This window comes from Bradyrhizobium sp. USDA 4516 (assembly GCF_054055915.1).
This window is the reverse complement of record NZ_JBSRXT010000001.1, coordinates 8,677,205-8,729,298: the sequence shown is the minus strand read 5'-3', so window position 1 is coordinate 8,729,298 and position 52,094 is coordinate 8,677,205. Positions and strand designations below refer to the sequence as shown.

Sequence of the window (52,094 nt, the reverse complement as noted above, 5' to 3'; positions counted from 1 at the left end):
CCGGGCGTCCGCCTGGTGACCACCCCCAACTTTCCGCCCCAATACAAGGCCGAGGCCTCCAAGGGGGCTGAATTCCTCGACCTGCTGCGCCAGGAGAAGGACCTGAACTGGACCTTCTTGTCGCCCTCGGCGCTGTTCGTGGCCGGCGAGCGGACCGGCAAGTTCCGCCTCGGAACCGACCAGCTCCTGACCGCCGCCGACGGCAAAAGCTCGATCTCCTTCGAGGATTTCGCAGTTGCACTCGCCGACGAAATCGAGCGCCCGGCCCATATTCGCCGGCGTTTCACGGTCGGCTATTGAGGGGCAGGGCCGTCCCCGGGCAGGGCGGATAAGTTTGCCTGTGCAAGGCCTTGGGGGCGGCCCGCCTTTCGCGGTGGCAGATATTGTCTGTCACATGACGTGGCTATATAAGGCGCCGCGCGGAGGAGTTGTGTTCCCTCCGCCTGACAGGGACATGGCTGCCTTTGGAAAAGCTGAAGAACTACCGGCCGACTGAAAAAGAGCCTTTCATGAATGAGCGGCAGCGCGATTATTTCCGCGCCAAGCTGCTGGCCTGGAAGGATGAAATCCTCCGCGAATCGAAGGTCACGTTGCAGACGTTGCAGGAAGAGAACGTCAATCATCCCGACCTCGCGGACCGAGCGTCCTCGGAAACCGACCGCGCGATCGAACTTCGTGCCCGCGACCGTCAGCGCAAGCTGATCTCCAAGATCGACGCGGCGCTCCAGCGCATCGAAGACAACACCTACGGCTATTGCGAAGAGACCGGTGAACCGATCTCGCTGAAGCGGCTCGAAGCCCGCCCGATCGCAACGCTGTCGGTGGAGGCGCAGGAACGCCACGAGAAGCGCGAGAAGGTCTATCGCGACGAATAGTGGCGACGGATCGCCACGGATTGCTGCCGGCGCGTACCGGGTGTACGTTCGCGCCGCCATGATGACACGAACTCTCAGCATCGCTTCGGTGTTTTTGCTGGGCTGATCCCGCTTCCTCCTGGAAGCGCTGAGCGGCCCCACGAGCTTTCGCTCCTGGGATTCCAGTGAAACCGAATGAGCCGGTCAGGTTCCGCGCATCGCGGAGCATCGATGGCTGGCGACAGTTTGAGAGACAATCATGACCCATCGAAACGACGCGCGTGCGCTTGACGGCGCGCAGATCGAGCAATTCATCCAACAAGGCTTTGTCCGGATCGACAGCGCCTTTCCCCGGGAACTCGCCGACCGGGGACGCGCCATTATGTGGCGCGACCTGCCATGCAGCGAGCACGACCCTTTGACTTGGACCCAACCGGTGATCCGGCTGCCCGGCTATGGCGGTCCGCCGTTTCGCGAAGCGATCAACACGCCGCTGCTGCACCGGGCGTTCGACCAGATCGCCGGTCCCGGCCACTGGCGCCCGCGCGCCGACATCGGAACCTTTCCGGTGCGCTTCCCGCATCCGGACGATCCCGGCGATGCCGGCTGGCACGTCGACGTCAGCTTCCCCGGCGAGGATTGCGACCCGAACGAGCGCAGCGACTTCTCCGCCTGGCGGGCCAATGTCGTCTCGCGCGGCCGGGCGCTGCTGATGCTGTTCCTGTTCTCCGACGTCGGCGAGGACGACGCGCCAACCCGGATCAGGGTCGGCTCGCATTGGCCGATGGCGCGCCACCTCGCGCCGGCGGGCGAGGCCGGGCGCGCACGCATGGTGCTCGACGATGTCGGCGCCGACTGCGAGGTCGCGCTCGCGACCGGCGAGGCCGGCACGGTCTATCTGTGTCATCCGTTGCTGGTGCATGCCGCGCAGAAGCATCGGGGCACGACGCCGCGCTTCATGGCCCAGCCGTCGCTCGCTGCCGGCGAACCATACCGGCTGGAACGTGCGGATGGCGCGTATTCGCCGGTCGAGATCGCGATCCGAAAGGCGCTTGGCATGGAGTGATCGGACGCCGATCTGAAGGCGAGGCGATATTCAGGCCAACCCGGCTCCGAGTATCGCCTCGCTTGCCTCCGCCTGACGGCGCGGGCCGAACGTCTTCGACCATGCCAGCAATTCGCGGAAAGCCGGCGTCAGGCTCCAGGCCGAATCCGTCAGCTCGTATTCGACCTGCAGCGGCTTCTCGGCGAGCACCCTGCGCGCCACCAGGCCGTCGCGCTCGAGCTCGCGCAGCTGCGCAGTCAGCATGTGCTGGGTGATCGGCGCGAGCGCGCGGCGCAGCGCGCCGAACCGCACACCGCCATTCATCAGCGTGAACAGGATCTCGAGCTTCCATTTCCCCCCGAGCGCATGGATCGCGTGCTTGAATTCGATCAGCACATTGGGGTCGGTGGGGCAGCTCTCGCATTCACCGCCGTCACACATATCGCTGGTATTGTTTTCCATACCGGTCTCGAATTTCATCCTATTGTCCAAGATCAGATAGTGACCAGATGCGGCCTGTGCAGGGCGGGCAGTGCAATGTTGGGCCCATCCGCCGAACCATGAAGAGGGCAGGGACATGAGCACGGTTTTGGTCACAGGCGGATCGGGATTCATCGGCGTGCATACGATTCTGCAGCTGCTCGCCGACGGGCACGCGGTGCGAACGACGGTGCGCAATCCGGGTCGCAGCAACGACGTGATCGCGATGCTGCGCGAGGGTGGCGCGCTGGCGCCCGACCAGGTCGGCTTCGTCACCGCCGACCTGCTGCGCGACGATGGCTGGCGCGAAGCGGCCACCGGGTGCGACTACGTGCTGCATGTCGCATCACCGCTCGGCGCCTATGTGCCCGAGGACGAGAATGAGCTGATCGTCCCGGCGCGGGAAGGCACGCTGCGGGTGTTGCGCGCCGCGCGCGACGCCGGCGTCAAGCGCGTGGTCGTGACGTCGTCGTTCGCGGCAATCGGTTACGGCCATCCGCCGCAGGCGGCGCCGTTCAACGAGACCGTATGGTCCAATCTCGATGGCGAGGGCGTGCAGGCCTATCCGAAATCCAAGACGCTGGCCGAGCGCGCCGCCTGGGATTTCGTGGCGCGCCAAGGCAATGGCCTCGAGCTTGCCCTGGTCAACCCCACCGCGGTGTTCGGCCCGGCGCTCGGTGCCGATTTCTCCGAGTCGATCGGCATCATCAAGGCGCTGCTCGACGGCGCGATGCCCGCGGTGCCGCGGATCCATTTCGGCCTCGTCGACGTCCGCGATGTCGCCGACCTGCATCTGCGCGCCATGATGTCGCCCGAGGCCAGCGGTGAGCGCTTCCTGGCGGTCGCCGGCGAGACCATGTCGATCCTCGGGGTCGCCCGGGTGCTGCGCGCAAAACTCGGCAGCAAGGCGCGGCGCGTGCCGCGGTTCCAGGCGCCGGACTGGATGATGCGGCTCGCCGCACGGCGCAACCCGATGGCCCGTGCCGCGCTGCCGCTGCTCGGCAAGGTGCGCCGCGCGACCAGCGCCAAGGCGCAGCACCTGCTCGGCTGGCGCCCGCGCGGCAATGAGGAGATGATCGTCGCGACCGCCGAGAGCCTGATCCGGCTCGGCCTCGTCAAGGCCTGACGGCAGCTCCCGTGCAGCGTGCTTGCCAGACGCGTCGGCGAGTGCTGAATTGCAGCGAGCAGACGGAGGCGCCACCGCGCCGCCGAGAACACCAGGGAGGCTGCGCAGATGGATCGGGTCCTCGCGGCCGCAAAGGCGATCGCCAGCGCGCGCCGCAGCCGGGCGCCGCTCAAGGCGCTTCCGAAGGACGTGGTGCCGCGCGACGAGGCCGAAGGCTATCAGGTGCAGTACGCGTTGCACGCTCTGATGCAGCCACACGTCGGCAGCCTCGTCGGCTACAAGATCGGCTGCACCAGCGCGGTGATGCAGGAATATATCAACATCCCGCACCCCTGCGTCGGTGGCGTGTTCGAGAAGGTCGTGCATGACAGCGGCGTGCGGCTGCCGGCGGCCGAGTTCGTCCATGTCGGCGTCGAGTGCGAGATCGCGGTGCGGCTCGCCCGCAGTCTCGCTCCCAGCGAGGCGCCGTTCACCGCCGAATGGGTCGCGGAAGCGATCGATGCCTACTATCCCGCGATCGAGATCGTCGACGACCGCTACGTCAAATGGGAGACATTGGGCGCGCCGACGCTGATTGCCGACGACTTCTTCGCCGCCGGTTGCGTGCTCGGGGAGGAGGTGCCGCGCATCACCGTGCCCGATTTGCGCGCGGTCGCGGGACGCGCGATCGTCAACGGCAAGGAAGAAGGCCGCGGCACCGGCGCCGACGTGCTCGGGCATCCCCACAACGCGCTCGCCTGGCTCGCCAATCATCTCGCCACTGAAGGCCGTGGCTTGCATGCCGGCCAGATCGTACTGACCGGCAGCCTGGTCAAGACGGTGTGGCTGAACGCGGGCGACACGGTCGTGATGGAGCTCGACGGCCTCGGCAAGGTGGAAGCGGCCTTTACGTGAGGTGACGTTGTGCGAGCCTGCCTCCACATAAGGACGTCGTCCCTGCGAAAGCACTAGCGTATATACATATCCTCCGCAGTCTTTCCGGAGTCTTCTCAAAGAGTTGGCCGAAAACCGCAGAGAACTTACTCATCTGCACTAGGGTTGCGCCCGCCGATTTCGGCTCTCGCCTAGTAGCTAACCCCTTGATGATGAGTCGGTTTTCCAGCCTCGAAGAGATGTGTAAATGCCCTAGTGCGAAAGCAGGGACGACACCGAGTGTGTTGCGCGACCGTGACCTGACTTTACTGAATTCACCTGACTTTCAAGTCGCCGGGCGCTTGGCGTCCGTGACCAGTTCGACCTTGCCGTCGGTCAGCCGGTAGACCGCGCCGACCACCCTGAGCTTGCCCTGACCGACCGCGGCGCTGAGGATCGGCGTTGCCGATTTCAGCTTCGCGACGTTGTCGATGACGTTCTGCCTGATGGCGTTGGCGAGCCGGTCGCCTCCCTTGCCTTCGGTCGCCTTCACCGCCGGTGCGATCGCATTGACCAGCGAGGGCAGATGACCGGGCAGGGTGGTGTTGTCCTTCAGCGACTTGATGGCGGCGTCGACCGCCCCGCAGCTGTCGTGGCCGAGCACCATGAACAGCGGCACGTTGAGCACGGCCGATGCATATTCCAGGCTCGCGATGGTCTCGTCGCTGGCAAAATTGCCCGCGATGCGGCAGACGAACAGATCGCCGCGGCCGGTGTCGAAGGCGTATTCCGGTGCGATGCGGGAGTCCGCGCAACTCAGGATGCCGGCGAACGGATTCTGTCCGCCGGCCAGCGCCTCGCGCTCGTGCTTGAAATCATGCCGCCGCGAGACGCCTTCGACATAGCGCAGATTGCCCTTCACCAGCCGCTCCAGCGCCGCGTCCGGCGCCAGCACATTCTGCGGCTTCGGCGGCGATTTGGTTTCCCTGGCGGAAACCGGCGGGGCAAGGGCGAGGCTGGCGGTGGTGCAGGCCGCGGCAGCGAGGAAGCGGCGCCGGGAGGTCTGGGTGGGAGCTGCGATTTCGCAAAGCTGGCACATCAAAAATCTCCGTAAAATTATCCGAGAATAGCAATCGCGTCCGTGCAAAGGTTGTAGATCATGCGCAGTGCCACCGCAACGACACGGTTTCATGCTCGGTCCCTGCTCCCATGTGCAATTGCGCACAAGGCAGGGATGACGGTGAGGACGAGTCGCAATTCAAGATGTCAAACAGCGCGGTGTGATGACCCGCTAAAGCGAAAGCGGGTGATCCAGTATTGCAGAGACGGCTGTGCTTGAGCCGAGCGGCCGCGGCGTACTGGATCGCCCGGTCCCGTCTTCGCCAAGGCTTCGACGAGGCCATGCATCCTTGGCGCGCCGAAGCTTCAGCGGAGGCGGCGAGCCGGGTGATGACAGAGCGGATTCCACACACACACACACACGATCGTCGTCCTGGCGAAAGCCAGGATCCATAACCACCGCACTTGATGATGAGCGGGATCGTGGCCCCAGCATCGCGCAACAACTCTCATTTGGGGTAATGGGTTCTGGCTTTCGCCAGGACGACATGGAATGTGTTGCGCGATCTGTGAGTCAAACTTCCGCATTCTCGCGACATGATTTGCCCGAGCTTTGCTCTTCGTTCCGCCCTGAGTTGCCCGACGGGCCGATCGGTGCCACCGGATAACCTGCGGGTTATGAAAGGCGCGGGCGGTCTTGGTGTGCCATCGCGCCGGAAAACCCCGGGTGGCGCGGCCGCCGTCGAGCCGCCGAAGTTTGCGATTGACTCATCCATAGCTGGTTGGTTATACGTCAATCCATAACCAATGGGTTATTGATCGCAAATGCCTGACGCTCACGACATCCTGTTTCGAACCCTTGCAGACCCGACCCGCCGGGCCATCTTCGAGCGCCTGTGCCGCGAGGGCGAGCAGACCGTCGGCGCGCTGACGGCCCGCGCCAGGATCTCGCAGCCGGCGGTGTCGAAGCATCTCGGCGTGCTGAAGCTGGCCGGGCTGGTGCGCGACCGCCATGAAGGCAGGCAGACCCATTACAGCGCGCAACTCGGCGCGCTGGCGCCGCTGATCGACTGGACCAGCCAGATGGCGGGCTTCTGGCAGAACCGGTTCGACCACCTCGAAGATCTCCTCAAAAGGATGGACCAATGAACAAGACCACCGCTGAAACGCGTTCCGCGATCGTCGAGCGTGAATTTCCTCATCCGCCGGAAAAGCTCTGGCGCGCGCTGACCCAACCGCATCTGATGGAGGAGTGGCTGATGAAGAACGACTTCAAGCCCGAGGTCGGGCACAGCTTCAACCTGCGCGGCGAGTGGGGCGGCGTGCTGGACTGCAAGGTGCTCGCTGTGGAGCCGCACAGGACGCTGTCCTACACCTGGAATTTCGTGCATGCGGATGCCGCCTACAACCTCGAGAGCGTTGTGGTCTTCACGCTGACGCCGACGGCGACCGGCACCCATCTGCGCGTCGAGCAGTCCGGCTTCCAGCCGCATCAGAAGCAGGCCTATGGCGGCGCTCATGCCGGATGGAAGCAGTTCCTCGAGAATCTCGATCAGCTGATGGCGCGGCAAGGTTGACGGTCTCTCTCTCTCTCGTCATTGCGAGCCAACGGGTCGGCGCATAGCGCCGCCCGATGACAGGCTCCGCGAAGCAATCCATCGTGCCGCATACACGGATAGATGGATTGCTTCGTCGCTTCAGCGCAAAATTGCTCTGCAATTTTGTCGCGAGTTCCCCGCAATGACGCTGGATCATTCACTCACCAACAGGAGGTCACATTGAACTGGAACAACTGGATCCGGCAATCGCACCGCTGGCTCTCGATCGCCTTCACGGTCGCCGTCATCATCAACATCGTCGCCATGGTCCTGCAGCAGCAGGCGGTCTGGATCGGCTTGCTAGCGCTGTTCCCGCTGATCTTCATGCTGCTCAGCGGCCTTTATCTGTTCGCGTTGCCATATCTGTCGCCGCGGCGTCAGCATGGGGGATCGACGTCCGCGTCCCAAGTGTGATTGCATGACGTGACGACTTGACGTGACGACTTGGGGCGGATGAGGCGCGAGAGACAGCAATGACGGCATCGGAACGTATCGACCGGATGATCGAGGACCTCACCGACTGGCGCGGCAAGACGCTCGCCAGCCTGCGCAAGAGCATCCTCGCCGCCGATCCTGAGATCATCGAGGAGTGGAAGTGGATGGGCAGCCCGGTGTGGTCGCGAGACGGCATCATTGCGGTCGGCAACGCCCACAAGGGCAAGGTCAAGCTGACCTTCATGTATGGCGCGCAGCTGCCCGACCCCGACAAGCTGTTCAACACCGGCTTCGAGGGCAATGCGCGGCGCGCGATCGATCTGTTCGAGGGCGACAAGATCAACGCCACTGCGCTGAAGACGCTCATTCGTGCTGCGATCGAACTCAATCAGGCCAAATCCAGGAAATCTGCGAAGAAGCCGGCAAAGAAGGCCGCGGGTACCCGCGCGACCGCAAAGAAGAAGGCGTGAGCTGCGCCGCCATGGTGCTCGCGATCCATCCGCGATGATCAAGACCAGGCTCGCCACATTGTCCGATGCGGACGCCGTCTCCGCGCTGTTGACGGCCAACAACGGGGAGCACGGTGGCATGCTGCTCGGGCAATGGCCGCGCGACGTGATCGAGACGCGCATTGCAAGCGGGCAATCGATCGTCGTCGCGACCGACGATGAGGGCAGACTGCTCGGCGCGCCCCTGACGTCGGAGAAGGGATATGGCGAGGCGCCGCCGGTGCAGGCCATGCTGAAGGCCTGGCCGGGGCGGGCAGATGCGTATGTTTATGGTCCGGTGTGCGTCTCGCGGGACGCGCGCGGCCTTGGCGTGCTGGATGCGTTGTACGCGAAGCTTCAGGCGACGTTCCCCGGCCGCGAGGCAATCCTGTTCATCAGGGAAGACAACCCGCGTTCGCTCAAGGCGCATCTGCGGCTCGGCATGCGCGAGGTCGCGCGATACGACTTCGGCGGCAAGGTCTTCATTGTCCTGAGCGACAGGCCCGACGCGTGAATGCGGCCGTCGCGCTCCCGCGGAGGCAAGCTAGGCCGAGATGTCGACCGCCTGGCCGGCCTTGCCGGCGTTCTTCTGGAACGCCTGCTCGATCAGCTCCTTGATCTTCTGCTCGACCGCGGCGCGCTGATCCGGCGTCATGTTCTTGAGATCTTCTTCCGACATGCCCATGCTTTTGAGGATGTTCGCGCGCATCCGGTCCATCGGGCTCATCTGCGCATATTTGAGAAACTTCTGCTCGACGGTGTCGCCGAGCGAGCTGCCGCCGGTGGCGTCGGCGGTCAGCGGTTTCTTCAATGTGCCAGTCGTCATGCTGGCGGTGACCGATCCAAGGGCCGAGATCGACGTCATCTGCGCGCGCAGTCCCCATTGCAATGCTGCAATCGTGGAGCAAATGGCGTGCCATCCGTTGCAGCCGTGATTTCAACGGGATCGCGACGCCGCCACGCGCGCACGACGCGCAGCCGGCAGCTTCTGCCGGGCGAAGTTTGCCGGTTGCGGCCTTCAGGCTATGGTATGCACGATCACTGGACCCGCAACCGCGGTGGCCTGGCCGACCAGCAATGGGCCGAGATTGTCATCGATCCAGGCCAGCGCGCGGCGGTTGGCCTCTTCGGCGCCGGCATGGTTGTTGAAGACGCTGATCGCGGTGACGGTATCGTCGCCGGCATAGACCACGTAATAGGCCATGAAGCCTTCAACGTCGCTGATGATCGGGATTGCGCCTTCCTTGATCCGGCGCGCGAGTTCCTCGGCGCTACCGGTCTTCGCCTTGGCGTGACGGATGGCGGCATACATGCGTTCCTCCTTCCGGCTGCATCGATCGGGCTGCGCTTCGCGCATGCGCGATCGTACGCCGGACCGGGTGGCGACGCCATCGGGATTGCGGACAGATTAGCTGAAACGCCTGCTCACGACCGTCGTGCGCCGGCCGGGGAGCTTCGGCAGCCTCGCCACATCCGCGCGCGTAGTCGTGGTCCTTGGGCCGGGGGCGGGCTCCGGCTCCTGTTGCTGCAGAAACAGCGTGGCTTCGAACAGCACGCCGGGGGCCTGCTTGGCCGTGCCCGAGCACACCGCCCGGTTGCCGTTGAACGAGCCGGTCAGCTGCGCCTCGACCTCGTCACATCCGAACACGGTGGTGAACGGGCCGTCGGCATAGCGATGCGTCGTCAGCGTCGCCGTGAAGCGGTCCTGATCGAGCTGGTAGGTGCCGCCATAAATGAACATGGCGTCGCCGCCCGAGATCCTGCCATTTGCAAGCTGGACTATTCCGGTGCCTTCGCCCCGCGGCGTCCGGAACCACGCCGCATATCGTCCGTCTCTTTGCATGACCGTCATACAAACAGAAAACCCTGCGTTGTCGTCTCCCTACGTTGCAAGCGCCGGGACTTCTACTGCGCGCTGCTGCGAGGGTTAACGAACCGACAAGGCGATGGCGCGACTTTCGTGAAGCGGTATCGGACTGGTGCGCGGCGATCGTGCCGGCGCACGCCACCGGTCACAAAAAGCCACGACCCTCGCCAGGGGAGCTAGCGAGGGCCGTGTTGGTACACCGCGCCGCGCCTAGGTTCGCGACGAGATGTGGGAGCTCGTAAAGGTCCTACTCAGGCATGATCCGTTTCCGAAAACCGGTTTCCACTCTTGGATCATGCCGTTAGAAGGGCAGCAGCACGTCGAGAACCTGCTGTCCGTAGCGCGGCTGTTGCACGTCGGTGATCTGGCCGCGGCCGCCATAGGCGATGCGGGCCTGGGCGATCTTCGAGGAATCGATGGTGTTGTCGCTCTGGATGTCCTCCGGGCGCACGATGCCGGCCACGATCAACTCGCGGATTTCGAAGTTGACGCGGATCTCCTGCTTGCCTTCGACCACGAGATTGCCGTTCGGCAGCACCTGGGTGACGACCGCGGCGACGTTGGTCTGCAACGCTTCCTGGCGGTTCACCGAGCCCTTGCCGTCGCTGGAGGCGGTGGAGTCGGCGGTCAGGATGCGGCCGGGCAGGATCTTGTTCGGCTGCGTGATGGTCTGCGAGCCCAGGAAGTTGGTGACGCCCGAATCCTCGGAGTTGGTGCGGCTGCGCTGGGTCTCGTTGGCGATCGCGGCCTTGTCGGTGAAGTTCACCGTGATGGTCAGGATGTCGCCGACGCGCGCGGCGCGCTGATCCTTGAAGAAGGCGCGGGAGCCGCTGCGCCACAGCGAGTTCGGGCTGTAGGAGGCGACCTCGGGCTTCGGCATCGGCATCTGCACCGGCTTGTAGCCGGGCTGGGTGGTCGGATTGTCGATCGACGACAGCTTCGGCTGCTCGCCGATCTGGGAGAGACGGTCGATCGACGAGCAACCGCTGGCGATCGTTCCGAGCGCGAGCAGCGCACCGGTCAGGACGAGGCGGTTGATGCGGTACTGGGACATGAACTTTACTCGGCGTTTGGTGCGACTGAACTCAGCTTGACGGAAGCGGAATTGGATTCGGTGGCGTCGGCGGTCGGCGCCGCGCGCGGGGTCGCGACCGAGATCGAGACCTCGCCGCGGCCGGTGACGACGCCGGAGACGGCACGCTTGGACTGCAGATTCATCACGCTGACGGTGTCGCCCTCGGCGCCGCCATCCATCGCCTTGCCGCGGATCGTCAGGTAGAGGCCAGCGGTGCGGTAGATCAGCGTGACGTTCTGGTCGCGGGTGACGAGATCGGGCTTCGCGAGGTCGGCGACGCGCAGCGCCTGGCCGGGGCGGAGCTGGCGGCGGACCTGCATGCCGACGGCGCTGTCGCGCACCGCCGCGTCGTTGCCGATTTCGGCCTTCGGACGGCGCTCGACGATCACGTCGGAGGCCTTCAACACGTCGCCGCGCTCGACATTGCGCGTCAGCACGGCGGCCTCGATGGTTTCGATCGCGGTTCCGGTGAAGCGCAGCTTCGACGGCGCGGCGCCGGCGTCGTTGCCGATCTCGAAGGTCAGGTCGAAACGCGTCGAGCGCGGGTCGTAGCGCACGGCGATCGGCTGCATCGCGCCGGTATTGGTGGCCTCGAGGCGGATGTCGCCGGGATCGCGGTCGAAGGTCAGCGCGATGTTGCCGGCCCTGCCGAGCCCGTGGCGGCCCTCCAGCGCGCGCGACACCTGCTGCTCGATCTCCTTGCTGTCGATGGTGCGCGCCAGCCGGGTGACGGTGATCTCCTTCAGCTCGCGGGTATCGACGCCGATCACCTGGTGCGAGCGCAACACGTTGAGCACTTGCGCGACCGGCAGCGTGCCTGTCGTGCCGAGGTCCGGCGCGCGGTAGACCGCGACGCTGCCGGCGCTGCCGGCGTTGTCGATGAGGTCGCCGACCCGCACGATGTCGTCGGCGACCGTGATGCTGGCGCGCAGCGTCGGCACCGCGATCGTCTCGCGACGGCTTTGCGCGGCGGACGGCGCCACGGTGACGGCGAGGAGCGCGGCTGCGATCAGGAGTGAGCGGGCGATCATCGACATCATCCTCAGCGGAACAGGTTGGAGGTCGACTGCATCATCTGGTCGGCGGCGGAGACCACCTTCGAGTTCATCTCATAGGCGCGCTGCGCGGCGATCAGGTCCGAGATTTCCGAGACCACCTCGACATTGGCCTGTTCGAGGTTGCTCTGCTGCATGTCGCCGTAGCCGTCGGTGTTGGCGGTGCCGTCCTGCGGCTGGCCGGAGGCCGGCGTTTCCTGGAACAGATTGTCGCCGATCGGCATCAGGCCGGCCTTGTTGATGAATCGGGTCAGGCCGATCTGGCCGATGTTGGTCGATGCGGTCTGGCCCGGCAGGGTCACCGAGACCTGGCCTTGCGCATTGATGGTGAGGCCGGATGCGTTCTGTGGGATCGTGATCGTCGGCTGCAGCAAATTGCCCTGCGCATTGACGATGCGGCCCTGATTGTCCATCTGGAACGAGCCGTCGCGGGTGTAGGTGAAGGTGCCGTCCGGCATCAGGATCTTGAAGAAGCCTTCGCCGCGGATCGCGATGTCGAGATCGTTGCCGGTCGGCGACAGCGTACCCTGGGTCATCATGCGCGGCGTGCCGACGGTCTTGACGCCGCCGCCGAGGTCGATGCCCATCGGCATGATGGTGTTCTGGTCGGAGGCCTGCGCGCCGACCCGGCGCACATGGTCGTAGATCAGGTCCTGGAACGCGGCGCGCTGCTTCTTGTAGCCGGTGGTGCGCAGGTTCGCGATGTTGTTGGAGATCACCTGAACGCTGAGTTCCTGTGCCGCCATTCCGGTCGCAGCTGTATAAAGTGCGCGCATCGGTCAATCCCCTGGATCAGTTCGGCACGTCGGCGAGTTTCTCGATCGCCGATTTGTGCAGGTCGCTCTGCTGCTGCAGCAGCGAGGCGATTTGGGTGTAGGTCCGCGTGATCTCGATCATGCGGCTCATCTCGACGACGGAATTGACGTTCGACTTCTCGATGAAGCCCTGGCGGATCTGGGCCTTGGTGTCCGGCAGAGCCTGCGTGCCTTCGCCCGGCGCGTAGAGGTTGGAGCCTTCCTTCAGCAGGCGCTGGGCCTGCGCGAACGAGACGAGGCGCAGCTTGCCGCGGATCGAGTCGAGACGGGAGGTGCCCTCGAGCACGGTGATGTTGCCGTCGGCGGCGATCGAGACGTCGTGGTCGGTCTGCTGGAAGGTGATCGGGCCGGCGGTGCCGAGCACCTGGTAGCCCGAAGCGGTGACCAACTGGCCGCGATTGTTGATCTGCAGGCTGCCTTCGCGGGTGTAGCGCTCGCCGCCCGGCGTCTGCACCACCAGGAAGGCATTGCCGTCAATCGCGACGTCGAGCGGGTTCTTGGTCTCTTCGGTCGGGCCCTGCGCGAAATCGTGGAAGGTCGCGCGGTCCTGCACGAAGGAGACGCGGCGGTCGGAGGAGGCGAAATTGTCCTCATGCGCGTTCGAGGACAGATATTCCTGGAACAGCGACCGGTCGGCCTTGTAGCCGTTGGTGTTCATGTTCGCGATGTTGTTGGAGACGACATCCATCTGCCGTTCCAGCACCATCTGCTTCGATAGGCCGACCAGAAGCGTATTCTGCATCGGTGGTTCTCCCCTGTGAGGCGATCCGAATGCAGGTTCTCCCAAACCTTCACGCCGGACCCGTCGGTAACCATTGGGTTCTCCCAAACCCTCAGGTTACGCCGTCCTCTCAGCGAAAGCCGTGCCAACTTGGAATAGTGTGTTATTTGAACGGTTTAGTTGTTTTATCGGGTGTGGCCCGGGGCGGCAGAAAGGTCTTGTTGACCATGTTTGCCCGGCAGTTTTTTCCTAGTGGATGGTAAATCCTAAGCTTCCGTTAACCATTATGACCCCAGTGTTGCCGGCATTGGGGCGCGTGTGCGCCGGCGGCATTTGTATCGCGTCTTCAGGCCAAGGCTGGGGCAAATCGCGTTCGCATCCTTCAGAGTGAAGCGAGCGGACGATGGCGGACGAGGAAAAGACGGACAGCGGCGAGGGCGCGGCCGCACCGAAGAAGGGCAAGCTCAAGCTGATCATTGCCGTCGTCGGCTTCCTCGTCGTGCTCGGCGCGGGCGCCGGCGGCTGGTTCTTCTTCATGCGCGGCCACGGCGAGGAGCAGCACGCCGAAGCGCCGCCGCCGAAGCCGCCGAGCTTCGTCGACGTGCCGGACATGCTGGTCAACCTGGTCGGCGCGCCCGGCGAGCGCGTGCAATATCTCAAGCTGAAGCTCGTGCTCGAGGTCAAGGAAGAGAAGCAGGTCGAGGCGATCAAGCCGGCGCTGCCGCGAGTTACCGACCTGTTCCAGACCTACATGCGCGAGCTGCGCCCGAGCGACCTCAACGGCTCGGCCGGCCTGTTCCGCCTCAAGGAAGAACTGACCAAACGCGTCAACCTCGCGCTGGCACCCAACCAGGTCAACGCGGTGCTGTTCAAGGAAGTCGTGATCCAGTGACGGGGTGGATGTAAAGCCATGGCCGGCAACGACCAGATGGACCAGGACGCCATTGCGGCGCAGTGGGAAGCCTCGCTCGATTCCGAGGATCCCGCGGCGGCCGCGGCGGAAGCCGCCAAGAACGAGCTCACCGAGAACATGGCGCTGCAATGGGCCGCCATGGTCGAGGACGGCAGCCGCGACTTCGGCAGCAAGAGCACCAATGGCGAGCGCGTGCTGTCGCAGGAGGAGATCGACAATCTCCTCGGCTTCACGGTCGGCGACGTTAGCCTCGACGACCATTCCGGCATCCGCGCCATCATCGATTCCGCGATGGTGTCCTACGAGCGTCTGCCGATGCTCGAAATCGTGTTCGACCGCCTGGTGCGGTTGATGACGACCAGCTTGCGCAATTTCACCTCCGACAACGTCGAGGTCTCGCTCGACCGCATCACCTCGGTGCGCTTCGGCGACTACATGAACTCGATCCCGCTGCCGGCGGTGCTCTCGGTGTTCAAGGCGGAAGAGTGGGAGAACTTCGGGCTCGCTACCGTCGATTCCAGCCTGATCTATTCGATGATCGACGTGCTGCTCGGCGGCCGCCGCGGTCAGACCCAGCTGCGCATCGAGGGCCGGCCCTACACCACGATCGAGACCAACCTCGTCAAGCGGCTGGTCGAGGTGGTGCTGTCGGATGCCGAGCAGGCGTTCCGGCCGCTGTCGCCGGTGACCTTCACGATCGACCGGCTCGAGACCAACCCGCGCTTTGCCGCGATCAGCCGCCCGGCCAATGCCGCGATCCTGGTGCGCCTGCGCATCGACATGGAAGACCGCGGCGGCAATGTCGAATTGCTGCTGCCCTACGCCACCATCGAACCGATCCGCAACGTGCTGTTGCAGATGTTCATGGGCGAAAAGTTCGGCCGCGACCCGATCTGGGAAGGCCATTTCGCCACCGAAGTGGCGCAGGCCGAGATCGCGGTCGATGCGGTGCTCTATGAAGCCGATATCCCGCTGAAGGAGCTGATGAAGCTCAAGGTCGGCGACACGCTGCCGCTGGATATCCGCTCCGACGCGCTGGTCTCGGTGCGCTGCGGCAACGTCACCCTGACCGAAGGGCGCATGGGCCGGGTCGGCGACCGTGTCGCGATCCGCGTCACCAAGAATTTGCGTAAACCCCAAACCACCTTCGCGATGTTCGAGAAGGCGGACGAGCGGACCAAGATGATGGAGGCACCATGAGTCATGTGCTTGGACTAGCAATCGAGAGTCTGGTAGCCGTGCTGCTGATGCTGACGATCGGCTATTGCTGGCTGCTCAACAAGCGCCTGCAGCGGCTGAAGGCCGACGAGCATTCGCTGAAGGCGACGATCGCCGAACTGATCACCGCGACCGAGATCGCCGAGCGGGCGATCGGCGGGTTGAAGCACGCGGTCCGCGACGTCAACGAGAACCTCGGCAACCAGCTCGATGCGGCGACGCAGATGTCGGCGCTGCTGAAGAACCAGCTGGCGGAGGGCGACCACGTGGTGCGCCGCCTGTCCAAGATCGCGATGGCCGCGCGGCCGTCCGAGCCCGCGCATGCACCGGCACCGGCGGCTGCGCCCGCCGCGCCAGTGGCGCCGGCGCCCAGGGTCTCGGCCGCACACGCGGTTGCCGCGGCGGCTGAAGCCTTCACCGAGCGCAGGAGGGCCGGCGGCCTCGCTGCATGAAGTTGCTTCGTGACATCAGAGTGATGCCCGTGGTGCTGGTCGCGATCTTCGGCCTGATGGTGCTGAAGGTCGCCGGCCTCGTGCTCGATGGCGGTTACGTGTTTGCCGACGATACGCCGCCGGCCGGCCCGGCTGGCCCATCTTGGGCGCAACAGAATTTCAACTTCCCCGGCGCCGGCAAGGCGGTGGTGGACAGCAAGATCAAGGCCGATCCCGGCGACATCACGGGATCGGTCGAGCACAAGGACGCCAAGAAGGACGAGGCGCCGAAGCCGGCCGCACCGGCCGCGGAGCCGTCCAAGCCCGATGGCGTCGTCGTCAACCTGGATGCGCCGCCGCAAGTCTCGGCATCCGAGCGCGCGATCCTGGAGCGGCTGCAGGCGCGCCGCCAGGAGCTCGAGACGCGTGCGCGCGAGGTCGAGATCCGCGAAAGCCTGCTGAAGGCCGCCGAGAAGCGCATCGAGGCCAAGGTCGAGGAGGCCAAGGCCAATGACGCCAAGACGAATGCCGATGCCGCGGCAAAGGCGGAAGCCGATGCCGCGCGCTTCAAGGGCATCGTCACCATGTACGAGAACATGAAGCCGAAGGACGCCGCGAAGGTGTTCGATCGCCTGGAAATGAATGTGCTCTACCAGATCGCCTCGCAGATCCAGCCGCGCAAGATGTCCGACATCCTCGGCCTGATGCAGCCGGAAGCCGCCGAACGGCTCACGGTCGAACTCGCCCGCCGTGCCGGCGGCGACAAGTCGGCCTCGACCGACGATCTTCCCAAGATCGAAGGCAAGATGCTCACGCCGAAGACGAATTGATGGGAGCTATCGTCAGGTTTTCGGGAGTGGAGACCGGTGCAGATGGACAATCTTCCAATCCGAGCCTTGCTTCGCGATCACGAATGTGACGCGGCCGAGACTGCTACAAGGCTGGCCATCCTTCATGACGCCGGAGATGGTGTCGAACCCGGCAAGCACCACCGTCCTCTCGTCGATCAGGAGAGCCTCTGCGCTTTGCAGCGCCACAGTGTTGGGGGGCGAATTGAGGATTGTCGCTTCGAAGTATTTGCGGATTTGCTCTGGCTTCGTCATGACGACCTTGCCGAACGTCCCGATCATGGTCGCTTCCGGGGCATGGAAACTGACGATACCGTCAAGGTCGGCGTCAGCAAAGGCTTTGCTCCAGCGCTCAACGAGCTGCGCTGCGTCCTCCTTCGGACCGGCTTGGGCAATCGAGACACTCATTAAGAGAGCAAGAATTGATAGTGGCTTTCGCATGGGCGATCCTCTCAAAAAGAAATTATTGCAGAACAATCGGAAATCGAGTGAGGCAGCAGTGCTGCTTCCGCGTTGCGATAAATCATTATTACTAATCAACGGGGCGGCTTGACCGCTCCGATGTCCGTCCGGCCGAGTTCGCCAAGTCGCCCCGATCCGGTGCAAATGGACAAGCGGGCACAAGGCGGCCTGATGGTCACGATCCTTTGCCGACATAAGCGGAGCAGGGTGGCTTGTGGCCCCCTCTCGTGGCGCCTCGGCGTACATCCGTGCCGAACGGCGCCAAGGCCATTGTAACAGAGCCATCGCGGACATTGCCAAAGTGCTTGATGCGGGTCTAGCATTGGCGTGAGCAAGGCCAGCGTGACTTCACTGCTTTGGAGCCTTCCGCGATTGCGGTCGCATGGACCGCCGCTTGAGTTGATTGATTGAATTGCTCTTGTGCCGGGCGCGAAGCTGCGCCCGATCAGAAATTGAATTTTTCATCACCAAGAAATTTCGAGGAAACCGATATGCGTAGCCTGTTCATGATGCTTGTCGTCATCGCCACCACCAATCTGGCATGGGCCCAATCCGAACTCGTCAAGCGGGGCGATTACCTTGTCAACGGCATTCTGGCTTGCGGCAATTGCCACACGCCCAAGGGACCGAACGGCGATGTTTTGGAGAAGGCGTTCTCGGGCGGAGGATACTGGGACGAGCCGCCGTTCACAGTGCATGCCGCCAACATCACGCAAGACAAGGAAACAGGCATCGGAAACTGGAGCGATGCCGATATCAAGAAACTGCTGCGGACCGGGCAGACCCCAAAGGGTGTGCATACCGCGATGGTCATGCCGACCAGCTTCTATCACATCCTGACGGAAAATGATCTCGACGCGGTCGCCGCGTATTTGCGTACGGTCACGCCGGTCCACAACAAGGTGCCCGATCCGATCTACAAGGTGCCTCAAGTCGAGAACGTTCCGCCGGGCGGCGAGAACCCATTCGCCGAACCGATGATGAGCGACAAGGTGCAGAAGGGATTCTATCTTGTCACGATCGCGCATTGCATGGCGTGCCATACGCCGATAGGACCGAGGGGACGAGAATACAAGAGCAGCCTTGGCGCGGGTGGCGTCAAATTCTCCGGGCCGTGGGGTATCTCGGTTTCACGCAACATCACGCAGAACAAGACCAATGGGATTGGCACATGGAGCGACGACGAGATCAAGCGTGCGATCACCGAAGGTGTCAGCCGCGACGGCAGCCGTCTCGGTCGACCGATGGGATACCACTACTACGCCCGGATCAGTTCCGATGACCTCGATGCCATCGTGGCGTATTTGCGCACGGTACCCGGCAGCGCGGAGTAAGGCTCGTTGCAAGGCCAAATCCTGTCCGGTCACTGCCGCGCGGCGGGCTCCCGGCTGACTCCAAAGGATAGCGCGCCCCGCCAGCTGTGGCGCTCGGCGGCGCTCGGAACAGGGTTCAGCTCCAAACCGAGCGCTTTTGGTCGCCATTCCGTGGCAGGGGCCGGTTCGAAACAATCCGTTGACGTTAACAGGTCCTTAACGCCGCCCGATCCAAGATCGGGAGGCGTGGGCGAGGGCGCTTCGCGCTTGGTATGGCTGGGGTCCCGAGAAGACGTTTCGAGATGGCGCGAACGGCTGCCGCTGGAACATGGTCGCTAGGCCGCGCCTGGGCGCGGACTGCGCGTCTGTGCCTGCTTGCCACCGGCCTTGCGCTCACAACCCTTACATTTTCGACCGCGGCGCATGCCGAAGACCCGGTGCCCGGTGAAGCGACATTCTCTGCCGCGAACGGCTATGCTCGGCTGGTGCTGAAGTTGAAGGAGGATGTCGAGTCGGAGGTCACGACCGCCGGCTCGATCATCGTGATCCGCTTCGGGCGACCGGTCGATATCCCCGTGGAGAAGCTGCAGGATGCGGTGCCCGATTATGTCGGCGCCGCGCGCCGCGATCCCGACGGCTCGGCGATCCGTCTGTCGCTGGCGCGCCGCGTCTCCATCAACACCATGACCGCCGGCGAGCGCATCTTCATCGACTTCCTGCCCGACAGCTGGACCGGCCCGCCGCCGTCGCTGCCGCAGGAGGTGATCCGCGAGCTTGCCGAGCGCGCCCGCGCCGCCGAGCGCCTGCTGCGGATGCAGCGTGCCGCCGACGCCGCCAAGAAGAAGCCGCCGGTGCGGGTTCGCGCGCTGGTGCAACCCACCTTCGTCCGCTTCGTGTTCGAAGTGCCCGACGGGGTCAGCGTCTCCTCGGTGCTGAACGAGCAGAAGTTGACGCTGTCCTTCAATTCGGTCCTGACCTTCGACCTTGCTGATGCCAAGGTCGCTGCCCCACCGAATGTCGCGTCGATCAGCGCGCGCGCCGACACGGACATCTCGGCGGTCGACGTGAGCTTGATTGGCGATGTCGACGTGCATTCGTTCCGCGACGAGAAGAACTACATCGTCGACGTCGCCTTCCAGCAGAACGAGCAGCGGGCGGCAAAGCCCTCGCTGAGCTCATTGTCGCCGACGCCGCGCGCCAAACCGAAAGGCGCCGCGGCGATCGCGCCGGTGACGTCGGAAAGCATCGCCCAGCAGGCCAAGATCGAGATCAAGCCTGAACAGTCCAAATCCGAGACGGCGAAGTCCGAGCCTGCCAAGTCCGAGTCTGCCAAGTCCGAACCGCCGCGCTCCGAGCCGCTCAAGCCGGAGCAAGCCACGAGCGAGCAACCGGCGGCCGCGCCCGCCAAAACGGAGCAGCCCCGATCGGAACCGTCCGATCCCGAGCTGCCGAAAATCGCGGCGGCACCTGCGGCCAACGCCGAGAACGCTGCTGCGCCGACCCCGCCGCACGACGGTGGTGCCGGCTCTGCGGCGGAACAGAACACGGCGCCCGTGACCGACGCACCACGACCGGTGCCTGCTGTCGCCGCCGCGCCGGCGATGGAAGCGCCGGAGGCGGCTGCGGCGCCATCGCCGCCCGCTGCGGAGGCCCGTGCCGGCGGCAAGCCCGCGGTCGAGGCCCAGCGCGACAGCGACGGCTTGCGCGTGACGTTCTCATTCCCCGGCGCGACGCCGGCGGCGCTGTTCCGCCGCGCCGACACGGTTTGGATGGTGTTCGACACGGCTGAGGCAATCGACGTCGATCCGGTCCGCGCCAAGGCCGGCTCGCTGATATCAGATGTCAGCCGGATCGCGCTGGAGAAAGGCCAGGCGGTGCGCTTCCGCCTCAACCGGCCGCAGATGCCGTCGCTCGAAAGCGACGACCGCTCGCGCGGCGTGAGCTGGACGCTGACCTTTGCCGACCGCGTGCAGAAACCGCCATTGCCGCTCACCGTGGTGCGCAACATCTCGGAGCCCTCGCTCGCCAATGTCAGTGTACCGCTCGCCAATCCCGGCCAGCTGCACAGACTGGTCGATCCCGATGCCGGCGATACGCTTTGGGTGGTGACCGCGCCGCCGCCGACCCGCGGCATCATCAAGCGGCAGGATTTCGTCGAGCTCTCGCTGCTGGAATCGATCCACGGCGTCGTGGTTCATCCGAACGCGGACGACGTCAAGGCCGAGGTCGGCGCCGACAAGGTGATGCTGGGCCGGCCCGGCGGCCTGACGCTGTCATCGGCCGACGTCGCCGCCGAGCGCGCGACCGCGGCGGTGAAGCCGTTGTTCGATCCGGACGAGTGGCGCAAGAACCAGTCGGACACGTTCCTCAAGCAGCTCGACGGCCTGATTGCGGCGACCGCGTCGGCCAATGCCGAGCAGCTGCCGCAGGCGCGGCTCGATCTCGCCGACTTCTACATGGCGCGCGGCCTGTACCAGGAAGCCCATGGTGTCGCCAATCTGATCCTGTCCGAGAGCAAGCGCGGCAGCGAGACGGCGTCGGTGGTGATGGTGCACGCGGTCGCCAGCATCCTGATCGGCCACCCGGCGCAGGGCCTGAAGGATCTCGCCAATCCGGTGATCGGCAACGGCTACGATTCCCAATTGTGGAAGGGGCTCGCCTTCGCCCGCGAGGGCAAATGGGCCGAGGCGCGCGAGAAGTTCAAGAACGCCGAATTCGCGGTGGCGACGCTGCCGCCCGATTTGCAGCGCATCGTCACCATGGACTCGATGAAGGCCTCGCTCGAGGTCAAGGACTATGCCGGAGCCGCGCGGCGCAAGAGCGATCTCGACGTGGTCGGCGTTCCCGGCGAGCTGAAGCCCGCGGTTGCGGTGCTGCGCGGCCGGCTGGCCGAGGCGCTCGGCCAGGAGAAGGATGCGCTCGACGCCTATCGCTTCGCCGCCAATTCGGCCGATCGCCAGGCTGCCGCCGAAGGCAGGTTGCTGGAGACGCTGCTCAAGCAGAAGCGCGGCGAGATCGGCCGCGACGACGTGCTGAAGGAGCTCGAGCTGCTGTCGATGCTGTGGCGCGGCGACAATATCGAGCTGAAGACGCTGTATGTGCTGTCGAAGATCTACGCCGAGACGGCGCGCTATGCCGACGCCTTCGCGGTGACGCGTGCCGCGACCCGGCTGCAGCCGAACGCGCCGGAATCGCGCCAGGCGCAGGATGCCGCCTCGGCCTTGTTCGTGCAGCTCTACCTCGGCCCCAAGGGCGACGAGATGGCGCCGATCGATGCGCTCGGCACCTTCTACGAATATCGCGAACTGACGCCGATCGGCCGCCGCGGCGACGAGATGATCCGCCGTCTCGCCGACCGCCTGGTCGGTGTCGATCTGCTCGACCAGGCCGCCGACCTCCTGCAATACCAGGTCGACAAGCGGCTCGAAGGCGCGGCCCGCGCCCAGGTCGCGGCGCGACTTGCGATGGTCTATCTGATGAACCGCAAGCCCGACCGCGCCATTGCCGCGCTGCGCTCGACCCGGATCGCGGATCTCTCCGGCGAGCTGCGCCAGCAGCGGCTGCTGCTCGAGGCGCGCGCGCAGAGCGACGTCGGCCGGCACGATCTCGCGCTCGACATCATCTCGAACATCACCGGCCGTGAGGCAATCCGGCTGCGCTCCGACATCTATTGGGCGTCGCGGCACTGGCGCGAGGCGTCCGAGCAGATCGAGCTCTATTATGGCGACCGCTGGCGCGACTTCACCCCGCTCAATCCGGGCGAGAAGGCCGATATCATCCGCGCCGTGGTCGGCTACGCGCTTGCCGAGGACGCCATCGGGCTGTCCCGGTTCCGCGAGAAATACGCGCCGCTGATGTCCGGCGATGCCGACAAGCTCGCCTTCGACTCGGCCAGCAAGCCGGTGGCGACGTCCAGCGCCGAATTCGCCCAGATCGCGCGAATGGCCGCCAGCGTCGACACGCTCGACGGCTTTATCCGCGAGATGAAGACCCGCTTCCCCGACGCCACCGCCCGCGCGCCATTGCCCGATCCGGTCGCGACCGGATCGGTGACTGACAAGCCGAAGGTCGCGCCGGTGAGCGCGCTGCCGGCGATCAAGGGCGAGCGCCGCGCCAGCGCGGCGCCGTAGCCGCGCTGGGTCTCACGGCCCGGCAGACACCCACGCGGTCGAAATGATCCCGGTGGCGTCGAGCGCGATCCGCCAATGCGAGGCGCCGTTGGCGTGCCGCACACTGTAGACATCCTCGCCCTGCGCGCCGACGCCGAGGAAGCGGGTGGCTTCGATCGCGCCGAGGTCGGCGAGGAAAGGCTGCAGGTGTGGCAATTGCTCGCGGGTCGCCGCGGCGAGCGCGGGGGCCATGTCCGCATAGTCGGGCTGTCCCGATGCGACCCCCTCGATCAGGCGGCGGAGCGCGGCCTCGGTTCCTGGAGCCGGCGACTGTTTCTTCACACGCTCTGCGGTGCGATCCGCAATCTGTTTCGCGCTTGCAGCGTCAATGCGCGGCATCGGCTTGTCGCCATTTTGATGCAGGATCAGTGACGTCGCCTGACCGTCAGCCGCGATGACAAAGCTGATCTGCGCGTCGACCTCCCTGGCGAAAAACCCGGTCTGGCTCTCCGCAAAGAACGGTACGGCCCGCTGCCCGGTGAGCTGTACAGCCAAGTGGTGATCCTCGCGCATCACACTGAGGACGGCCTGCTCGCTGAGCTGGTAGAAGCCGGCATAGCGGTCGAGCACCGCGGCAGCGACTGCGATCTCTTGCCGCACGACGTCCGGCGGCGATCGCGGAGCGGAAGCCGGCACATCGGCGGATCCGCCGGCGGCCTGTATCCGTGCTGCCAGCGTGTTCCAGTCGCGCTGGCCGAACAGTTTGGCGATCAGCTCCAGGCTGTCGCTGTGGGTGAGGGGGATCGATTTGGCGCCGAGCGCTTCGCGCAGCGTCTGCGCCATGGCCTTGGCATCACGAAAGTCGCGCATGGGATCAACCTTTGCATCGACGAACGGAGAGCGTCAGGGGCTTGCGTTGCTGACCCGTTCGTGCGGGCAAAGGAAGCCTGAAACATGGCTTGATACCTTCACCGTCCCCGGGTGGGGTGCAAGCGGCGGGTGGTATCGACCCTGCCAAATGTTCGCCGGGGACGAGCATTTTGTCAATTGCAACTGGTTGTGATCGCACGCGTGCTCTCGACATCCTGCCGTCAAATCGGCAACCATGGCGTCCGATGCACAGCGCCGGGAGGACGTCGTTACATGAGCAAGCCGATCAAGACCGAAGCCGAACTGATCGCGATGGCGCGGGCAGAGCTGAAGGCCCATGCCGACTGCCCCGACGGCATCGACATCTCTGTGCTGCGCGACGGCGACAGCTGGGAGTTTCGCGCCAGCGCCGATGACGCCACGGTGGCGAGGCCCGGCTATCCCGAATGCGTCGCGATGCTGGTGCAGATCGGCGACCATCTCAGCAAGCAGTATGACGTGAAGGAGTAACGGCGACCGCGAAGCGGGGGGATCGATGGACCGCATCGACGCCATGAAGGTCTTCGTTGCGGCGGTCGACGAGGGCAGCCTCGCCGGTGCCGGGCGGAAACTGCGGCGCTCGCCGGCGGCGGTCAGCCGGGCGATCGCTTTCCTTGAGCATCATGTCGGCGCCGAGCTGCTACATCGCACGACGCGCTCGCTGAAGCTGAGCGATGCCGGCCAGCGCTATGCGGCCGCATGCCGTCGTATCCTCGGCGAGCTCGAGGAAGCCGATATCTCGGCGGGCGGAGAGCGGTCAGTGCCGCGCGGCACGCTGACCGTCACCGCGCCCGTCGTGGTCGGCGAGGACGTGCTGCGGCCGGTGCTCGATGCCTTCATGACGGACTACCCGGCGGTGTCGGTGCGGCTCGTGATGCTCGACCGCACCGTCAATCTGATCGACGAGGGGATCGACGTCGCGCTGCGCATCGCCCATCTCGCCGATTCCAGTTTCATCGCGATCAAGCTCGGCGAGGTACGCCGCGTGGTCGCGGCATCGCCCGGCTATCTCGCGCAGCATCCGCTGATCGCCGAGCCGGCTGATCTGGCGAAGCACCAGATCATCGCCATGACGCATTTCGGGCTCGACTCCTGGAGCTTCCCGCCGGCCGCGAAGTCGAAGATCGCGCGCGCGGTCCAGTTCATGCCGCGGCTGGTCGTCAACACCGTGCGCGCGGCGGTGGCCTCCGCCAGCGAAGGACACGGCGTCACCCGGCTGTTCTCGTATCACATCGCCAAGGAAATCCGTGACGGGCGGTTGCAGATCCTGCTCGCCGGCGACGAGCATCCGCCGCTGCCGGTGCATCTTTTGGCGCCGCAGGGTCGCTTCGACGTGCCCAAGGTGCGCGCCTTCGTCGATTTCGCGACGCCGCGGCTGAAAGGCTATTTCGAGCGGCTGTCGCGCGAGGCCAGCAGGGCTGGCGCCATTCGTTCGCGCCGCGGAAGAGTGTCTGCCGAATAGCGGGCATTCGCGCGGAAAGCGGATGTATCTAGCTTGCTCTCCATCGAAGCGGCGCTGGGTCGCTTCAGCAACAGATGGAGAGAGAACATGGGTGCAGAGCAGAAGGTTGCCATCGTCACCGGTGCGTCGCAGGGCCTCGGCGAGGCCATCGTCAAGGGCTATCGCGACCGCAACTGGCGCGTCGTCGCCAATTCCCGCAGCATCAAGCCGTCGACCGACAGCGACGTTCTGACCGTCACAGGCGACATCGGCGATCCCGAAGTTGCCGACCGCATCGTCAAGCAGGCGCTCGGGCGCTTCGGCCGCATCGACACGCTGGTTAACAATGCCGGCATCTTCCTTGCCAAGCCGTTCACCGACTACACCGACCAGGACTACGCGCAGGTGCTCGCGACCAATCTCAACGGCTTCTTCTACATCACCCGGCGCGCCGCCAGGGAGATGGAGAAGCAGGGCTCTGGACATATCGTGCAGATCACGACCAGCCTCGTCGATCACGCCAATAGCAACGTGCCCTCGGTGCTGGCCTCGCTGACCAAGGGCGGCCTGAACGCCGCCACCAAGTCGCTCGCCATCGAATATGCCGCCAACGGCATCCGCGTGAACGCGGTCTCTCCCGGTGTGATCAGGACACCGATGCACGCGCCGGCGACGCACGACTTCCTCGCCAAGCAGCATCCGGTAGGACGCATGGGTGAAGCCAAGGATATCGTCGACGCCGTGCTGTTCCTGGAAGGCGCGGGCTTCGTCACCGGCGAGATCCTGCATGTCGACGGCGGCCAGAGCGCCGGTCATTAACGAGCACGATCCGGAGAGTGCCATGCCTATCGTCACCATCCAGGTCACGCGTGAGGGGACGGCGCCGGGGGCGTCGTCCACCACGCCGGAGCAGAAGGCTGCATTGATCAAGGGCGCCAGCGAGCTGCTGCGCGACGTGCTTGGCAAGCCGATGGAGTCGACCTTCGTCATCATCGAAGAAGTCGATACCGATAATTGGGGCTGGGGCGGGCTGCCCGCGCTGGACTATCGCAAGAAGCTCGCTGCAGCTGCGGCGTCCAAATCTTCCCGCTGAAGGCTTCCCCCAAACCGAATGTGCATTTCTCCCGATCGGGAGAGGTGAGCCGTGATCGCTGTGAGCGATTGCTGCGATCGCAACTAATCATTTTTCATGAACGGCCGGAGGGCCTACTGCGATGTCTATGTCAGCCAATGTCAATCATCAGCCGCGCCATCATCACGCCGCGCCGTATCGCGATGCAGGCGGGCCGCTTTGGCTGTCCGCGGCCGCGGGGCTGTGCGCCTCGCTGGTCGGGCTCGGACTGGCGCGCTTCGCCTACACGCCGCTGATCCCGGCTTTGATCGCCGCAAAGTGGTTCACGCCGGCGGAAGCGGTCTATCTCGGTGCGGCCAACCTTGCCGGCTATCTCGCCGGCGCGCTGCTCGCCCGCGATCTCGGCGCGCGCATCGGCTCGGTGTGGGCGCTACGCGGCATGATGGTGCTCGCCGCGATCACCTGCTTTGCCTGCGCGGTGCCGATCTCCTTCGTGTGGATCTTCGGCTTCCGCTTTCTCGCCGGCGTCAGTGGCGGCGTGATCATGGTGCTGGCGGCAACGGCGATCCTGCCGCATACCGCACCCAGCAAGCGCGGCCTGATCGGCGGTGTGATCTTCGCCGGTGTTGGCCTCGGCGTCGCCGCGTCCGGAACACTGGTGCCGCTGTTGCTGCAACAGGGCGTCAAGCAGGCCTGGTACGGCCTTGGCGTCCTGTCGGCGGTGCTGACACTGGTCAGCTGGAAGGCGTGGCCCGCCGAAGCTCCCGCCGCACGTGGCGTGGTCGAGCAGCCCGTCGCGTCGCATGGCCTGCGCTCGCCGCTGGTGATCGCGCTCTGCCTGGAATACGGCCTCAACGCGCTGGCGCTGGTGCCGCACATGGTGTTCCTGGTCGATTTCGTCGCCCGCGGGCTTGGGCAGGGCATCGCGGCGGGATCGCATTACTGGGTGCTGTACGGCATTGGCGCCGTGGTCGGACCGTTGCTCACGGGACACCTCGCCGATCGCGCCGGCTTCGCCGCGGCGCTCCGCGCGGCGTTCCTGATCGAGGCCGTTGCGGTTGCGCTGCCCGCCGTGACGACATCGCCTGCCGCGCTGATCGTGTCGAGCCTGATCGTCGGCGGCTTCACGCCCGGCATCGTGCCGCTGGTGATCGGCCGCATCCACGAGCTCATCCCGCATTCCGCGGCGAGCCAGCGTTCAGCCTGGGCGCAGGCCACCACGACCTTCGCGCTGTTCCAGGCGGCGGGCGCCTATGGCCTGTCGTATCTGTTCGCGCACAGCGGCGGCGACTATGCGCTGTTGTTCGTGATCGGCGCGGCCGGAGTGGTCGTCGCGCTGGCGATCGAACTGTTCGGCGTCGTCGGACTGCGGCACAAGTCCGGCTAACCGCGCAGCGCTTTGGTCAAGACCGCGACGAGGCGATCGACATCGGCCTCGTCGTTGAAAACGTGCGGCGAGATCCGCATCCGGCCGAGCCGCAGCGCGACATGGATGTTCTCGGCGGCGAGCCGCGCGATAAGTTCTTTCGGGATGCCGCCCGCCATGCCGAGGCTCAGGATGTGCGGCGCACGCACGCTGCGCGCCGGCACGTTGAGCCCGAGGTCGCGCACGCCGTCCGCGATCCGCTCGTTCAGCATCGCGAGCCGCGCGCTGACGGCCGCGGCGCCCCATTCCGCCATCATCTCGATGCCGATCGAGGCCATCTCCAGGGTGATGAAATGATCGCGCTCGCCCATGTCGTAACGCGTGGCGTTGTCGACATAGGCGAGATCGCCGAAATAGACCGGATTCTCGGAGTTCACGTTGCGGCGGCCGCTGGAGGTCTGCTCCAGCGGCACGCCGTTCTGGTGGCGTTTTGCAATGTAGAGGAAGGCGCGCCCGTAGGGGCCGATCAGCCATTTGTAGGTCGGAAACATCACGGCGTCGGGGTCGAGCCTCGTCACGTCCATCGCCACGACACCCGCGCTCTGCGTCGCGTCGATCACGAACATTGCGCCGTGCTGCCGAAGCGCGGCCTGCACCTTGTCGACGTCGATCATGCCGCCGTCCGACCAGTGCACCGAGGAGATCGAGGCGAGGCCGACCGGCGGCGCGCCCGGCCGCTCGATCGTTGCAAGCACTGCCGATGTCCAGTCGCCGTCGGCGGGCTGGCGCACGGTGTCGACGACGAACCCTTGCGCCTCGGCGCGGGCGTGCCATTCGAGGACCGGCGAGGAATGGTCGTTCTCCAGCACGACGACGCGGGTGCCGCGCGGAATGCTCAGCGCCTTCGCCACCGTCGCGACGCCGTAGCTGATCGCGGGGATCAGCGCGACATCGTCAGGTGCGGCATTGATCAGGCGGGCCGCCGCGCTACGGGCGCGCTCATGCTGCCGGCCGGCGAAGCCGGGATCGATGGTCCATGGCTGGCCCTTGCGTCCCACCGCCGCGCGGCCGGCATCGAGCGTCTTCAGCGGCAGCGGGCTGTAGGACGCCGAATTCAGGTAGCAGACCTCGCGTGGAATCTCGAACAGATGGCGCTGGGAGGGAAGCATGTCGTCTCGTTTGCTGGAATTTGCGGATCATGACGTGACGCCGAAGAGCGCGCGCTCATCCGTCATACTGGTCCGGCCCCATCGCCCAAGGCGCCTGGTCATAGCCGTTGGCGAAGGTGCGGTTGGTCTGCGCCGGATTGCGATTGACCAGCGGCCGCAGAAACATCGGATGCGTGGCGCTGCGCACCTCGTGCTCGACGGTGAACAGATGTCGGCCGTCGGCCGGATCGACGATATCGCAGAAGCGGTACTGGTATTGATTGTCTTCGCGGGAGACCAGATTGCGTTCGCGCAGTCGCTGGTAGGGGCCCGAGAAGTCCGTGATGTAGATCTGGATGTGATGGCCGTCGAATTCGCCCTGCGCCGCGTCGCTCTCGCGGAATTGCAGATACTGATCCTTGCCGATTTTTGCGCGCGCGACGACGTCGTCGCCGTTCACAACGCTGGCGGGGATGCCCATGATCTCAGGATAGAACCGGCTGATCGCCTCAGCCGTGCCGCGCGGCACCTCGAACTCGACATAGGGCATGCCGAGCGCGATGCGCCCCAACCGTTTGGCGTCCGGTTCAAAGCAGCGTAGCCGGTTGCCCCAGGGGCAGATGGCCTCGACGTGATCATTGCGCTCGCGATAGCTGAACGCGGTGCCCTCGAGCTTGGGCGCGACCGCGGCGAGCCGCTGCAGCAGGGCCTGCCGCCCGGCGATCACGATGCCGGTGTGGCCGCGCAGCACCTGCTGGCGGCCGGTCGGCAGGTGAAACTGGCTGCGGCCGACATTCACCCACATGTTGCTGTCGGAGACCATCAGATAGGGATCGCGGGTCAGCCCGATGCCGGCGACGTAGAACAGCGTGGCGAGGCGCTGGTCCGGCACCTGCACGTTGACATGTTCGAGATGGATGGCGTTGCCGAGATCTTCTGCGGCGCGGTCGAATGGCTGCTGCACGGCGCGGCTCCCTGGATGCGGTGCCGCGCATGATAGTGCAACGGTGTGGCCGATCCAGCTGACGGGCCATGAATGTTTCGCAGGGCGCTACCCCCCGTAACTCTGCACCAGGCTGCCGGCGACCAAAGCCCAGCCGTCGACCAGCACGAAGAAGATCAGCTTGAACGGCAGCGAGACCACCACCGGCGGCAGCATCATCATGCCCATCGACATCAGGACCGAGGCGACCACGAGGTCGATGATCAAAAACGGCAGGAACAGCAGGAAGCCGATCTCGAAGGCACGTTTCAGCTCGGAGATCATGAAGGCCGGCACCAGGATGCGCAGCGACATCTCCTCCGGCGTCGCCGGCGGCGGCTCGCCGGAGAGGTCCATGAACAGCTTCAAATCCTTCTCGCGGACGTTCTTCTGCATGAAGCCGCGCAAGGGGACCGAGGCGCGCTGCAACGCGTCCTCAACGCCGATCTGGTTGGCGACCAGCGGCTTGATGCCGTCGTCATAGGATTTCTGCAGCACCGGCCCCATCACGAAGGCGGTGAGGAACATCGCAAGCGCGATCATCACCGAGTTCGGCGGCGCGGTGGCGGTGCCGAGCGCGGTGCGCAGCAGCGACAGCACGACCACGATGCGCGTGAACGACGTCATCATGATCAGGATCGACGGCGCGATCGACAGCACCGTGAGCAGCGCAATCAGCTGGATCGCGCGCTCGGTCACGCCGCCATTGCCGCCGCCGAGATTGATGCTGATATCCTGCGCCATCGCCGGATCAGCGAGGGATCCGGCGGCGATCAGGACAGCGATGAAAAAAACTCTACGCGGGACTGCCCCTGGCCTCACGAAGGATTCTTCGGTCGGCCGAGCAGCGAGGCCATCTCGTCCTCGAGATTTTCGAACCCGCTCTTCTGTCCGCCGGCGGGCGGGGCGGGCGGCTCGCTGCGCTGCGGGCGCGCCGGCGGCGCCTCGGGCGCAACCGGCGGCGCGACGGTCTCGCCGGCGCCGGTCGGGCGGCGCAGCGCCGCTTCGAGCCGTTGCGCCATCTCGGCGAGATTGGCGTCGGCGTTCGATGGAGGCGGTGGAGCTGGAGGCGCCTGCGTTGCAGCCGGCGGCGGCGCCTGTGGAGGCGGTGGCGGCGGCGTCACGGCGCGCTCGGCTGTGCGCAGCGGTTGCGGAGCCTTCGGCGGCTCGGCGGCGCGCGGCGGACGCGGGGCGACCGGCTCGGAGCGCGGCGGCAGGCGTGGCGGCATCGGATCGGGCCGCGGCTCGCCGCGTTCGGGTGTGAAGCCCGCGAGCGGATCGCTGCGACGCTCGGCGATCGGCGGCGGGGGCCGGCGCAGCTCGTCGGCGAAAGAGGGCCGTGTCTGACGCGGCGGCAGCTCCGGCTCGGGAAGGTCGAAATTGTCGGAGCGGGCGGCTTCGCTCTCGTTCCAGGCTGCATCCGGAAGCGGCGCCACGCGCGGCGGCGCGGCATCGGCTGCGACCGCGGGGCGGGTCGACATTTGATCGCGCGCGGGCATCGCGCGGACGATATTCGGCTCGACGACGATATCGGTGGGGCCGCCGATCATCAGGAGATGCTCGATATTGTCGCGGCGGACCAGCACCAGGCGGCGCCGCCCGTCAACGGCAGCAGCGTCGATCACCGCCAGGCGCGGCATGCGCCCGCGGTTGGCGTTGGCCCCGAGGCGGTTTCCGGCGAAGCGGCGGACGAGCCATGCGGTCACGCCGATCAGCGCCAGCACGACAACGAATGCCAAGACGAATGTAATGACCTGCATATTGGAGTCCCCGGCCATCTTGGCCTTCCTCAGCTTTCGCCATCAACGGGCGCGGATTGATAGGTGCGGTTTGCGCAGCGAATCGCGCCCGAGATTCGCCTTATTTCTTAATTCCCAGCGGCTTGCAGCCGGCTGTTCTATTAATAAACCAAGAATCGCTTGTCCCAAAACGACTTCTCAGTGCCCCACACTGTCTTGGTTTGTGCTGGTTAACGCAGCATTCGTGGCGAAAATGCGCTCGCAGGCCGCAGTTGCGGCGTTCTCCACGGATCCGTCCGGCATTTTAACCACCCGTTAACCATACACCGGGCAAATTCTGCCTACCTCGGAAGAGCCCCGAGGTTAACGGAGCCGCGGCGATGGCCATGAACGATCTCCCGATCCTGTCGGCGTTGCGCACCAAGATGCAGTGGCACCAGGAGCGCCAGCGGGTGCTCGCCGAGAACATTTCCAATTCCGACACGCCGAACTTCCGGCCGCGCGACCTGGCCGAGCCGAAGTTCGACCGGGCCGGCGCCACGGTTGGCGGCGGCGTGGGGACGCTGCCGATGATGCAGACCAGCGCTACCCACATGGCGGCGTCCGGCGCGCCCGACAGCTTCGACAACGATCGCGGCAAGAGCGGGTTCCAGACCCGTCCGGCCGGCAACGCGGTCAATCTCGAGGAGCAGATGCTGAAAGTGTCGGCCAACCAGATGGACTATGCGGCCGTCACCTCGCTCTACAGCCGCAGCCTGCATCTGCTGAAGACTGCGATCGGCAAGGGCTAGAGCAAGGGTTAGCCCGCCTGACGGCGGCAGGAGGATCCCATGGCAGATGGAACAAGCGATTTCGCCCGCTCGATGAGCATCGCGAGCTCAGGCCTGCGGGCGCAGGCGGGGCGCATGCGGGTGATCTCGGAAAATATCGCCAATGCCGATTCGACGGCGCAGACCGCGGGCGGCGATCCCTACCGCCGCAAGGTGCCGACCTTCTCCTCCACGCTCGATCGCACGCTCGACGCCCAGGTCGTGGCGCTGGGCCGGATCCGCCCCGACCAGTCTTCGTTCCGTGTCAAGCACGAGCCGGGCAATCCGGCGGCGGACGCCTCGGGCAACGTCAAATATCCGAACGTCAATGCGATGGTCGAAATGACCGACATGCGCGACGCCCAGCGCTCCTACGAGGCCAACCTCAACATCATCAGCGCGACGCGGCGGATGATCCAGCGCACGCTCGACATCCTCAAGTCCTGACGCAACAAGAACAGGGAACGTAAATCATGGCTTCACCGACAGTCGCCGCCAACGCCTACGCCAACCTCGCCAAGATGATGGAGCGCGGCGGCGCCGAGAAGGCCGGGCAGGCCGTCGCCGGCCCATCCTTCAGTGCGCTGCTGAAGGACTCCGTCGGCAGCGTCCTGGAGGCGGGCAAGAAGTCCGACGCGCAGACCATGGCGATGACCTCGGGCAAGGCGAACGTGATGGATGTGGTGACGGCGGTCGCCGACACCGACGTTGCGGTATCGACGCTGGTCTCGGTGCGCGACCGCGTGATCCAGGCCTATGAAGACATCATGAAGATGCCGATCTGACGTCGCTTGCGACGTCATCCCGGGGCGATGCGCAGCATCGAGCCTCAGATGTGCAATTGCACATCAAAGATCTCGAGGTTCCGGGTTCGATGCGTTGCATCGACCCCGGAACGACGGTGCAAACAACTGACAGCGAGAACTCAACAATGACCGGCCCCGAAACCCTCGACGTGGCGCGCGATGCGATCTGGACCATCGTGGTGGTGTCGTCGCCCCTGATGGTGGTCGGCCTCGTGGTTGGCGTCGTGGTGTCGCTGTTCCAGGCGCTGACGCAGATCCAGGAACAGACCCTGATTTTTGTGCCGAAGATCCTCGCGATCTTCGTCACATTGCTGCTGGCGCTGCCGTTCATGGCGGACTCGCTCTCCAGCCACATGATGCGGATTTCGTCGCGAATCATCGGCGGTTGATGCACTAATGCCGCGGTCATGCGCATCGATGTCTCCCTGCTGCCGGCGCTGGCCGCGATCTTCGTGCTGGTCTTCGCGCGCGTGGGCGCGATGGTGATGCTGCTGCCCGGTTTCGGCGAGAGCAACATCCCGGCGCGGGTCAAGCTGTCGATCGCGCTGTTGCTGACGCTGATCATCCTTCCCCTGCATCGCAACGCCTATCATGTCGACCTGACGTCGATCTCCTCGCTCGGCGTCCTGATGGTGCATGAGCTCATCATCGGCATCGTGCTCGGCGCGACCGCGCGGGTGACGTTGTCGGCGCTCAACGTCGCGGGCTCCGTGATCGCGCAGCAGCTCGGCCTCGGCTTCGTCACCGCGGTCGATCCGACCCAGGGGCAGCAGGGCCAGATCATCGGCAACTTCCTCACCATCCTCGGCCTCACGCTGCTGTTTGCGACCGACAGCCACTATCTCGTCATTGCGGCGCTGAGCGAGAGCTACCGCATCTTCTCGCCGGGCGAGATCATGCCGACCGGCGATGTCGCCGCGCTTGCGACCTCGGCCTTCTCCGCCGCCTTCAAGATCGGCCTGCAGCTGTCCGCGCCGTTCCTGGTGTTCGGCCTGGTCTTCAACATCGGGCTTGGCGTGCTGGCGCGGCTGATGCCGCAGATGCAGGTCTATTTCGTCGGCGTGCCGCTCTCGATCATGGTCGGGTTCCTGATCTTCGGCGTCGTGCTCGCCGCGATGATGAACACCTATCTCGACTATTTCCTCGGCGTCATGCGCCAGCTCGCTCCGATGAATTAGGGGGAGAAGCAGTGGCGGACGATACCGAAGACAAAACAGAAGACCCTACGCAAAAACGTCTCGATGAAGCCCTCGAGAAAGGTGACGTTGCCAAGAGCCAGGAGGTCAATACCTGGTTCGTGATCGCCGGCGGCACCTTGGTGCTGTCGACCTTCTCGGGCTCGATCGGCAGCGGCATCTTGATGCCGCTGCGCAACCTGATCGCCAATTCATGGATGATCCGCACCGACGGCGCCGGCCTGCTGGCGCTGACACAGTCGCTCGGCTACGCGGTGGTCGCCGCGATCGGCGTGCCGTTCCTGTTGCTGGCGCTGGCCGCGATCGCGGGCAACATGGTGCAGCATCAGCTGGTGTGGTCGGGTGAGCAGCTGAAGCCGAAATTCTCCAAGATCTCGCCGGCGGCCGGCTTCAAGCGGCTGTTCGGCAAGCAGGCGGTGGCGAATTTCCTGAAGGGCCTGTTCAAGCTGATTGCGCTCGGCGCCGTGATGGTCGCGGTGCTGTGGCCCGACCGGATGCGGATGGAATCCTTCCTGCGGGTCGATCCGGCCGAGCTGCTGCCCGCCATCACCGGCATGACGGTGCACCTGCTGGCGGCGGTGGTGGCCATCCTCGCTGCGGCCGCGATCGCCGATTACTTCTTCCAGTACCGGACCTGGTACGAGCGTCACAAGATGTCGCTGCAGGAGATGAAGGAGGAGTTCAAGCAGTCGGAAGGCGACCCGCACGTCAAGGGCAGGATCAAGCAATTGCGGGTCCAGCGCGCCAAGAAGCGCATGATGGCCCAGGTTCCGAAGGCCTCGGTGATCATCACCAACCCGACCCACTATTCGGTGGCGCTGGCCTACGACCGCAGCATGTCGGCGCCGATCTGCGTCGCCAAGGGCGTCGACAATCTTGCCTTCAAGATCCGGGAGATCGCCAAGGAGCACGACATTCCGATCGTGGAGAACGTGGCGCTGGCCCGGGCGCTCTATGCGACGGTCGAGCTCGACCGGGAGATACCGGTCGAGCACTATCACGCGGTTGCCGAAATCATCGGCTACGTGATGCGGCTGAGGCGCGGCCTGTCCGGCCTGCGGCAGTAAGGGGCGGAAAACCCGCTTGAAATGCGCGTAACTTGCGAAATTGCCGCCCGTTGGACTTGCGTTTTCGGGTCCGATTCAGGCACTCAGGGGCGAGGTGGCCGGCCGGTCGCCTTCGTGATGCAGACGAGCCATGTCTCTCCAGATGACCGCCGATAGCAACGATCCTTCCGTGACCGAGCCTTTCGTGGCCCACGGGCCAGCGCGGCGGAACGGCAGCATCCTGCTGGTGGTCCTGATCGCCGCCGGCATCGTCGCGGTGGCGGTCTGGCTGATGACCATCGGCCGCACCGAGGCGCAGCCCTATATTCTCGGCGTGCTGGCGCTGCTCGCCACCGTCGGGCTGTTCAACCTGTTCGCCCTTGCCGCCGGCATCATCCGCTTCTCCGACCGCGCCACCGATGATCCGGTGATGGCGCGGATCGCCGACCAGGCCCAGGAAGGGCTCGTCGTCACCGACTCCCCGCGGCCACGTGGTCTATTCCAACGCCGCCTATCTCACGCTGACCGGCGCGGCCGGGCCGCAGGAGGTCCGTCCGGTCGAGCGCGTCTTCATCGGCAACCCCGACGTCTCCGAGGCCGTGTTCCGCCTTTTGAAGGCTGCGCGCGAGGGCAAGCGGCAGCAGGAGGAGGTCCGCCTCGCCGGCCACGAGGCCGGCCAGGGCCGCTGGCTGCGCCTGCGGGTACGCCCGCTCGGCGAGGGCAAGCGCGATGCGAAATATGCGGTTTGGTCGATCGCCGACGTCACCCGCGACCGCGAGCGCCAGGAAGACGTGTTCCAGGAGCTGCGGCACGCGATCGAATATCTCGATCACGCGCCATGCGGCTTCTTCTCGGTCAATCCGGCCGGCGAGATCGCCTATGTCAACGCCACGCTGGCCAACTGGCTGGACTACGATCTGGCCGAGATCGGCTCGGGCGGCCTGAAACTGACCGACATCGTCTCGGGCGACGGCGCGGCGCTGTTGACCTCGATTGCGGCGGTGCCGGGCGAGGTCAAGACCGAGGTGTTCGACATCGACCTGCGGATGCGCGGCGGCAAGACCGTGCCGGTGCGGCTCTATCACAAGCTCGCTTTCGGCTCCGACGGCGCGGCGGGCGCCTCGCGCACGCTGGTGATTAGCCGCGCCCGCGACGAGCATTCCGATCCGGAGCGCGCCGCCGAGGTGCGCTTCATGCGCTTCTTCGACCATACGCCGATGGCGATCGCGACCGTCGATCGCGGCGGCAATGTGGTCGGCGCCAATGCGCGCTATGCCAAGCTGGCGCAGGGCCTGAACGGCGACGGCGGCGCCGCCAAGTCGATCTTCCGCGCCGTCAATCCGCGCGACCGCGGCCTGCTGATCGCCGCGATCAACCAGGCGGCCGAGGGCCAGGGCGACATCGCGCCGGTCGAGGTGATGCTCGACGGGCCCAAGGAGCGCTTTGCCCAGTTCTTCGTCACCACCGTCGAGAAGGACGAGCGCGACGCCGAGACCGCGATCGTCTACATGCTCGAAACCACCGAGCGGCGCGCGCTGGAAAACCAGATCAACCAGTCGCAGAAGATGGAGATGGTCGGCCAGCTCGCCGGCGGCATCGCGCACGACTTCAACAACGTGCTGTCGGCCATCATGATGGCCAACGACTTCCTGCTGAACGCGCACAAGCCGACCGACCCGTCGTTCCAGGACATCATGCAGATCAAGCAGAACGCCACCCGCGCCGCGACGCTGGTGCGGCAGCTGCTTGCATTCTCGCGCCGCCAGACGCTGCGGCCGCAGGTGCTCGATCTCGGCGATGCATTGAGCGACCTCACCATGCTGCTGCGCCGGCTGATCGGCGAGAAGGTCAAGCTCGACCTCGTGCATGGCCGCGACCTGTGGCCGGTGAAGGTCGACGTCTCGCAGTTCGAGCAGGTGGTGGTCAATCTCGCGGTCAACGCGCGCGACGCGATGCCCGACGGCGGCAAGCTGATCATCCGCACCGCCAATGTACCGACCGAGGAGGCCGCCCAGCTCGCCAACAAGGGCATGCCGGCGGCGGACTATGTGAAGATCGAGATCGCCGACACCGGCACCGGCATTCCGGCCGAGATCATCGACAAGATCTTCGAGCCGTTCTTCTCGACCAAGGAAGTCGGCAAGGGCACCGGCCTCGGCCTGTCCACGGTCTACGGCATCGTCAAGCAGACCGGCGGATTCGTCTATGTCGATTCCGTGCCGGCCGGCGGCACCACGTTCCGGATCTACCTGCCGCGGCATCGCCAGGAGCAGGAGGTCGCACCGGAGGCCCAGGCCGGCAACGGTGCGGCCAAGGAAATCGCCGCCGCCACGGAAGCCGCCAAGCCGAAGCCGGATCTGACCGGGCAGGGCACCATCCTGCTGGTCGAGGACGAGGACGGCCTGCGCTCGCTCAATGCGCGCGGCCTGCGTTCGCGCGGCTACAGCGTGATCGAGGCGGCGAACGGCGTCGAGGCGCTGGAAGCGTTCGAGGAGAAGAACGGCGCTGTCGATCTCGTCGTCTCCGACGTCGTGATGCCGGAGATGGACGGCCCGACGCTGCTGAAGGAAATGCGCAGCCGCAACGCGGAGCTGAAGATCATCTTCGTCTCAGGCTATGCCGAAGACGCCTTCGAGAAGAGCCTGCCGGAGAACCAGCAGTTCGCGTTCCTGCCGAAGCCCTTCACGTTGACGCAGCTGGTCGCCGCGGTGAAGGAAACCATGACGGCGAACTAGCCGGTTGCCGCGGCAACCGGCTTTACTTCTCGCAAGTGCGAGGTGAAATTCCGCGGTCACTGCGGTTGAAACCGGGCCTCATCCCGCGGTAGGACGCGGCGTCGCATCCACAAGGACCATAGTGTCACATCTCCGCGACCGAGGGCCGCAGCCGCGGTTCCCGTTTCCCGCTTCACTTTTAACCGTCCCTGCCCATCTTAGGGGCGTTTCCCCATGCCGGGGAATCCTTTGAGGAAACCAACATGAATTTCTCGCAACGCACGCGTGGAATTGTTCGGGCGATCGCCGTCGCGATGGCACTGGCGCTGCCCGTGATGATGACCGTTTCGGCGGCCGACGCCCGCGTTGGCGGCGGCGGCTCGCGCGGCTCGCGGACATTCTCCGCGCCGCCCTCGACCAACACGGCGCCGGGCTCGGTTGCGCCGATGAACCGCACCTTCAGCCAGCCTGGTAGCCCGAACATGGGCTCGCCGGCGGCGGCAAATTCCGGCGGCCTGTTTGGTCGCGGCGGAATGGGCCGCGGCCTGCTCGGCGGCCTGGCCGCGGGCTTCCTTGGCGCGGGCCTGTTCGGCATGCTGTTCGGCGGCGGGTTGTTCTCGGGTCTCGGCGGCTTGTCGTCGATGCTCGGCCTCTTGCTGCAGATCGGTCTGATCGTGCTCGTGGTTCGCCTTGCGATGTCGTGGTGGCAGCGCCGCAACACGCCGGCGGCCGCCTATGCCGGTGGCCCCGACGTCGGCCCCGGTCCGCAGGCGAACGCCCGCTCGGGCTTCGGCTTCGGCCTTGGCGGCGGATCGAATGCGCCGGTCGAGATCGCGCCTGGCGACTATGAGACGTTCGAACGGCTGCTCGGCGACATCCAGACCGCGTGGTCGAACGAGGACATCGCGAAGCTGCACACGCTCGCGACGCCGGAGATGGTGTCGTACTTCTCGAAGGATCTCGAGGAGAACAAGGCGCGCAACGTCACCAACAAGGTGACCAATGTGAAGCTGCTGCAGGGCGATCTGGCGGAAGCCTGGCGCGAAGGCGACAGCGAGTATGCGACGGTCGCGATGCGCTACTCGCTGGTCGACACCACGCTCGAGCGCGGCACCGGCCGTCAGGTCGGCGGCAGCACGCAGCCGGAGGAGGTCACTGAGGTCTGGACCTTCGTACGCCAGCGCGGCGGCAATTGGGAGCTTTCGGCGATCCAGCAGACCAACTGATCGGTTGCCGGAGAATGACAGATACAAGGCGCCGCGGCCTCGTCCGCGGCGCCTTTGTTTTGTGCCTTCATTCACATGTCGCGGCGCCGGAATATCCGGAGGGCCTGCGGGTTGATCTCAGCGGACCATAACAACCATCGGGAGGATTGAGATGAAGATCGTTGCGCAGATCGCGGTTCCGGCCTGTCTTGCGTTCGTCGTCGTGGCGGCGCCGCCGGCGGCGGCGCAGACCGCCGACACCAGCTTCTTCCTGACCAGCAACGGCATCGGCAACGGCGGCAATCTCGGCGGGCTCGCCGGCGCCGACAATCATTGCCAGACGCTGGCGCAGGCCGCCGGCTTCGGCGCGCCGAAGACCTGGCGCGCCTATCTCTCGACCCAGGCGGCCGACGGCAAGGCAGCGGAGAATGCGCGCGATCGTATCGGCAAGGGACCTTGGAAGAATGTAAAGGGGGTCGTGGTCGCCAAGGACGTCGCCGACCTGCACAGCGCCGGCAACAATCTCACTAAGCAGACCGCGCTGTCCGAGAAGGGCGAGGTCGTCAACGGTGCCGGCGACACGCCGAACCGCCACGACGTGCTGACGGGCTCGCAAGCAGACGGTACGGCATTTGCGGCCGGCGAGGACCGCACCTGCAAAAACTGGACAAGCAGCACACAAGGCGCCGCCATGCTCGGGCATTTCGACCGCAAGGGCCTGCGCGACGACGAGCCCTCAAAATCCTGGAACACGTCGCATCCCTCGCGCGGTCCCGACGGCGGTTGCTCCCAGGCTGACCTGAAGAGCACCGGCGGCGACGGCCTGCTGTACTGCTTCGCGGCGAACTGAGAGAGCGCATCTGCTTCGTCATTGCCTGCCGTACGCACGGAGCGATGGATTGCTTCGTCGCCTCGCGCCTCGCAATGACGGGATAGTGCGATCGCGCTCAGCTCTTCCTGCGCTTGACGGTCTTCTTTGCGGTCTTCTTCGCAGCCTTCTTTTTCTTCGCGGTTTTTTTCTTGGCCGCGAAATAGGCTTCGACCTTCTTCGAGGAATGTCCGACGGCTGCGACCGCGGTCTTGAGCCGGGCAGGGGTCACCTTGAACTTCTTCGACCAGTAGCGGACCTCGTAGGGCTCGCTGATCGCGATCCGCGCGCGGTCGGCGGCCTTGTGGCGCTGCTCCTTGAAATAGGCTTCCATCTTCTTGGCGGAATGCCCGACCTTCTTGACGGCAGCTTTCAGCTTCGCCGGCGTGACCTTGAACTTCTTGGACCAGTACGCAACTTCGTAGGACTCGCTCAACGCGATCAGAGCGCGATCTGCCGCGCCCCGCTTCTTCTTGCTGTCCGCCATAAGATGATCCCTCATCGAAAGATTCGACGTTGGAACCTTAGCAGCCTCTGTGCGGTTCGCACAGGCAGCGATGCGCGATGGACGATCTAACCGCGGCGTGGCTACGATCGAGGTGAAGCGAACCGATGCGGCGAAGTTTTCGGAGGTAAGTGCATGCACTATCAGCTTTACTACTGGCCGATGATCCAGGGCCGCGGCGAGTATGTCCGCCTCGCGCTCGAGGATGCGGGCGCCGGCTACACAGATGTCGCGCGCGCCAAGGGCGGCATGGGTGCCATGACGAAGATGATGGAAGCACACAGGGGCACGCCGCCCTTCGCGCCGCCGTTCCTCAAGGCCGGCAGTCTCACGATCGGGCAGACCGCCAATATCCTGCTCTATCTCGGCGCGCGCCACGGCCTGGCGCCGAAGGCGGAGGGCGGAAAGCTCTGGGTGCACCAGCTGCAGCTGACGATCGCGGACTTCGTGGTGGAGATCCACGATACCCATCATCCGCTCGGGCCATCGCTGTATTACGAGGACCAGAAGGCTCCGGCGAAGAAACGCTCCGAGGAGTTCTGGGATTCGCGGGTGCCGAAATATCTCGGCTATTTCGAGGATCTCGTGCAGGCCAACCGAGGTGCGTTCGTCACCGGCCGCCGGCTGACCTACGCCGACCTGTCGCTGTTCCAGATCGTGGACGGCCTGCGCTACGCGTTTCCGAAGCGGATGGCGGCATTCGAGAAGAATATCCCGCGCCTGATCGCGCTGCGCGATCGCGTCGCCGAGCGGCCGAACATCCAGACGTATCTGGCCAGCGAGCGGCGGATTCCTTTCAACGAAGAGGGCATTTTCCGGCGCTACAAGGCGCTGGATTTGTGATCGCCGTCATTCCGGGGCGCGAAGCGAACCCGGAATCTCGCGCCACAATCTCTGGATTCCGGGTTCACGCTCCGCGTGCCCCGGAATGACGGCGTGGAAGGCTACCGGCTCCGCCCATCCACCGGCGTCATCGCGATCTTCGACAGATCGATGCCATCGATGCAGCTGACATTCAGCGCCACGATGTCGGTGCCGTCGGGCTTCTTGCCGCGCGCGAACACGTCGACGCCGCAATCGACGCAAAGTTGATGGCGGATCGCATGGCGGTTGAAGAGATATTCCTTGAGGTTCTCGGCGCCAGCGCGAAGCTGGAAGCTCGACGGCGGCATGAACACGAAGTGCAGGCCCTTCTTGGTGCAGATCGAGCAGTTGCAGGCCGTCACCATGGCCATATCGGTGGTGCATTCGAAGCGGACCTGTCCGCAATGGCAACCGCCGGTGTAGGTCTTCTCCGCCATGATGATCCCTCACCACAGCCCGGGCACGAGGCGGTAGCGCACCCGTGCCGTATAATCGGCGTAGCCTGACAATCCCGTCACCAGCGTGCGCTCCTCAATCCGGGTGCGGATCGCAAACATCACGAAGAACACCGGCACGAAGGCGAGGCCCCACCAGGAGCCGAGCGTCAGCGGCACGCCGATGAAGAACAGCATCACGCTCGTATACATCGGATGGCGGACCAGCGCGTAGGGACCGGTCGAGATGACGTGATGGTCGCGCTCGGTCTGCACCTTCACGACTGGCGCGGCGAACGAGTTGGTGCGGAACACCCACAGGATCGCCACGGTCGAGACCAGATACAGCACCAGGCCGAGCACGATCAGCGGCACGCCGTCATTGACGCCGCCAAAGCGCCGCTCGAGCCCCATCGCGACGAACCACAGCACGGCAACGACCAGGAACACCAGCATGAACCGCTTGTCCTCGGTGGGCTGGCCTTCACGCGCGGTGAGGCGCATGCGCTCGGCCAGCAGCCCGGGATCGACCTTGGCGAGCCAGAGCCCGCAGGCCGGGCCGATCACGGCCGAGGCGATCAGATAGACCCACGCGCCGGGCCAGTGCAGCGTACCTGCGAAGGCAAACAGCAGCACGGCCACGGTGATGACGAAGAAGGTATTCTGCAGAAGGAGCTTTGCGATCATGAGCGGCTCCGCGCGATTCCAGTCGTTATTATCGCACCCTTTTCCCGGCAAACATGCGACCGCAGCGATCAACTTTCGGAGCAGGCGAGACGTTCCAGCGTCGCGACTGTATTGACAATCATATAAGCAATTGCTTATATATTTTCATGCCCGCCGCCACGCAGCTGACCGATGTGTTGAAGACCCTCGCGGACCCGACGCGGCGGGCAGTGTTCGAGCGGATTGCGCGGGAAGGCGAGATCGCCGCGACCGGCCTGGTGCAGGGTTCAAAGGTGTCGCAGCCGGCGGTGTCGCAACATCTGCGCGCGCTGCGCGATGCCGGGCTGGTCGCCGAGCGGCGCGAGGGCCGGCATATCCATTATCGCATCGCGCCGAAGGGGCTCGGTCCGCTGATCGACTGGCTCGGCCACTACGAGACGTTCTGGGCCGAGCGCTTCGCAAATCTGGAACGGCTGTTGAAGGAGAGTGAGTGATGGGTGAGACGCACGCGATCACGGTCGAGAAGGTGCTGCCCTACGCGGCCGAGAAGATCTGGCGAACGCTGACGACGAGCGATCGGATCGCGAAATGGCTGATGCCGAACGATTTCGTGCCGGCCGTTGGCCATCGCTTCAATTTCCACACCAAGCCGATGGGCGACTGGGACGGTGTCGTGCATTGCGAGGTGCTGGATTGCGATCCGCCGCGCCTGTTGCGCTACTCCTGGAAGGGCGGTGCTGATACCAATCCGGAATACGGCTCGAAGCTCGACACGATCGTCACCTGGACGCTGACGCCGGTCGAGGGCGGCACCCATCTGCGGATGGTGCATGACGGCTTCGTGCTGCCGGGCAACCGCTTCGCCTTCGACATGATGAGCCCGGGATGGGGCCGGGTGCTCGACGCCATCGCGCGCATCACCAGCGAAGGCTGATCACTCGTTGTTGCCGCGGCGAACCGTGATCGAGGCGTCGGTCTTGTTGCGGGTGCATTCGAGGTTGAGGCGGCGATAGCGCATCGTGATGGTGTTGCCGCGCAAGATGCCCATGCGCTTCAGGCAGCGCGAGGTGCCGGTGACGGCGTCGTCCTTCGGCACGGTGAAGATCAGCGCGGTGGCGGAGCCGACCAGGTTGAAGAACTCCGGCTTCATCTTGCGATCGGTCTTGGCGTAGAGCTCGATCGAATAATCCTTGCCGCGGCAGCCGAGCGACAATTCCTTTGCCGCCGGATGCGTGAGGTAGGTGATGTTGGCGGCGCTGAAATTGACCTTCAGTCCGTCGATCTGGCCGGCGAGCTGCTTGGCGATATCAACGCAGGGATCGGCATGCGCGGTCGCTGCGACGAAAACCGTCGCCAGCGCGATCAGCGCGGCCGGCAGAGTGGAGCGGATGCTCAAAGGCAAGCGTCGGCGCAACGATGCTGTCACGAAATACCCCCCGCGGTATGAAAGTACGCGAAGCTACATGCAGGCTCCCGCGGAGCGCGTCAATATGGCCACGTCAGGACGCGCACCTGCCGTCCTGCGCTTTGGAAGCCCCGGCGGCCCGGCGCTCGCAATCATTGCCATAGGTCTTGCCGTCGCAGCCGCATACGGGCTTGAAGATCTTGTTGCAGATCGTCGGGCGGAACGCGCAGGTGCCGGTCTGGTCGAAGCGGCCGCAGGTCCCGGGCTTGAACTGGCAGAACTGGCCGCGACTGCCGCATTGCAGTCCGGCAAGGCCGCCGCAGGGCCTGCCGAGGCGGGCGGCATCGGCGCCGGTCGGGATCGCGATCAACAAGGCCAGCGCCGCGAACCAGACGAAAAGCGCTGTCTTCATGAAGGTCTCCTGATGGCTTCCTGATGGTTTCCTTGGCCGTTCCGCGGCTTGCCGGCGTTGTGGCAACTTGGGATTACGATGGCATGAAACATAGCACGTGGATTGCCGGTCCCGCGCATGGCTGGAAGGCGGCCCGCTTCCCTTTCCTTTGTCGGAAAAAGGCTTAGAACGGCTCTACATTGCCGGCGGCCCCGCGGCCGGCACCGGCCTTTCGAAACCGACGAGCAGCTCATGAACGCCCCCTCAGCTTTTCCCGACCAGCAGAAGCCCGTTCCGCCCTACAAGCACACGCCTCTGTTCCCGCTTGGTGCCGACACCACGCCCTACAAGAAGGTCACGAGCGAGGGCGTCCGGGTCGAGAAGGTGTTGGGCAAGGACATGCTTGTGGTGTCGCGGGAGGCGCTGCGGGCGCTTTCCGAGGCCGCCTTCGGCGACATCAACCACTATCTGCGGCCGGGCCACCTGAAGCAGCTGCGCTCGATCCTCGAGGACAAGGAAGCCAGCGACAACGACAAGTTCGTCGCCTTCGACTTCCTGAAGAATGCCAACATCGCGGCCGGCGGCGTGCTGCCGATGTGCCAGGACACCGGCACCGCGATCATCATGGGCAAGAAGGGATGCAACGTCATCACCGACGGCGACGACGAGGCCGCGCTGTCCGAAGGCGCGCGCGATGCCTATCTGCGCCGCAATCTGCGCTACTCGCAGGTCGCTCCCTTGTCGATGTATGAGGAGAAGAACACCGCCAACAACATGCCGGCGCAGTGCGAGATTTACGCCGAGGGCGACGATGCCTACAAGTTCATGTTCATGGCCAAGGGCGGCGGAAGCGCCAACAAGAGCTTCCTGTTCCAGGCGACGCCCTCGGTGCTGACCAAGGACCGGCTGCTGGCCTTCCTGAAGGAGAAGGTGCTGACGCTCGGCACCGCGGCGTGTCCCCCGTACCACCTTGCGATCGTGATCGGCGGCACCTCGGCCGAGCTCTGCATGAAGACCGTGAAGCTTGCCTCGGCCCGCTATCTCGACGCGCTGCCGACCCACGGCTCGGCCGACGGCAATGCGTTCCGCGATCTCGAGATGGAGCAGGAAATCCTCAAGATGACGCAGTCGCTCGGCGTCGGCGCGCAGTTCGGCGGCAAGTATTTCTGCCATGACGTGCGCGTGATCCGCATGCCGCGCCACGGCGCCTCGCTGCCGATTGGGCTCGGCGTCTCCTGTTCGGCGGACCGCCAGGTGCTCGGCAAGATCACCAGGGACGGCGTCTATCTCGAGGAGCTCGAGCACAACCCGGCGCAGTATCTGCCTGCGGTGGAGCAGTCGCTCGGCGGTGAGGTCGTCAAGATCGACCTCAACAAGCCGATGAAGGAGATCCTGGCGACGCTGTCGCAATATCCGATCAAGACCCGCGTCTCGATGACCGGCACCATGATCGTGGCGCGCGACTCGGCGCACGCCAAGCTGCGCGAGCGGCTGGAGAAGGGCGAGCCGTTGCCGGATTATTTCAAGAACCATCCGGTCTATTACGCCGGTCCCGCCAAGACGCCCGACGGCTACGCCTCCGGCGCGTTCGGCCCGACCACGGCGGGACGCATGGATTCCTTCGTCGACCAGTTCCAGGCGGCCGGCGGCTCGATGGTGATGGTCGCCAAAGGTAACCGCGCAGTCGCGGTGCGCGAGGCTTGCAAGAAGCACGGCGGCTTCTACCTCGGCTCGATCGGCGGCGCCGCGGCGAACCTCGCCGAGCACTGCATCAAGAAGGTCGAGGTGGTCGAGTATCCCGAGCTCGGCATGGAAGCGATCTGGCGCATCGAAGTGGTCGACTTCCCGGCCTTCATCATCATCGACGACAAGGGCAACGACTTCTTCAAGGAACTGAACCTGGGTTGATTGCGGTCGGCCTCGACGGGTTTTCCAAAGGCTGGGTCGCCGTCACCATCGACGGCGACCGGCGTACGATTTCCTTTCACCGCGACATTGCGGACGCGCTTTCGCGTTCGTTCGATCGCGCCGGGATCGATATCCCGATCGGTCTGACCGATGACGGCGAGCGCGATTGCGACCTTATCGCGCGCGTGAGATTGCGCCCGCACAGCTCGCGCGTATTTACCGGCGCGCGGCGCTGGCCGTGGCAGCAATTTGATGATCCCGATCTCGCGAATGCGGAAGCACTGCGCCGCGGCCAGACCCGTGTGTCGCGCCAGCTCTGGCATCTCGGCAAGAAGATCATGGAGGTCGACGCGTTCGTGCGCGCGAACGCCACGCGCGATATCCGCGAGGTGCATCCCGAACTGGTGTTCTTGCAGCTGAACGGCGGCGAGCCGTTGCCGCGCAAGAAGTCGGAGGAGGGCGATGCGCTCCGACGCAGGCTGCTGAAGCGATCAGGCTTCCGCGAGATCGATCGCTGGCTCACCCGGATGCGGATCGGCACCGGCGCGAAGCGCGACGATGTGCTGGATGCGTGTGCAGTGGCGCTGGCTGCGCGCGAACCATGCGGAAGCGTTCCCGAAGCGCCGCCGCGAGACGCGTACGATCTGCCGATGCAGATCTGGTTCTAGCTGCAGTTCGTCACCTGGTTGGAGCACAGGCTGCGCCACCAGCCGCGCACGCCGTCATGGCTCTCCACCAGCGCCCAGTGCCCGCTGCAGGCGAGGATGCGTTTCGGACCATCGTCGGTATCGAACTCACCGCCAAGCTTGCGCAGCGCCGGCGTCCACTTGGCGTCGACGAAGGGGGCCTGGAACAGCCCGCCCATGCGGGTGTAGCCGTTGGCGTAGCTCGCGCCGACCTTGTTGGCGGCAACCCATCCGCGCCCGGCATAAGGCTTTGGCGCGTTGCGCGGATAGCGCTTGTCATCTTCATAGGCCTTGCCCGGCGGCATCGCGCCTTCGATCAGAAACCAGCCGTCCTTGAAGCCGATGATACGAAACTCGGTGAGCCAGCCGCCCTCCGGCGTGTTCTCGGCCCCGCCCATCTTGAGATGGTAGGGTGGCGGCAGCTTGCCGAGCACGCGTGCCTTCACCGACGGCTCGGCGCGCACGTTGAGGCCTGCGAGGTCCTTGTCCTCCGACCAGGCGCCGAGGTCGCATGGCTCGGTGCCAGCGGGCAGTGCGTTTCGGTTCGCGTCAAGCTCGGCCTGGCGCGCGGCAAAGTCATTGTCCGCCCCGTCGGCATTTCCGGTCGCGATGTCGCTCGGACCGCGCGGCTTCAATTCGGCCGACAGCGCGCGCGTACCATCCTTGCTTAGCGTCACGACCATCATCTGACGCGGCGCGAAGACGCTTGCCGGCGTCTTCGGGTCGTCCGCGCTCGCGGCATAGACCGCGAGGTAGCCGGTGGTACCGGCGGTATCCGTGGTGGAAGAGGTGCCCGCAACATATCCGGTCGGCACCAGCGCGACCGCGCTCGCGCGCCACGCCGGTTCGGCTTCGCTTGCCTGCTGTGCGGAAGCCGTCGTGGCTGATAACGCCATGATGGCAACGGATGCCAGGATGCGCATGCGTGTGCGTGTGCGTGTGCCGGGGTTATGCCCGCGTGCCGGTGAAAGGGAAGCTGCCCATTGGGCCGATGCCCATCTCGCCGGAGATGCCGTCGCCGGAGACCTTGCCGGTGAATTCGAGCGTCAGCGGCATCGGATTGGTGATGGAAACCTTCCAGGCGACGTCGTCGCCGTTCACGGTGCCGTCGAAGATTTCGGTGGAATTGCCCTCGGCGCCCTGCGTGCCGGTGAGCGTGCCGCCGGAGCTTGCCAGCGACAGCGTCGCCTTGCGCTCGCCCATCGGCGTCGTCATCGTGAGATTCCAGTTTCCGTCCACCGCCATTGATGTCTCCCCTCCAGGTAAGGCGCTTTCAAGCGAGATGGCTACCGTTCGCGCGAAGAAAACGCGTGCGCGGGTATAGCCCATCTTGCCGCGCGCGCCTAGTTAGCGGCTGCGGCGATCAGGCGCGGGCGGCGGCGCGCAGCCGGCTTCCGACCAGGACGCGGAAGGTGACATACTGGATCGCGAAGGCGGCGATCTTGGCGCCGACCAGCACCACCGACACGTAGAACGCCCACAGCTTCATGTCGCCGGTCGCCGCGATCGCAATGGTGCCGGCGGCGAGAATGAACATCAGCCCGGCCCAGGCGTAGCCGGCGAGGGTGGCGTATTCCGGAATTGTCTCGGTCACGATCGGCGGCAGATAGCGCAGCATCCAGCCGCGCTTGAGCATGATCGCGCCGATCGCGATGTGGCCGATCGCGGGCTTCGCCAGCACGAAGCGCGGATCGTTGGTGAAAAGCGTCGCACCGCCGAGCACGATCACCAGCCCAAGGCTCGCCCAGGTCATGTAGCCGAGCGCCTGTCCCTTGACACGCGCATAGACCACTTGCGCGATCGCGCCCGCGATCGCAACGCCGGTGGCCATCAGGACATTGTCGGTGGCGAAATAGACCACCAGGAAGACGATGGTGGAGAGGAAGTCGCTCGCAAGCCTGGCAAATACGCTCTTCATCGTGGTTTCCGTTTCCTCGGGATAATGGTTGTGATGATGGCAGCGTCTAGCGTGAGGGCAGCGCGCCGGCCGGCGGCGTCGCGTCCTTGACCGCGCGATAGTGCGGATACCAGTGGGTAAAGCCGACCGCGGCATTGCGTGCGGCGAAGGCGATCAAGAGGCCGGTCCACAGCGGCAGCGCCGGCACGTATAGCACCGCAACGTTGCCGATCAGCATGAGCAGCATCGCGACGGTCCAGGCTCCGGTGATCAGGTAGTTGGCATGGAGGAAGCCGGGCAGCTTCGCGGTCTCGGCATCGACCTGCTCCAGCGCATATTGCCGCGTGAAGGGACGGCCGATCATGATCGAGCCGAGCGACACCAGCAGGATGCCGGCATCGACCGCGATCTTCACCGCGGTGTTGCTCGGCGTCGCATCGACGAAGGTGAGGTAGAAGCCGATCGCGGCGAAGATGACGACCGAACCGACGCCGAGGATCTTGATGCTGCGGCCGCGCGCGACATCGAACGCGATGGCAGCGAGGCAGATCAGGGCGGCACTGAGCAGGCTCACCGTGGCCGAGGTCACCAGCATCAGCATGGCGAAGGCGCCGTAGGGAGCGAGGATCAGGAAGATCGTCATGGTGAGCCTCATCGGCTGTATCTTTACAGTGTAAAGATACACTAATGGTGGGCAACGGAGGCGTCAAGCGAAATCTTTACAGTGTCAAAATCGTGAGGTGGCAGAAAAATCCAAGATTTGCCAATGGTATAAAGTGGCGACCGCTCGTTTTCGGTCAGCGGCGACAAAGACGTGGATGCCCGGGACAAGCCCGGGCATGACGCGTGGAAAGGCTGGCGCACTGACGTCCGGAGTGGTCGTTGGCTACTCCGCCCCCACCCAATTGCCGTGGAATCCATCCGGCACGCGGTGGCCGAGATGGACCAGCGCGGTCGGGCCCGCTTCGACATCTTGAGCGTTGAACACGGCGAGGTCGCTGCGGTTTTCGCGGGCGCGCCAGACCACCGCGAGCAGCCAGCCGTCGCCTTCTGCGGCGTCAGCGCTGCGCTCGACGAAGACAGGCTCGGAGATCGTATCGCCGGCGGGCAGCAGATAATGGCCGAGCCGCTTGCCACGGCCGTCGACATGCACGATGCCCGACAGCGCACCGAACGTCGGCAGATCCGGGTTGGCGCAGGCGTACCAGCCGTGATTGCTGGCAAATCCGGCGCGCCGATCGTCGACGCGGGGGAATTCGCCGGTGAGGTCGTCGAGATAGGTTTGCGTGAAGCGGTCGGTGTTGCCGGAGAGGTCGAAGGTCCAGCGGCAATAGCGCGCGCGGTTCTTCTGCGGATCGGTCGGCGAGCCGTCGGGATGATTGAACAGCGGCGCTTCCTCGAACTGCATCACGTCGGCGATGATGCGGTTGCCGTCTTCCCACGCGTTCATCACGTGGAAAACGTAGCAGGTCTCGGCGCGGAACCAGACGATGTCCTTCGATGCGCCACTGCGCTTCATCACGCCGACATAGGCGCCTTTCTCCGGCTCCCAGGCGTACGGCGCCTGTCCGCGCATCGCGCGCTGCATGCTGCCGGTGATCGGCAGGATCGGAAACAGCACATGATTCTCGGTGACGATGAAGTCGTGGACCATGCTGGCATAGGGCGCCTCGAAGCGTTCGAACCGCGTCACCACGCCTGACGAGCTCACCGCGCCGAACGACAGCGCCGGCGTCAGCGGGCCCGCGGCGTTGTAGCCGAAGAACACCATTTCGCCGGTCGCCGGATCGATCTTCGGATGGGCGGTGAAGGGGCCGGAGATCGCGCCCTTGTAGTCGCAATAGCCGAGGCGATTGAGCGTGCCGGGTTCGATCTCGGTCGGCAGATGGCCTTCCTCGAGCGCGAGCAGGCGGCCGCCATGGAAGATGATGTTGGTGTTGGCGACGCCGCCGTCCGTCGTTGTGGTGGCCGGCGCATCCGGCATCTTGCGGCCGAAGCCGCCGAACAGCGCGCGACCGGCATCGTGCTCGGCCTGCCATTTCGGCGTACGGACCCAGCGGTTGCGGTAGCTGGCGCGGCCGTTCTCGAGATGGAAGGCGTGCAGCATGCCGTCGCCGACGAACCAGTGCGCACCCGGCGCCTCGAACTGCGGATTGGGGCCGTTGCGATAGAGCGTGCCGTTCAGCTCGCGCGGCAATTCGCCCGAGATCTTCAGGAACGGCGCGTCGGCTTCGAATGGGATCGGCGCCAGATTGGTGCGCGCCGCGTTGGATATGACCTGGTCGAGCATTCCGCATCTCCCTGCATTATGATCTTTACATCGTAAAGATGTCAGTAAGGATGACGCCGCCGATCGTCAAGCAAAATCTTTACAGTGTAAAAATTGCGACCTATAAGGCCGCATGGCAAGAATCTCCAAAGAAAACAAGGCGACTCGCCCGGCACAGGCTCCGACCCGCCGGGTTGCGCGGACTACGGCAGCTCGTCCGGTCCAACGGCGCCGCGCCAACGACACGCCGTATCATCACGGCGATCTGCATGAGGCACTGTTGAAGGCCGCCGAGCGCGTGCTCGAGCGTGATGGATTGGCGGGGCTGACATTGCGTGCGGTGGCGCGCGAGGCCGGCGTATCGCACGCCGCCCCGACCCATCATTTCGGCGATCTAACCGGTTTGCTCAGCGAACTCGCGGCGATCGGTTTCCGGCAATTCGGCCTGGCAATGGCGGCTGCGGACGCTTCGGCGGCCACGACGCCCGAGAAGGGCGTGGCGAGCGCCAAGGCTTATGTTGCCTATGCCCAGGCGCATCCCGGCATGTACGGGCTGATGTTCCGCAGCGAGCGGCTTGATCACTCGCGCCCGTCGCTGCACGAGGCGTCCGAGGCTTCGTTCGCAGGGCTGACCCGCGGCGTCGGCGCTAGCCGGCACGAGCAGATTTCCAAGGAGCAGCTTACGCTGGACCAGGCCGCCGCGATCGCGTCGGCCTGGTCGCTGGTGCATGGTTTCACCATGCTGCTGCTCGACGGACGCCTCAAGACGATTCTGGATCGGTCGCCCGAGGGCACATCCGCGGAAACGCTATTGACCGCGATGCTGCGATTGTCCGCGGGCCGCTCGGCGCGGCAATAACCAGTGCTGCCCCTGGGCTAGTGTCCCGAATCCGAAGTTCGCATCATTTGCCGCACCTTCGGAGCGAACTTCGGATTCGATAAGGACACTAGCAAACTTATGATTCTAGTGTGCTTTATGAATGCGAAGTTCGTGAAAGTGGTTG

General features: G+C 65.1%; 61 protein-coding genes and 1 pseudogene (1 of these 62 cut by a window edge). 36 read left to right on the top strand and 26 right to left on the bottom strand.

Annotation, left to right across the window (positions count from 1 at the left end; genetic code table 11):
- The 3 genes from ACVI1L_RS40650 to ACVI1L_RS40640 form a co-directional block, all read left to right on the top strand.
- Positions 1-300: the 3' end of an NAD(P)-dependent oxidoreductase gene (locus ACVI1L_RS40650; RefSeq protein WP_456785374.1), read on the top strand. Its footprint begins 312 nt before the window's first position; only the last 300 of its 612 coding nucleotides appear in the window; its start codon lies beyond the left edge, outside the window; its stop codon occupies positions 298-300.
- 209 nt (positions 301-509) lie between these two features.
- Positions 510-875 (top strand): RNA polymerase-binding protein DksA, encoded by a 366-nt coding sequence (gene dksA / locus ACVI1L_RS40645; protein ID WP_170991616.1) that lies wholly within the window; start codon positions 510-512, stop codon positions 873-875.
- A gap of 238 nt (positions 876-1,113) precedes the next feature.
- The gene (locus ACVI1L_RS40640) at positions 1,114-1,920 is read left to right on the top strand and encodes a phytanoyl-CoA dioxygenase (protein ID WP_456785373.1); all 807 of its coding nucleotides are present in this window, start codon (positions 1,114-1,116) and stop codon (positions 1,918-1,920) included.
- Positions 1,921-1,950: 30 nt separating this feature from the next.
- Here the strand turns inward: ACVI1L_RS40640 and ACVI1L_RS40635 are convergent, their stop codons facing one another.
- A complete protein-coding gene (locus ACVI1L_RS40635; protein ID WP_156436155.1) occupies positions 1,951-2,379 on the bottom strand; it encodes a winged helix-turn-helix transcriptional regulator in 429 nt (142 codons plus the stop codon).
- Between the two features lie 97 nt (positions 2,380-2,476).
- Here ACVI1L_RS40635 and ACVI1L_RS40630 point away from each other — a divergent pair, with 97 nt between their 5' ends.
- Complete coding sequence (locus ACVI1L_RS40630; protein WP_456785372.1) at positions 2,477-3,505, top strand: SDR family oxidoreductase; 1,029 nt, start codon at positions 2,477-2,479, stop codon at positions 3,503-3,505.
- Positions 3,506-3,613: 108 nt separating this feature from the next.
- Complete coding sequence (locus ACVI1L_RS40625) at positions 3,614-4,399, top strand: 2-keto-4-pentenoate hydratase (RefSeq protein ID WP_456785371.1); 786 nt, start codon at positions 3,614-3,616, stop codon at positions 4,397-4,399.
- A 304-nt stretch (positions 4,400-4,703) separates the two neighbouring features.
- Here the strand turns inward: ACVI1L_RS40625 and ACVI1L_RS40620 are convergent, their stop codons facing one another.
- Positions 4,704-5,456 (bottom strand): carbonic anhydrase, encoded by a 753-nt coding sequence (locus ACVI1L_RS40620; protein WP_456785370.1) that lies wholly within the window; start codon positions 5,454-5,456, stop codon positions 4,704-4,706.
- A 785-nt stretch (positions 5,457-6,241) separates the two neighbouring features.
- On the opposite strand from ACVI1L_RS40620, the gene ACVI1L_RS40615 reads away from it, so the two are divergent.
- From ACVI1L_RS40615 to ACVI1L_RS40595, 5 genes are all read left to right on the top strand, one after another.
- Positions 6,242-6,565: an ArsR/SmtB family transcription factor gene (locus ACVI1L_RS40615; RefSeq protein ID WP_057018634.1), complete on the top strand. Its 324-nt coding sequence runs from the start codon at positions 6,242-6,244 to the stop codon at positions 6,563-6,565.
- Positions 6,562-6,993, top strand: a complete 432-nt coding sequence (locus ACVI1L_RS40610; protein ID WP_057018633.1) for an SRPBCC family protein — start codon at positions 6,562-6,564, stop codon at positions 6,991-6,993. The genes ACVI1L_RS40615 and ACVI1L_RS40610 overlap by 4 nt, the downstream gene beginning before the upstream one ends.
- 201 nt (positions 6,994-7,194) lie before the next feature.
- A complete protein-coding gene (locus tag ACVI1L_RS40605; RefSeq protein ID WP_076825666.1) occupies positions 7,195-7,428 on the top strand; it encodes a hypothetical protein in 234 nt (77 codons plus the stop codon).
- Between the two features lie 59 nt (positions 7,429-7,487).
- Positions 7,488-7,919 (top strand): DUF1801 domain-containing protein, encoded by a 432-nt coding sequence (locus tag ACVI1L_RS40600; RefSeq protein WP_456785369.1) that lies wholly within the window; start codon positions 7,488-7,490, stop codon positions 7,917-7,919.
- Positions 7,920-7,953: 34 nt separating this feature from the next.
- Positions 7,954-8,451 carry an N-acetyltransferase family protein gene (locus tag ACVI1L_RS40595; RefSeq protein WP_456785368.1) on the top strand — a complete coding sequence of 166 codons (498 nt, stop codon included), beginning with the start codon at positions 7,954-7,956 and terminating at the stop codon, positions 8,449-8,451.
- A gap of 30 nt (positions 8,452-8,481) precedes the next feature.
- Here ACVI1L_RS40595 and ACVI1L_RS40590 read toward each other — a convergent pair whose 3' ends face one another.
- The 7 genes from ACVI1L_RS40590 to flgF form a co-directional block, all read right to left on the bottom strand.
- The gene (locus ACVI1L_RS40590; RefSeq protein ID WP_050387610.1) at positions 8,482-8,802 is read right to left on the bottom strand and encodes a hypothetical protein; all 321 of its coding nucleotides are present in this window, start codon (positions 8,800-8,802) and stop codon (positions 8,482-8,484) included.
- Between the two features lie 153 nt (positions 8,803-8,955).
- The gene (locus tag ACVI1L_RS40585) at positions 8,956-9,249 is read right to left on the bottom strand and encodes a hypothetical protein (RefSeq protein ID WP_026193017.1); all 294 of its coding nucleotides are present in this window, start codon (positions 9,247-9,249) and stop codon (positions 8,956-8,958) included.
- A gap of 96 nt (positions 9,250-9,345) precedes the next feature.
- Entirely contained in the window at positions 9,346-9,678 is a 333-nt protein-coding gene (locus ACVI1L_RS40580) for a hypothetical protein (RefSeq protein WP_371852101.1), read from the bottom strand.
- A gap of 427 nt (positions 9,679-10,105) precedes the next feature.
- Positions 10,106-10,858, bottom strand: coding sequence for a flagellar basal body L-ring protein FlgH (gene flgH, locus ACVI1L_RS40575; protein ID WP_028337175.1), 753 nt, complete (start codon positions 10,856-10,858; stop codon positions 10,106-10,108).
- Between the two features lie 5 nt (positions 10,859-10,863).
- Positions 10,864-11,919: a flagellar basal body P-ring formation chaperone FlgA gene (flgA, locus tag ACVI1L_RS40570; RefSeq protein ID WP_168854987.1), complete on the bottom strand. Its 1,056-nt coding sequence runs from the start codon at positions 11,917-11,919 to the stop codon at positions 10,864-10,866.
- A gap of 2 nt (positions 11,920-11,921) precedes the next feature.
- Positions 11,922-12,710, bottom strand: coding sequence for a flagellar basal-body rod protein FlgG (gene flgG / locus ACVI1L_RS40565; RefSeq protein ID WP_028337173.1), 789 nt, complete (start codon positions 12,708-12,710; stop codon positions 11,922-11,924).
- Between the two features lie 16 nt (positions 12,711-12,726).
- The gene (gene flgF, locus ACVI1L_RS40560) at positions 12,727-13,491 is read right to left on the bottom strand and encodes a flagellar basal-body rod protein FlgF (protein ID WP_057018627.1); all 765 of its coding nucleotides are present in this window, start codon (positions 13,489-13,491) and stop codon (positions 12,727-12,729) included.
- Positions 13,492-13,873: 382 nt separating this feature from the next.
- Here flgF and fliL point away from each other — a divergent pair, with 382 nt between their 5' ends.
- Genes fliL through ACVI1L_RS40540 form a run of 4 tightly spaced genes read left to right on the top strand, consistent with a single transcriptional unit; the run spans position 13,874 to position 16,862 of the window.
- Entirely contained in the window at positions 13,874-14,362 is a 489-nt protein-coding gene (fliL, locus tag ACVI1L_RS40555; protein ID WP_057018626.1) for a flagellar basal body-associated protein FliL, read from the top strand.
- An 18-nt stretch (positions 14,363-14,380) separates the two neighbouring features.
- Entirely contained in the window at positions 14,381-15,583 is a 1,203-nt protein-coding gene (gene fliM, locus ACVI1L_RS40550; protein WP_168854986.1) for a flagellar motor switch protein FliM, read from the top strand.
- On the top strand, positions 15,580-16,053 hold the full coding sequence (locus ACVI1L_RS40545; protein WP_225647918.1) for a DUF6468 domain-containing protein: 474 nt from the start codon (positions 15,580-15,582) through the stop codon (positions 16,051-16,053). The genes fliM and ACVI1L_RS40545 overlap by 4 nt, the downstream gene beginning before the upstream one ends.
- A complete protein-coding gene (locus ACVI1L_RS40540) occupies positions 16,050-16,862 on the top strand; it encodes a MotE family protein (RefSeq protein ID WP_057018623.1) in 813 nt (270 codons plus the stop codon). The genes ACVI1L_RS40545 and ACVI1L_RS40540 overlap by 4 nt, the downstream gene beginning before the upstream one ends.
- A gap of 12 nt (positions 16,863-16,874) precedes the next feature.
- Here the strand turns inward: ACVI1L_RS40540 and ACVI1L_RS40535 are convergent, their stop codons facing one another.
- On the bottom strand, positions 16,875-17,321 hold the full coding sequence (locus ACVI1L_RS40535; protein ID WP_456785367.1) for an SgcJ/EcaC family oxidoreductase: 447 nt from the start codon (positions 17,319-17,321) through the stop codon (positions 16,875-16,877).
- Positions 17,322-17,833: 512 nt separating this feature from the next.
- Here ACVI1L_RS40535 and ACVI1L_RS40530 point away from each other — a divergent pair.
- Together ACVI1L_RS40530 and ACVI1L_RS40525 are read left to right on the top strand one after the other, a co-directional pair.
- Positions 17,834-18,676, top strand: a complete 843-nt coding sequence (locus ACVI1L_RS40530; protein WP_456785366.1) for a c-type cytochrome — start codon at positions 17,834-17,836, stop codon at positions 18,674-18,676.
- Positions 18,677-18,957: 281 nt separating this feature from the next.
- On the top strand, positions 18,958-22,785 hold the full coding sequence (locus ACVI1L_RS40525; RefSeq protein ID WP_456785365.1) for a tetratricopeptide repeat protein: 3,828 nt from the start codon (positions 18,958-18,960) through the stop codon (positions 22,783-22,785).
- Between the two features lie 12 nt (positions 22,786-22,797).
- On the opposite strand, the gene ACVI1L_RS40520 is transcribed toward ACVI1L_RS40525, so the two are convergent.
- Positions 22,798-23,634, bottom strand: a complete 837-nt coding sequence (locus tag ACVI1L_RS40520) for a glyoxalase superfamily protein (RefSeq protein ID WP_456785364.1) — start codon at positions 23,632-23,634, stop codon at positions 22,798-22,800.
- Between the two features lie 273 nt (positions 23,635-23,907).
- Here ACVI1L_RS40520 and ACVI1L_RS40515 point away from each other — a divergent pair, with 273 nt between their 5' ends.
- From ACVI1L_RS40515 to ACVI1L_RS40495, 5 genes are all read left to right on the top strand, one after another.
- On the top strand, positions 23,908-24,144 hold the full coding sequence (locus tag ACVI1L_RS40515; RefSeq protein WP_057018325.1) for a hypothetical protein: 237 nt from the start codon (positions 23,908-23,910) through the stop codon (positions 24,142-24,144).
- Positions 24,145-24,169: 25 nt separating this feature from the next.
- Positions 24,170-25,135 (top strand): LysR family transcriptional regulator, encoded by a 966-nt coding sequence (locus ACVI1L_RS40510; protein ID WP_456785363.1) that lies wholly within the window; start codon positions 24,170-24,172, stop codon positions 25,133-25,135.
- Positions 25,136-25,222: 87 nt separating this feature from the next.
- Positions 25,223-25,933: an SDR family NAD(P)-dependent oxidoreductase gene (locus ACVI1L_RS40505; protein ID WP_456785362.1), complete on the top strand. Its 711-nt coding sequence runs from the start codon at positions 25,223-25,225 to the stop codon at positions 25,931-25,933.
- A gap of 22 nt (positions 25,934-25,955) precedes the next feature.
- Positions 25,956-26,207 carry a tautomerase family protein gene (locus tag ACVI1L_RS40500; protein WP_038385470.1) on the top strand — a complete coding sequence of 84 codons (252 nt, stop codon included), beginning with the start codon at positions 25,956-25,958 and terminating at the stop codon, positions 26,205-26,207.
- 121 nt (positions 26,208-26,328) lie between these two features.
- Positions 26,329-27,573 carry a YbfB/YjiJ family MFS transporter gene (locus ACVI1L_RS40495; RefSeq protein WP_456785361.1) on the top strand — a complete coding sequence of 415 codons (1,245 nt, stop codon included), beginning with the start codon at positions 26,329-26,331 and terminating at the stop codon, positions 27,571-27,573.
- Here the strand turns inward: ACVI1L_RS40495 and ACVI1L_RS40490 are convergent.
- The 4 genes from ACVI1L_RS40490 to ACVI1L_RS40475 form a co-directional block, all read right to left on the bottom strand.
- Positions 27,570-28,721: an aminotransferase class V-fold PLP-dependent enzyme gene (locus ACVI1L_RS40490; protein ID WP_456785360.1), complete on the bottom strand. Its 1,152-nt coding sequence runs from the start codon at positions 28,719-28,721 to the stop codon at positions 27,570-27,572. The genes ACVI1L_RS40495 and ACVI1L_RS40490 overlap by 4 nt on opposite strands.
- Positions 28,722-28,776: 55 nt before the next feature.
- A complete protein-coding gene (locus ACVI1L_RS40485) occupies positions 28,777-29,664 on the bottom strand; it encodes a hypothetical protein (RefSeq protein WP_456785359.1) in 888 nt (295 codons plus the stop codon).
- Between the two features lie 87 nt (positions 29,665-29,751).
- On the bottom strand, positions 29,752-30,504 hold the full coding sequence (gene fliP / locus ACVI1L_RS40480) for a flagellar type III secretion system pore protein FliP (protein ID WP_063709685.1): 753 nt from the start codon (positions 30,502-30,504) through the stop codon (positions 29,752-29,754).
- Entirely contained in the window at positions 30,501-31,442 is a 942-nt protein-coding gene (locus ACVI1L_RS40475) for a flagellar biosynthetic protein FliO (RefSeq protein WP_456785358.1), read from the bottom strand. The genes fliP and ACVI1L_RS40475 overlap by 4 nt, the downstream gene beginning before the upstream one ends.
- Before the next feature lie 359 nt (positions 31,443-31,801).
- On the opposite strand from ACVI1L_RS40475, the gene flgB reads away from it, so the two are divergent.
- From flgB to flhB, 6 genes are all read left to right on the top strand, one after another.
- Complete coding sequence (gene flgB, locus ACVI1L_RS40470; protein WP_076825629.1) at positions 31,802-32,212, top strand: flagellar basal body rod protein FlgB; 411 nt, start codon at positions 31,802-31,804, stop codon at positions 32,210-32,212.
- 39 nt (positions 32,213-32,251) lie between these two features.
- On the top strand, positions 32,252-32,677 hold the full coding sequence (gene flgC / locus ACVI1L_RS40465; protein ID WP_456785357.1) for a flagellar basal body rod protein FlgC: 426 nt from the start codon (positions 32,252-32,254) through the stop codon (positions 32,675-32,677).
- A gap of 26 nt (positions 32,678-32,703) precedes the next feature.
- Positions 32,704-33,015 carry a flagellar hook-basal body complex protein FliE gene (gene fliE / locus ACVI1L_RS40460; RefSeq protein ID WP_057018333.1) on the top strand — a complete coding sequence of 104 codons (312 nt, stop codon included), beginning with the start codon at positions 32,704-32,706 and terminating at the stop codon, positions 33,013-33,015.
- A 146-nt stretch (positions 33,016-33,161) separates the two neighbouring features.
- Positions 33,162-33,425: a flagellar biosynthesis protein FliQ gene (gene fliQ / locus ACVI1L_RS40455; protein WP_016844766.1), complete on the top strand. Its 264-nt coding sequence runs from the start codon at positions 33,162-33,164 to the stop codon at positions 33,423-33,425.
- Between the two features lie 18 nt (positions 33,426-33,443).
- Complete coding sequence (gene fliR, locus ACVI1L_RS40450; protein ID WP_016844767.1) at positions 33,444-34,214, top strand: flagellar biosynthetic protein FliR; 771 nt, start codon at positions 33,444-33,446, stop codon at positions 34,212-34,214.
- Positions 34,215-34,225: 11 nt separating this feature from the next.
- Entirely contained in the window at positions 34,226-35,299 is a 1,074-nt protein-coding gene (flhB, locus tag ACVI1L_RS40445) for a flagellar biosynthesis protein FlhB (RefSeq protein ID WP_456785356.1), read from the top strand.
- Positions 35,300-35,374: 75 nt separating this feature from the next.
- Here flhB and ACVI1L_RS40440 read toward each other — a convergent pair whose 3' ends face one another.
- Entirely contained in the window at positions 35,375-35,578 is a 204-nt protein-coding gene (locus tag ACVI1L_RS40440) for a hypothetical protein (protein WP_456785692.1), read from the bottom strand.
- On the opposite strand from ACVI1L_RS40440, the pseudogene cckA reads away from it, so the two are divergent.
- The 3 genes and pseudogenes from cckA to ACVI1L_RS40425 all read left to right on the top strand — a co-directional run bounded on the left by cckA (position 35,484) and on the right by ACVI1L_RS40425 (position 40,047).
- Positions 35,484-38,013, top strand: a pseudogene (gene cckA / locus ACVI1L_RS40435) (cell cycle histidine kinase CckA). The gene ACVI1L_RS40440 and the pseudogene cckA overlap by 95 nt on opposite strands.
- Positions 38,014-38,255: 242 nt before the next feature.
- Positions 38,256-39,218 carry a Tim44 domain-containing protein gene (locus ACVI1L_RS40430; protein ID WP_057018337.1) on the top strand — a complete coding sequence of 321 codons (963 nt, stop codon included), beginning with the start codon at positions 38,256-38,258 and terminating at the stop codon, positions 39,216-39,218.
- Positions 39,219-39,369: 151 nt separating this feature from the next.
- Positions 39,370-40,047 carry a hypothetical protein gene (locus tag ACVI1L_RS40425; RefSeq protein ID WP_018272461.1) on the top strand — a complete coding sequence of 226 codons (678 nt, stop codon included), beginning with the start codon at positions 39,370-39,372 and terminating at the stop codon, positions 40,045-40,047.
- 97 nt (positions 40,048-40,144) lie between these two features.
- On the opposite strand, the gene ACVI1L_RS40420 is transcribed toward ACVI1L_RS40425, so the two are convergent.
- Positions 40,145-40,552, bottom strand: a complete 408-nt coding sequence (locus ACVI1L_RS40420; RefSeq protein ID WP_229191792.1) for a DUF3606 domain-containing protein — start codon at positions 40,550-40,552, stop codon at positions 40,145-40,147.
- A 153-nt stretch (positions 40,553-40,705) separates the two neighbouring features.
- Here ACVI1L_RS40420 and ACVI1L_RS40415 point away from each other — a divergent pair, with 153 nt between their 5' ends.
- A complete protein-coding gene (locus ACVI1L_RS40415) occupies positions 40,706-41,413 on the top strand; it encodes a glutathione S-transferase (protein WP_456785355.1) in 708 nt (235 codons plus the stop codon).
- Positions 41,414-41,514: 101 nt separating this feature from the next.
- Here ACVI1L_RS40415 and ACVI1L_RS40410 read toward each other — a convergent pair whose 3' ends face one another.
- Positions 41,515-41,871, bottom strand: coding sequence for a GFA family protein (locus tag ACVI1L_RS40410; protein ID WP_057018339.1), 357 nt, complete (start codon positions 41,869-41,871; stop codon positions 41,515-41,517).
- 9 nt (positions 41,872-41,880) lie between these two features.
- Complete coding sequence (locus ACVI1L_RS40405) at positions 41,881-42,555, bottom strand: methyltransferase family protein (protein WP_456785354.1); 675 nt, start codon at positions 42,553-42,555, stop codon at positions 41,881-41,883.
- Between the two features lie 146 nt (positions 42,556-42,701).
- Between ACVI1L_RS40405 and ACVI1L_RS40400 the strand changes: the two genes are divergently transcribed.
- Together ACVI1L_RS40400 and ACVI1L_RS40395 are read left to right on the top strand one after the other, a co-directional pair.
- Positions 42,702-43,028: an ArsR/SmtB family transcription factor gene (locus ACVI1L_RS40400; RefSeq protein ID WP_028339820.1), complete on the top strand. Its 327-nt coding sequence runs from the start codon at positions 42,702-42,704 to the stop codon at positions 43,026-43,028.
- A complete protein-coding gene (locus ACVI1L_RS40395) occupies positions 43,028-43,468 on the top strand; it encodes an SRPBCC family protein (RefSeq protein ID WP_057018341.1) in 441 nt (146 codons plus the stop codon). The genes ACVI1L_RS40400 and ACVI1L_RS40395 overlap by 1 nt, the downstream gene beginning before the upstream one ends.
- On the opposite strand, the gene ACVI1L_RS40390 is transcribed toward ACVI1L_RS40395, so the two are convergent.
- Entirely contained in the window at positions 43,469-43,924 is a 456-nt protein-coding gene (locus ACVI1L_RS40390) for a hypothetical protein (protein WP_371852106.1), read from the bottom strand.
- 109 nt (positions 43,925-44,033) lie between these two features.
- Complete coding sequence (locus ACVI1L_RS40385) at positions 44,034-44,351, bottom strand: Kazal-type serine protease inhibitor family protein (protein WP_057018342.1); 318 nt, start codon at positions 44,349-44,351, stop codon at positions 44,034-44,036.
- 231 nt (positions 44,352-44,582) lie between these two features.
- Here ACVI1L_RS40385 and ACVI1L_RS40380 point away from each other — a divergent pair, with 231 nt between their 5' ends.
- A complete protein-coding gene (locus ACVI1L_RS40380; RefSeq protein WP_038386003.1) occupies positions 44,583-46,238 on the top strand; it encodes a fumarate hydratase in 1,656 nt (551 codons plus the stop codon).
- Positions 46,235-46,906 (top strand): DUF429 domain-containing protein, encoded by a 672-nt coding sequence (locus ACVI1L_RS40375; protein ID WP_456785353.1) that lies wholly within the window; start codon positions 46,235-46,237, stop codon positions 46,904-46,906. Before ACVI1L_RS40380 ends, ACVI1L_RS40375 begins: the two co-directional genes overlap by 4 nt.
- Here the strand turns inward: ACVI1L_RS40375 and ACVI1L_RS40370 are convergent.
- The 5 genes from ACVI1L_RS40370 to ACVI1L_RS40350 all read right to left on the bottom strand — a co-directional run bounded on the left by ACVI1L_RS40370 (position 46,903) and on the right by ACVI1L_RS40350 (position 51,111).
- Entirely contained in the window at positions 46,903-47,847 is a 945-nt protein-coding gene (locus ACVI1L_RS40370; RefSeq protein WP_057018344.1) for a hypothetical protein, read from the bottom strand. The two genes, ACVI1L_RS40375 and ACVI1L_RS40370, sit on opposite strands and share 4 nt — an antisense overlap.
- Positions 47,848-47,872: 25 nt before the next feature.
- Positions 47,873-48,169 (bottom strand): hypothetical protein, encoded by a 297-nt coding sequence (locus ACVI1L_RS40365; RefSeq protein ID WP_028337138.1) that lies wholly within the window; start codon positions 48,167-48,169, stop codon positions 47,873-47,875.
- Between the two features lie 118 nt (positions 48,170-48,287).
- Complete coding sequence (locus ACVI1L_RS40360) at positions 48,288-48,842, bottom strand: inner membrane-spanning protein YciB (protein WP_456785352.1); 555 nt, start codon at positions 48,840-48,842, stop codon at positions 48,288-48,290.
- Positions 48,843-48,888: 46 nt separating this feature from the next.
- Positions 48,889-49,464: a hypothetical protein gene (locus ACVI1L_RS40355; RefSeq protein WP_456785669.1), complete on the bottom strand. Its 576-nt coding sequence runs from the start codon at positions 49,462-49,464 to the stop codon at positions 48,889-48,891.
- A 243-nt stretch (positions 49,465-49,707) separates the two neighbouring features.
- Positions 49,708-51,111, bottom strand: a complete 1,404-nt coding sequence (locus tag ACVI1L_RS40350) for a carotenoid oxygenase family protein (RefSeq protein ID WP_456785351.1) — start codon at positions 51,109-51,111, stop codon at positions 49,708-49,710.
- A 112-nt stretch (positions 51,112-51,223) separates the two neighbouring features.
- Here ACVI1L_RS40350 and ACVI1L_RS40345 point away from each other — a divergent pair, with 112 nt between their 5' ends.
- Positions 51,224-51,949 carry a TetR/AcrR family transcriptional regulator gene (locus ACVI1L_RS40345; protein ID WP_092085004.1) on the top strand — a complete coding sequence of 242 codons (726 nt, stop codon included), beginning with the start codon at positions 51,224-51,226 and terminating at the stop codon, positions 51,947-51,949.
- Positions 51,950-52,094 lie beyond the last annotated feature (145 nt).

Coding starts and splice junctions, on each gene's coding strand:
- dksA (WP_170991616.1), top strand. CDS start 510: ATGAATGAGCGGCAGCGCGATTATTTCCGCGCCAAGCTGCTGGCCTGG.
- ACVI1L_RS40640 (WP_456785373.1), top strand. CDS start 1,114: ATGACCCATCGAAACGACGCGCGTGCGCTTGACGGCGCGCAGATCGAG.
- ACVI1L_RS40635 (WP_156436155.1), bottom strand. CDS start 2,379: ATGAAATTCGAGACCGGTATGGAAAACAATACCAGCGATATGTGTGAC.
- ACVI1L_RS40630 (WP_456785372.1), top strand. CDS start 2,477: ATGAGCACGGTTTTGGTCACAGGCGGATCGGGATTCATCGGCGTGCAT.
- ACVI1L_RS40625 (WP_456785371.1), top strand. CDS start 3,614: ATGGATCGGGTCCTCGCGGCCGCAAAGGCGATCGCCAGCGCGCGCCGC.
- ACVI1L_RS40620 (WP_456785370.1), bottom strand. CDS start 5,456: ATGTGCCAGCTTTGCGAAATCGCAGCTCCCACCCAGACCTCCCGGCGC.
- ACVI1L_RS40615 (WP_057018634.1), top strand. CDS start 6,242: ATGCCTGACGCTCACGACATCCTGTTTCGAACCCTTGCAGACCCGACC.
- ACVI1L_RS40610 (WP_057018633.1), top strand. CDS start 6,562: ATGAACAAGACCACCGCTGAAACGCGTTCCGCGATCGTCGAGCGTGAA.
- ACVI1L_RS40600 (WP_456785369.1), top strand. CDS start 7,488: ATGACGGCATCGGAACGTATCGACCGGATGATCGAGGACCTCACCGAC.
- ACVI1L_RS40595 (WP_456785368.1), top strand. CDS start 7,954: ATGATCAAGACCAGGCTCGCCACATTGTCCGATGCGGACGCCGTCTCC.
- ACVI1L_RS40590 (WP_050387610.1), bottom strand. CDS start 8,802: ATGACGTCGATCTCGGCCCTTGGATCGGTCACCGCCAGCATGACGACT.
- ACVI1L_RS40585 (WP_026193017.1), bottom strand. CDS start 9,249: ATGTATGCCGCCATCCGTCACGCCAAGGCGAAGACCGGTAGCGCCGAG.
- ACVI1L_RS40580 (WP_371852101.1), bottom strand. CDS start 9,678: ATGTTCATTTATGGCGGCACCTACCAGCTCGATCAGGACCGCTTCACG.
- flgH (WP_028337175.1), bottom strand. CDS start 10,858: ATGTCCCAGTACCGCATCAACCGCCTCGTCCTGACCGGTGCGCTGCTC.
- flgA (WP_168854987.1), bottom strand. CDS start 11,919: ATGATGTCGATGATCGCCCGCTCACTCCTGATCGCAGCCGCGCTCCTC.
- flgG (WP_028337173.1), bottom strand. CDS start 12,710: ATGCGCGCACTTTATACAGCTGCGACCGGAATGGCGGCACAGGAACTC.
- flgF (WP_057018627.1), bottom strand. CDS start 13,491: ATGCAGAATACGCTTCTGGTCGGCCTATCGAAGCAGATGGTGCTGGAA.
- fliL (WP_057018626.1), top strand. CDS start 13,874: ATGGCGGACGAGGAAAAGACGGACAGCGGCGAGGGCGCGGCCGCACCG.
- fliM (WP_168854986.1), top strand. CDS start 14,381: ATGGCCGGCAACGACCAGATGGACCAGGACGCCATTGCGGCGCAGTGG.
- ACVI1L_RS40545 (WP_225647918.1), top strand. CDS start 15,580: ATGAGTCATGTGCTTGGACTAGCAATCGAGAGTCTGGTAGCCGTGCTG.
- ACVI1L_RS40540 (WP_057018623.1), top strand. CDS start 16,050: ATGAAGTTGCTTCGTGACATCAGAGTGATGCCCGTGGTGCTGGTCGCG.
- ACVI1L_RS40535 (WP_456785367.1), bottom strand. CDS start 17,321: ATGCGAAAGCCACTATCAATTCTTGCTCTCTTAATGAGTGTCTCGATT.
- ACVI1L_RS40530 (WP_456785366.1), top strand. CDS start 17,834: ATGCGTAGCCTGTTCATGATGCTTGTCGTCATCGCCACCACCAATCTG.
- ACVI1L_RS40525 (WP_456785365.1), top strand. CDS start 18,958: ATGGCGCGAACGGCTGCCGCTGGAACATGGTCGCTAGGCCGCGCCTGG.
- ACVI1L_RS40520 (WP_456785364.1), bottom strand. CDS start 23,634: ATGCGCGACTTTCGTGATGCCAAGGCCATGGCGCAGACGCTGCGCGAA.
- ACVI1L_RS40515 (WP_057018325.1), top strand. CDS start 23,908: ATGAGCAAGCCGATCAAGACCGAAGCCGAACTGATCGCGATGGCGCGG.
- ACVI1L_RS40510 (WP_456785363.1), top strand. CDS start 24,170: ATGGACCGCATCGACGCCATGAAGGTCTTCGTTGCGGCGGTCGACGAG.
- ACVI1L_RS40505 (WP_456785362.1), top strand. CDS start 25,223: ATGGGTGCAGAGCAGAAGGTTGCCATCGTCACCGGTGCGTCGCAGGGC.
- ACVI1L_RS40500 (WP_038385470.1), top strand. CDS start 25,956: ATGCCTATCGTCACCATCCAGGTCACGCGTGAGGGGACGGCGCCGGGG.
- ACVI1L_RS40495 (WP_456785361.1), top strand. CDS start 26,329: ATGTCTATGTCAGCCAATGTCAATCATCAGCCGCGCCATCATCACGCC.
- ACVI1L_RS40490 (WP_456785360.1), bottom strand. CDS start 28,721: ATGCTTCCCTCCCAGCGCCATCTGTTCGAGATTCCACGCGAGGTCTGC.
- ACVI1L_RS40475 (WP_456785358.1), bottom strand. CDS start 31,442: ATGCAGGTCATTACATTCGTCTTGGCATTCGTTGTCGTGCTGGCGCTG.
- flgB (WP_076825629.1), top strand. CDS start 31,802: ATGGCCATGAACGATCTCCCGATCCTGTCGGCGTTGCGCACCAAGATG.
- flgC (WP_456785357.1), top strand. CDS start 32,252: ATGGCAGATGGAACAAGCGATTTCGCCCGCTCGATGAGCATCGCGAGC.
- fliE (WP_057018333.1), top strand. CDS start 32,704: ATGGCTTCACCGACAGTCGCCGCCAACGCCTACGCCAACCTCGCCAAG.
- fliQ (WP_016844766.1), top strand. CDS start 33,162: ATGACCGGCCCCGAAACCCTCGACGTGGCGCGCGATGCGATCTGGACC.
- fliR (WP_016844767.1), top strand. CDS start 33,444: ATGCGCATCGATGTCTCCCTGCTGCCGGCGCTGGCCGCGATCTTCGTG.
- ACVI1L_RS40440 (WP_456785692.1), bottom strand. CDS start 35,578: ATGGTCATCAGCCAGACCGCCACCGCGACGATGCCGGCGGCGATCAGG.
- ACVI1L_RS40430 (WP_057018337.1), top strand. CDS start 38,256: ATGAATTTCTCGCAACGCACGCGTGGAATTGTTCGGGCGATCGCCGTC.
- ACVI1L_RS40425 (WP_018272461.1), top strand. CDS start 39,370: ATGAAGATCGTTGCGCAGATCGCGGTTCCGGCCTGTCTTGCGTTCGTC.
- ACVI1L_RS40420 (WP_229191792.1), bottom strand. CDS start 40,552: ATGGCGGACAGCAAGAAGAAGCGGGGCGCGGCAGATCGCGCTCTGATC.
- ACVI1L_RS40415 (WP_456785355.1), top strand. CDS start 40,706: ATGCACTATCAGCTTTACTACTGGCCGATGATCCAGGGCCGCGGCGAG.
- ACVI1L_RS40410 (WP_057018339.1), bottom strand. CDS start 41,871: ATGGCGGAGAAGACCTACACCGGCGGTTGCCATTGCGGACAGGTCCGC.
- ACVI1L_RS40405 (WP_456785354.1), bottom strand. CDS start 42,555: ATGATCGCAAAGCTCCTTCTGCAGAATACCTTCTTCGTCATCACCGTG.
- ACVI1L_RS40400 (WP_028339820.1), top strand. CDS start 42,702: ATGCCCGCCGCCACGCAGCTGACCGATGTGTTGAAGACCCTCGCGGAC.
- ACVI1L_RS40395 (WP_057018341.1), top strand. CDS start 43,028: ATGGGTGAGACGCACGCGATCACGGTCGAGAAGGTGCTGCCCTACGCG.
- ACVI1L_RS40385 (WP_057018342.1), bottom strand. CDS start 44,351: ATGAAGACAGCGCTTTTCGTCTGGTTCGCGGCGCTGGCCTTGTTGATC.
- ACVI1L_RS40380 (WP_038386003.1), top strand. CDS start 44,583: ATGAACGCCCCCTCAGCTTTTCCCGACCAGCAGAAGCCCGTTCCGCCC.
- ACVI1L_RS40370 (WP_057018344.1), bottom strand. CDS start 47,847: ATGCGCATCCTGGCATCCGTTGCCATCATGGCGTTATCAGCCACGACG.
- ACVI1L_RS40365 (WP_028337138.1), bottom strand. CDS start 48,169: ATGGCGGTGGACGGAAACTGGAATCTCACGATGACGACGCCGATGGGC.
- ACVI1L_RS40360 (WP_456785352.1), bottom strand. CDS start 48,842: ATGAAGAGCGTATTTGCCAGGCTTGCGAGCGACTTCCTCTCCACCATC.
- ACVI1L_RS40355 (WP_456785669.1), bottom strand. CDS start 49,464: ATGACGATCTTCCTGATCCTCGCTCCCTACGGCGCCTTCGCCATGCTG.
- ACVI1L_RS40350 (WP_456785351.1), bottom strand. CDS start 51,111: ATGCTCGACCAGGTCATATCCAACGCGGCGCGCACCAATCTGGCGCCG.
- ACVI1L_RS40345 (WP_092085004.1), top strand. CDS start 51,224: ATGGCAAGAATCTCCAAAGAAAACAAGGCGACTCGCCCGGCACAGGCT.